Raw genomic sequence first — 57,671 nt, 5'->3', positions numbered from 1 at the left:
GCTATGGCAAGACTGCTACTACGACTGTGAAAGTGAAAGGTGAAAACGTCATCGTTACTGCTCCCGCCGGCTGGGTGGCTACCGTAAGCGAAGCGGATGAAAGCACTAATGTAGCTACATTGAGCATCACAGCTCCGGCAAGTGCCGTTGCCAATACACGTGCAACAGCGGACAATGGAGCGGACGTAACCGTGCAAGTGAATAAGGGTGCCAGCTGGGCAGTTGCCAAGATTCAGGTGAAGGCTGTAGAGGTGGTTGACAGCTACTATGCCGTATACAATGCAGGAGGAAATATTACGATCAATGGTATTGAAGTAAACCAAACTAAATTCCCGGATGCAACTTATATTGAATCCAATCAGGCAGTGACCAAAGAAGGAATTTACTTTATCAAGGAAGGAGTCACAATAAATTATACAGGTACAGGCAGTGTCCAAAACCTGATCTTCATTGGCGACAACTCACAGAAAAGCAGCACAGTCAATGTTGATGTTCAAATCAAACTGGTACAGACTTCAGGTGAAGGACATTTCTTATGCAAGAACATCGCATTAGTAGGAACCAGTACCTTGAACAATCAGATATTCACATATAATACAGATAATAATCCGTTTAAATATGTAGCTTTTGACCAATGTCAGATAACTCCTTCCGCAGGGAAACACATCCTATACTTGAGTTCCAACACCCGTAGCATAGAAAACTTCAGTATGGAAAATTCTACCTTCAAATCTGAATCAGCCAATCAGAAGTATATCATCAGCCTCGGAGCGAGCACTAGTCAGGACTACAAGAATATTGTATTCAAAAACAATGTATTCTATTGTCCTGAAGGAAAGGTCAATCAGTTTGGCCTATTTGTCGGAAGTAAAGCCGGTATAGCTAACTGTGTACTTGAAAACAACACATTTGTCAATTTGGAAACTGCAACAACGGGAATGGTATATGTAGATAAGCTGGCTGACATTTCTGTAAAGAACAATATCTTCTGGACAAATACAGCAGGAGCAAATGCCTGCATTATTTTCCGCCCTGTTACAACATCCCCTTCCGGAACGACTTGTGTAAACAACATTGTTTATAAGACAATGACATTCAACTGGCAGATGTTCTATGGAGGTAAAGCTCCATTTGAAAGCATGGAGCAACTTAATATACTAGAAGCCAATCCGTTCGACGGCGGCACCTTCGACCTCGCCAACGGTATTTTCGTTCCGAATGCAGAATATGCCGAATACGGTGCAACCAACTAATATTGACTAACGTATGAAAAAAGTAATATCAATCATATGTATCACCCTCCTCGTCGCACTTTACTCGTGCGACGAACGGGATGATCTACGCTCCGACATTGACGACCTGACAGAACGGGTGGCCAACCTGGAAGCGAGCATAGAACAGATGAACTCGGACATCAGCAACTATCAGCAGATGGTTGAAGGGAAAATTCTGGTGGTGGGGTACAGTAAAGATGAGCAGGACAACTATACCATCGAACTGAGCAACGGCGAAACCGTAACCATATACAGCGGCAAAGTAGACATGAACGACATGCCTTTGTTCAGCGTCAACGCATCAGGCCACTGGGCGTATACCATCAACGGCATGACCACCGAGCTGCTTGTAAACGACAAACCGGTAAGCGCCATCCCCGAAACAGGAACAGCAGGGGTAACTCCGAAGCTGAAAGTAGATGCAAACGGCTTCTGGCTGATTTCTGTCGATAACGGAAGCACCTGGAACAAACTGGGCAACAACCAGATCGCCGACGGAACGCAAGCCGTTGCCAACGCAAGCTCGCTGTTCAGCAATGTAACCATTGACGAAGCTACCGGACAGATCACCTTTACCATACGTGCCGACAACAGCCAGGTGAAGGTTCCTATCTACGGAAAAGACTTCTACCTGACCATCGAATACGAAGGTACAGCCACTTTCGGTCTGGGACAAAAGCAGGAATTCGTGGTAGAACAAGCCAACGTGGAAACAGCCACCATCGAAAACCAGACATGGGGCGTGAAACTGACAGAAAACAAACTGATTGTCACCGCACCTAAAACGAATGTACAAGGAAAAGTATACGAGGAACAGATTTACATCAAGATATTCTCGAAAGAAGGCTACTGCCGGGTAGTGAAGCTTCCGGTGAAACTGCTGACTACGGAAATAGATGCCAGCTCGGCTTTAGCCTGGCAACGCTTCAAACAGGGAGAAAACAATGTGCTGCTCGACTATTCGTATGCCGGATATAATCATGGAGAAAGTGCGCCGCAAGGCGCATTTTCTTTAGGATACCAAGTGATCAACGTAAAGGAACGCATGACTTCCAAAAACATGACTGCCCGCGAAGCGCTGATCAACATCCTGCAGGAGAATAACATGACGAAAGTGAACGGAACCAACAAGATGAATGCCAACGCGAAGATTGTGATCTACTTCCCCGCAGGAGACTACGTTCTTCACAACGACGACGACAATACGCGCGACGAAAGCAAGCAGAAAGATGCCGTAGACTCGAAAAACAACAATGTCAGCAACGGCATTGAAATCTATGGCGGTAACTTTGTAATCAAAGGTGACGGTCCCGACAAAACACGGCTGATTATGGAGACACCTCATCTGCCGACAAGCATCAGCAACCTCAGTTCATCGCCTGTTCTGCTGGCAATCAAGCACACGAACGGTCCGAACAACGCCGGCAACTCTCCCCAACTTGCTTCCGTCACCGAGAATGCACAACGCGGAGACTTCACCGTAAAAGTCAGCGGGACCACCGGGATTTCTTCCGGCCAGTGGGTGCAGTTACGTCTGCGCAGCGGAGACAGGGAGTTGGTGAAAAAAGAGATCGGCCCGATTGCCCTCAATGAGAACTGGGCGATAGCGAAAGCCCCTATCTCCATCAACCAGAACGCTGACGACCAGTACGGAGTCAAAATCACCGAGTTCCATCAAGTGAAATCCGCCGCAAACGGCAAGATCACTTTCTACGAACCGATCATGCACGATATCGACATCAAGTATAACGATACCGAAGGATGGGAAATCCGCACATACAAGTACCTGGAAAATGTCGGTGTAGAAGACCTCAGCTTTGTAGGAAATGCATTGGACGGCTACGCCCACCACGGAGAAGGCCATGCCGAACAAGCTAAGGTAGGCTGGCAATACGACGGAGCCTACAAACCGTTGCTCTTACAACGTGTAGTCAATTCATGGGTACGCAACGTCCACTTTGAGAGTGTCAGCGAAGCGCTTACGTTTGCCGAATCTGCCAACAGCTCGGCTTACAACATCCGCATCAGTGGAAAACGCGGACATTCAGCCGTACGCTCGCAAGGTTCCTCACGTGTCTTTATCGGTAAAGTCCGCGATGAAAGCGCAGGAAATGACGTATACGGCAAGAGTTGCCAAGGACAGTTCCACGGCTGCGGCGTATCGAAGCCAAGTGTAGGAACCGTATTATGGAACGTAACCTGGGGCAATGACGCCTGCTTCGAATCCCATGCCACACAGCCTCGTGCTACGCTGATAGACAACTGTCGGGGAGGCCTTGTGTACTACCGTGCGGGAGGTGATGAAAACGAAGCCCCCAATCATCTGAGCGACCTCACCCTGTGGAACCTGAACGTGACCGGAACGGACTCTCATGCCTCCAACTTCGAATGGTGGAGCGACAGCGACAAATGGTGGAAGATTTTCCCGCCTATCGTAGTCGGTGTACACGGTACGAAGGTACAATTCGCAGGTACGGACCGGCAACAGGTCACCTATGAAGAGAGTACCGGTGCAAAGGTATCCCCCGAATCTTTGTACGAGGCACAATTGCGTGAACGTCTGGGCTACGTGCCCGGATGGCTGAATGCACTTAAATAAAAAGCATCCCCACACACACGATTTTTCTAACCTTTCGTTAAAAACGTATATGAAAATCAGACTTTAATCAATTTAACACCCAAAAGAGAGGGGCCGTGAGGTTCCTCTCTTTTACTTTTCTGTATCTTTGCAGCAAAATAAAAGATATGCAAGATACATTACCTATTCATTTTGCTCCGCTGCAAGGTTACACCGAAGCATTTTACCGCAACGCACACGCTAAGTATTTCGGCGGCGTAGACACTTATTATACTCCGTTCGTACGACTGGAAAGAGGAGATCCCCGTCGCAGAGATGTCCGGGGAATCGAACCTGAGGAGAATAAGGTCCCCCACCTGATACCTCAGCTGATAGCCTCATCGGCAGAGAAAGCAGAAGTGATTTTATCCCTTTTCATCGAGAAAGGATACCGGGAAGCAGACATAAACTTAGGCTGTCCGTTCCCTCTTCTGGCGAGACGCCACAATGGCTCCGGCATCCTTCCTTATCCCGAAGAGGTGAAAGCATTGCTCAGCATTGTCACCCGATATCCGCAAATCAGCTTCTCCGTCAAAATGAGACTGGGATGGGAACAGCCGGACGAATGCCTGGCTCTGGCTCCTATATTGAACGACCTGCCTTTGCGCCAAATCACCATGCATCCCCGTCTGGGCAAACAAGGATACAAAGGAGAAGTAGACTTGGAAGGCTTCTCAGCTTTCCGGGAGGTCTGCCGGCTTCCGCTTGTCTACAATGGTGATATTCATCTTGTGAAAGACATCCAACGCATCAGCAAGCAATTCCCTTCACTGGCGGGAATCATGATAGGACGGGGACTGCTGGCAAATCCGGCCTTAGCTTTGGAATACAAAGAAAACCGTACGCTCGCGCCCGATGAAATAAGGAAAAGACTGAAATCCATGCACAGAGACGTGTTCGACGATTACGACATACTATTGACAGGAGGAAACGGACAGTTGCTGAACAAAATGAAAGCCTTTTGGGAATATATGGAACCCCTAGTCGACAGGAAGATATTAAAAGCAATCCACAAAAGCACAGGCATCAGCAAATATTATCAGGCTACCGAAGCCTTTTTTAATCAACGATAGGCTGACCGATTTTGAGTTAATGATTTGCTAACCGTTCTCATTAATGGAAAGTATTCTGAATAAAGCATCTATTCTTCAATATTTCACTGTACCTTTGAAAACTTGAAACCAAATGATACAAATATGGCGAAGATTAAAGTGCAGAATACGGAGATTACGGTCGTTGCATATAACGACAACGATTATATTTCACTAACTGATATGGCTCGCAGTCAGATGCAAGAGCATATCATTTTTCGATGGCTTAGTTTGAAAAGTACCCTTGAGTATATCGGGGAATGGGAAATGTTGTACAATCCAAGTTTTAATTGTACCGAATTCGGTACAATTAAAAATATGGCATGAACAGAACCCCGAACTGAAAGGCAACATTCGTGACTATGCCTCTATCAATGAACTGATTTGTCTTTCTAACATGGAGAACTTAAATGCCGTGTTTATTGACCAAGGTATTCCACAAGGTGAGCGACTCATAAAGTTAAACCAAATAGCTATTCAGCAAATGCGTATATTGGAGGATGATGGGAAGAGAAAATTGTTAAAGTAGAATTGACTTTCAGTCCAAATCATTTAGTGCCATTCCTCTCTTTTTTATTCGTTTATTCCATCGTTTTTATATAATTTTGCGCCCGTTTATTAACAAGCACATTATGAAAAAATACATTCTATTATCTCTCAGCTTGATTACACTATCAAGCAGTTTCGCACAATTGAAGGATTTTAAATTCAAATTCTACGGACAGATTCGTACGGACTTCTACTATAACAGCCGTGCCAACGAGGAAACGGTAGACGGGTTGTTCTACATGTACCCCAAAGATGAAATGCTCGACGGCAATGGCGAAGACCTGAACGCTACATCGAACAGCAACTTCTATACATTATACTCCCGTCTGGGGCTGGACGTGGCAGGACCGAAGCTGGGAACAGCCAAGACTTCCGCCAAAGTGGAAGTGGATTTCCGTGGTTCGGGAACCTCCTATTCTACCATACGCCTCCGTCATGCTTACTTTAATCTGGACTGGGGAAAGTCGGCTGTACTGGTAGGTCAGACGTGGCATCCGTTGTTCGGCGATGTTTCTCCTCAGATACTTAATCTTTCCGTAGGAGCACCGTTCCAGCCATTCAGCCGTGCACCGCAGATTCGTTATCGCTTCACAGATAAGAAGTTCCAGTTAACCGGAGCATTGGTATGGCAGTCTCAATATCTGTCGCAGGGACCTGCCGGAAAAAGTCAGGAATATATAAAGAAGAGCAATATTCCAGAGATTTATATCGGAGCTGATTATAAAAATGGAGGCTTACTGGCTGGTGTCGGCATTGAAATGATTTCATTGAAGCCACGTACACAATCCTCGTGGGAAGATCCTACGTATGATCCGGGCACCAATAGTACCATACTTACCACACGTATCTGCAAAGTAGACGAACGTATCACCACCTTGTCTTATGAGGCTCATGTAAAATACACGAATAAGAATTGGTTTATCGGAGCCAAAAGCGTACTAGGTTCCAACCTGACGCAAGCATCCGGCTTGGGAGGATTCGGAATCAAGCACATAGACAACAAGACAAAAGAGCAGGAATACACTCCGATACGCTTCTCCAGCTCCTGGCTGAATGTAGTTTACGGACAGAAATGGAAACCGGGAATCTTTGTAGGATACGCCAAAAACTTAGGTACAAGCGACGAATTAGTCTCCGACCAACTCTATGGAACAGGAACCAACCTTGACAAACTGATCACTGCCGGAGCTGAACTGACCTACAATGTTCCTCACTGGAAGTTCGGAGTTGAATATACATTAAGTTCGGCATGGTACGGAAAGCTGGACAAATCGGAGGGCAAGATCATAGATACTCATTCTGTTAGCAATAACCGTATCGTAGCAGTCGCTATGTTCATGTTCTAAGTTACAGTAAATCATTCAACTGAAACTATATATTCAATTCCCATATTGTCGAGGGTGTGTCAGAGTCCAGTTAGTATTGACACACCTTCTTTATAATTGTAATATACCCCTTTCTTTGAATCAATCCGAAAACCCAGTTATCAGTTTGTTTCTTTCTGTACGGAAATGAACTAAATTATAAATTGAGGATTAGGCACGGATTACACGGATTAACACGGTTGTTTTACGTAATCATAGCACTAAAACCGTGTTAATCCGTGTAATCCGTGCCTAAATATATTCTTTTCCGTACAGTATGGGGTTCAAACCAGGTTTTCGGACTACCCTCAGACGTTTAAAACTTTTAGTTTCATTGCTTGAAACTAAAGGTTTCAAGGCATGAAACTAAAAGTTTCGTCCCATGAAACCAATCGGAGAAGTACTCGATTAGGCTGACTTGACCACCCGATTGGATTGACTTGACCACATCAATTGTTGCAATTGACCTGTTCGTTCGAAAAGCATTACCTCATTTATCAGTCAATAATGGATGACCTCTCAGCTATTAACACCTGATTTCTCAATTATTAATAACTGACGTGTCAACTGTTAACAGCTGACACATCAGACATTAACATCCTATAAATCAATTAATAACATTAGAAAAACAATATATAATACGATATAGCGGAGTGAGAGCAACCACTTGCCCTCATACTTGCCACCACACTTGCTACCATATCTGTAACCACGATGGATAAAGCGATACAGGGAGAAAATGAGAGCATGGGAGCAAAACTCATGTTTAATTCACAGGAGGCTGAGTCCTAGCTAAGCCTAACCTGAGTTTCCTTTTCAACCACCGGAGAGATCTTACAAAGAAAGATACCCGATCTGTAGACTTCATTGTTGTTATTGCCTTGGATTCCTCCATCAGTCTTTTCAGCTCCATCCACATTTTCTCCTGTAGTTCTTTCTTTATTTCCTCTCTTATAGCCCATTCCTTCTCGAGCGTCATTACCGCCTCGCTTTCTGCTCTCACTTCATTTTGAAGCGTATCGAGCTGCTCACGCAATTCCTTGTTTTCCTGCTGCAACTGTTGCAACAATAGGTCATAGCTTCGCAACCTCTCTTTTAGCGAATTACGTTCCAGCATCAACTGAAGATTGACGGATTCTTTGGCAGTGAATGCCCCGTGTTTTATCCGACTATTCAGATCACATACCACAGAACGGAACTCACGCACAGCTTCTTCCGGTGTCATATTATGGGCGGCAGCCAGTTTTTCCAGCCGGTGCCCTTTTACGATGGAGCAGAAGATGGCACGCCTTCTATCATCAGCAATCAACAATGCCATCGCCTTTATCACTACCGGATACAGGTTGAAACATTCGCTCTGCAAACGAATGTAAAGTTCCGCTTCCTCGTATTGGAGCATCTCTTTCCGGATAGCTTCATCCTTGTTTCGGATAAGCATTTCAAGATTCTTTTTCTTTTGTGCCATCACCTCTTCTAAGTCCATATCGCTTTCGTTGTTTTGGTTGTCTTTCAGAAAAACAACTAGGCGTCCATGCACTCTCCCTAAAAAAAGATGTGGGGTTTGGGGTAAAAAAGAGAAAGGCATGGACGCTGTTGTCATCTCACTATCTGAGTAGAGGCGTTGGCTAACCCTTCAAGACTAGTGATAAACAACAGACATCCATGCCAATCCTATATATAGGAATGCTATATAACAATCGGCATGGAATATCTGTTGCATCACTTCCTCTTGAATTTAAGTAGCCAACTTTTCTACTCAGGGAAGTAATACGTATATTCCTATAAGTATTAAAACACCTTTCCCCTACATTCACGTCACGCTGACGGAGGAGAAAGGTGTATGCAAAGATATGTATTAATTCCGAAATCTCAACGAGAAGGCAGAAGTTCTTTTACCGGAAAGGAAGAAATTATTTCTCCAGTTCTACCTCATAGCTGGCTCCATCCTTACAGAGAAAGCGGAGCACCGTTTGTTTCTTATCCTTTGACAGCACTTTACAGAAAGGAGTTTCCACTACATTCCACATGCCTTTCAAAGTTACCGTCACAGGAATCTCACCGCTTTCATTACCAATCCACGGACGGGAATAGATACTGCGTTCGATACGTTTTCCGTCTTTATCGAAAGCCTCATCACTCGGCCCCCGATACAAAGCCAAATCCGGTTGAGCTATAGTCAATAAAACTTTATCAGCAGATTCCTTGCGAACCATTGCCAGACAGGAAGTATCCGTACGCTGCAACAATCCACCGGGAAGCACTGACCGGGGAGTTTCGAAAAGCACATAGGAAGTTATTCCGTCAGAGGGCGATTCTATGATATGCGCATTACGGTCTCGCTGCAATACACTGTAAGCGGGCTTCTTTGCAAAGGCAGTCATCGTCTTCCGGTCGGTTCCCGGCAGAATCGCATATTCGTAACTTCCCGCTTTCGGGGCTTTCCCATGATCGATAATCAATGATACCCAGTCTCCTTTCGTTTCTTTGCCCGTATCTTGCATCCGGGAATATTGAGGAAAGTTCTTCTCGAATCTTGCAGCAACCGGCACATAATACCCGGTACCCAGATGATCCATCCAGACTTTTCCTCCACCCGCTTCCTTCTTCCAATAGTCATGCGCCGCTTGATCTGTCACCGCCAGTTGGAAAATGGTGGTTTCCGTAGGATACTCCGTATGGGAGTTCTCGATATCCGATCCCAGACAAACAATCATTCCACCGATGAAATGGAAGGATTTTCGCGCACGATGCGTTCCGTTATACTTATCATGCTCGTGCAGTTTCATTCCGAAGTTGCCGTTCATCTTCTGTTGTGACAAACCGCCGGCAAATGCTTCATCCGAATAAAGCATCTCTTCCATTCCGGAGAAAGTGTCTACATTCAGAACGTTGGCCTTGAGCAGATCCAGCGGCAGATGGATGGAAGTCACTCCCGGAATACGGTTCCAGTCGAAACCTTCCTGCTGCCATCCGCTGGTGGCGGGAGTCACTGTTTGTCCCGGAGGAGCTGTCAGAATCTGGAGGCTTCCGTGTGCCAGATAGCGTCCATAGAGATTATGTCCCAGATAATGTTCGGCTGCCCAAAGATACCGCGAATGTCCGCGTGCCACAGCCGACCAGTTTCCGCGCCGTTGTACGGACACACAGCCATAGCCCAGCGACAGGTTCCCTTGCGGGTCGGGTTCTGCACGAAAGCCATTTCTGACCAATCGTTCGGCAATCCTGCGTTCCTGTGCGTTCGATACTTTCGGCATATACTCCGGTTCCTGCTCCGCAACCGAAGAATCGGAAGACACGAGGCGCAGGTAGGCAGATGCCATCTCTTTATCAAAATCGTCCTTTCCATCGGGAGTTCCGGCTACTGCCATCAAGGCATAGTGCATAGGAACCAGCTTTCCCTTCCCGTCGGGATGACGGCCTGACATGGATAAGGGGAAATTCAGTTTATTACAATAGAAACGCATGGCAAGCAGGACGTTCTTTACCGTCCGGTGTGCCAATTCGGAGACAGCAAGGCTTGTCCGGCTGAAAAGATAAATCATATTGGTCGCCCCGTCCAGTCCGCCAACAGCATAAGCGGGATAGTTATTGCGGTGATGAAAAGCTCCTCCGTCTGCTTTGAAGGAACCGGAAAGCCCCGGTGCGGGACGACAGCCGTAGTCAATCCATCGGGAGAAGGATTTCAGATATTGCAGTTTCTCGGGGGTGTCTTCCATCATCAGAATGCTCGCAATGCGACCGGTCGTTTGTGTATTGAAGGAGTCCATGTCGATGCCGTTACCTTCCGGCTTGGGATATACCTCATTGGTGATAGCATACCAGCGCAACGTCCGTTCCGCTTCAAGCAGCTTTCCTTCGTCACGCAGTACATCTTTCATCAGGAAGTAAGCCGGATAAAGTCCGCGCACGCTATATCCATAATGGTGGATATTGCCCCAGCAACTGCCGTAAGCCACTCCCTGATCGGTGATATGGTCATACATCGCCATAAATTTCCGCTTCATTTCCTCACGGGTCGGAGAATCCGCCTCACTGTTATGGTAAGCTACCGCAATCCGTTTCATCAAATCAAAATAAGCACGCATCTCGATTCCCATCTTGGTAAGCATATCTTTGTCCCAGTCCGGAATCATCCGCTCGTAGGCTTCGGACGCACGCACCATGAAAACGGGCATTCCGGTAACTTGCCCGTCCTTATAGGTAATCCGGTAGAGATCATATTTCTTGCGGATGGCTTCCACTTCCTTCTCCGTAATCTTCCCTTTGGTATAGATCATATCACGGAAACGCCGTTCCAGCAGACGCATTTCCTGCCATTGGCTGTCGCTTACGGGCGTCAGTTCGATGTCCGGTTTCAGCAGGGAGTGTTTGTAAAGCACCAGCCAGTGATTGGTGGTGCCGGCATTGACAAACGGCACTTGCAGGTCCGCCGTCTGCTGGCGGGCATCTACCTTTGTCGCAGTGATCAGATGATCGATGAAAAGGCGCCCTTTTGCATTGGGAGCCACGATACGGAGCCCGTTCATTCCCTCTTCCGGCGTCCCTTGCATATCGCGTTCATAGCAGACCCATGCCGCACGCCATCCTTTGAAATTGATGCCGAAAGGAAAAGAGGTACACTTTCTGCCGTCTTTCAGAAACTCAAACTCGATGGTAGCATCCTGAGGCTGTTCATTGTATATCCATACGATGAAAGCGGAAAGATACAGGTCCTTCCCTGTCGGGTCTTTCTTTTCGAACTTCAGGTCTTTCCTGAGTTCCAATACGCCGTTCGGTTCAAAGGTCCATTCCAGCGAATATTTTCCGTCTTTATAATGTGCACCGGATCTGTTCAACTGCGACCGCACACCTGTCACACAGGCAGGCAGCTGCGGCTCTTCAAAAGAGAACATCCGCTCGTCCGTAACTATCTGCGCATGGAGGAATGCCGGACTGAGAAAAGACAATATCAACAAAGTCACTGACTGGGTAAGGAATTGCTTCATCATTCAGGGTATTAGTTTAAAGATCGTTTATTTCCGGGTACAAAGAAACCCCTCTTTCCGGAAAAAGAGGGGTTCAAATCGTACAAAATACCTCAAATTATGTATTCAGGGAAAAGATACCCTGTCTTCTCCTAAGGATGCAACTCTTTAAAGGCAGCATTTTCTTCCTGCACATGCTGAATCGTTTGTTTCAGTTCTGCAATCGGCAGGTCGTATCCGTACCAGCCCGTATAGCAGTCCACCACATACCACTTTCCATCCGGCAGCAACTCGAACTCAACACGCAAATCAACCTCCGATTCCTCGTATCCTGCCTCAAACACTTTATGTGCCGGCTCGTTCAATGTAAACTTGGATACATAAACACCGCCCTCTTCTTGTGTGATACGTTCTTCCCTCAAGGTCTCACTATCCAGCAGCGGCCACTTCTCCTTAGTAAAAGGGAATGTCTTCTCCGTCTCCCCGTCATCCGCCAGCAAAGTGACCGGAGTCTTCAACGGAAACTTGACACGAGTGTACTGGAACGCTGCACTGGAAGTAAACTTTTCCAGAAACGACTTGAAATCCTCTCCTGCCTGTGCCGCTTCTCTTTCCGCTTTCGCCCTGGAGCTATTGCCACAGGAAATAAATGAAATACCTGCCAGCAACGACATGACCAACAAACAGCATGCAAACTTTTTAGCTCTCATAACACGATATAAATTAAGAGTTTAAAATGACGCTGCAAAGATAATGACAAGTTCAATATCTTGATGCGAAACAGAAAGAAAAAAGCGGCTGATGAAACCGACGGTGGTTTCTTCACAGTTAAACATCTATAAATAATAGATGTACCACATATAACGGCCTCAATATTACGATACCTTTACAACCATATTAACTTTAAATAAAAACACACCTATGAAACACCCCCACAGCTTTCTTATGGTAAGCTTATTGCTGTTGTGCTGCACACAGACAATCACCTTCGCCCAATCCACCGCGTCACTAACAATCCCCGAATCACTGAGAGGTTACTGGCAATTTAAAACAGACAATGTATCCGACTGGAATGGTCCGCTTATCGGAGAGAACTTCGTAGAAAATTTCTACACCGTTTTTTATGTCGAACAAATGGAGCAGGAAGCCGACGGAAGTTACTTCTTCCATTTACGCAATCAAAAGGGAGACACGACGGAGTTCCGGATCACTCCCGTATTCAATGACACCGCCATCCTCTGGTACAAAGGCTGGAAAGAACCGAGGAACTGCATCCGCAAGCAAGTCCCCGACCATACGGAACTGCTTACTCCGACCACATTGCCCGACATCCTTTATCGGAAATGGGTGAAAGGACTCACCGGAAAAGTAATCTACGAATTCACCCGGGACGGCAAAATGCTCTATGACGGGAAAACATGGAATATCCTATCCGCCGGATATTTCCTCAATAAAGAATATCGCCTGCTCGCCAAAAGCGGAGAACTCTACAAGCTGGTTTATCTCAGTTTCCCCCTTACAGGTACACTGAAAGTAGCATCCGAGCTACAAAACGAAACAGTAACCCCTATGGCTTCCCACCCCGAAGTATACCCCATCACGGGATGTTGGATCAATAAAGCGACCGGCGACTGGACCATTGGCTTCTTCGAACACTTCGCTGTCTACCAATGTCAATTCTGGGATTACGAGTCGATACGTACTCAAAAAAACAAGACTACCGTCTCCCTGAAAAACGGTACAGAACGATTGACTGTAAAACTGGAACGGGAAGAAGGCAAAGATTCCTGCTCTCTGGCTATCGGAAAAGGAAAATCACAACCTTATTTTCTCTGCAACCATTATTGCATACCCGATTATCCATCGCCCGATCATACACCCTACATCGACAACGGATATCACACGGATAGTGTAACCCTCGTCGGATATCTGCGTAACCTGCCTTCCGACAGACCTTTCGAAGTGACGGTGCCCGATATGGTCACTCAAAACGAAGAGAAATATTACACTGATATCGATTCTCTGGGACGATTCATCATCCGCTTTCCCGTATTGAACACCCACAATGTATTTATCGACTGGGGACGTACTACTATCTGTTCGACAGTAGAACCGGGCGAAACTTATTTCCTGTATGTAGACTATAACGAAAGAAAAAGATTCTTTATGGGCGACAAGGCGCGCGCGCTCAACGAGCTGGTGAGTTATGAAGAACTCAGAGAATATATCGATTACGACGAAGGAAAGGAAATGAGCAATTTAGATTATTTGCACAAAACACAGGAAATTACCCGACACAAATCGGAATACCGGGAAAAGATACTTCGGGAACATCCGTTACTCTCCAACAAATACCGTTACTACACAGAGAATCAAATCCGCTATGGCGCAGCATACGGTTTGATGCAACGCCGTTTCTCAGTCGATCGTAATAAACAAGAGCAACTGGAAAAAGGATTTATGGCTTACGTAGACTCCGCCTTTTATCCAAATCCCGTACAGCCGTATACGCTTCTCAGAGACTATTCTTCTTTTATGAGAGACTATACCGGATATATCGACGATATCCTGCCGCCATCCAATCCGAACGTAAATCTGACACCACAGGAATTGGAAAGAATTTATTCTGAATTTAATGCCAAAGGAAAGATTAAATTAACTCAGGAAGAGAAAAATGCACTACGCAATTTCTGTGTATATCAGGATAAGGTTAATGAACTGCAAGCATCCAAGGCAGACTCGCTGGAAGTAATAGCTTACACTGAAAAACTAAAACCAATCATAGAAACAGTGCAGCAACTGGTAAACAAAGATAACCTGCTCACCAATTATGTACAAGAGCAGCTGGCTAAAAATTCCGCCAATCGTAAATTGTCAATCATCGACTCCCTGCAAATGGATACAAACTTAAGAGAGATACTCAAGACCCAATACTATTATGAAATGTTGCAAAACAGGCACAATGAGTTGCCACATACACTTATCGAGCAATATAAGAAGGAAGTTTCCAATCCTTCCCTGCAAGTCTACATACTATCTCAGCAACAGAAATATGAGAAATTATCGAATAAGACGATTGAACATCCTGAAAGCCTGATGCCCAACGAACCTCTGGCGGAAATCACCGATGGAGAACAACTGTTCCGTAAAATCATCGAACCTTATAAGGGGAAAGTGATTTATCTCGACGTATGGGGCACTTGGTGCGGTCCCTGCAAAAACATGATGCAATATGCAAAAGCGAGTAAAAAACTATTTGCCGGAAAAGACGTCATATTCTTGTATCTATGCAATCATTCTTCGGATAAATCATGGAAAAACATCATCAAAGAATATGGTCTGGCAAGCAAAAGTGCGGTCCACTACAATTTGCCCGACCAACAACAAGATGCCATTGAAAAATATCTTGGCGTCCACTCTTTCCCCACCTATATGCTGATAGACAAGGAAGGAAACATTGTGAACCGGGAAGCTCCCAGACCTTATATGTCCGATGATCTTCTAAATGCAGTCTATAAGTTATTAGAGAAATAAGCTATTCATTTCTTCCGCAAATACTCGTATCCGAAACGGCAAAAGAGACATTTCCGTTTATCACAATACTCCTTGCGGAGCTGTATCAATGCCTGGCTATCTGCCGCCGAACCGACCGGTAGCCCGGCATCCCTCCACGACCGGATGATATGATTGTCCTCCGCTTTTAGTTCTTCCAGAAAACGTCCGGCACGGTCACACATACGGTCGTCGGATCTATGCAAGCCATACGTATATAAGAAAGGAACAACGGTATTAATCACAATCAGGTTCTGCGACTTCTCTCCCATCTGTTTCTCTCTTTGCGGAGAAGTCCGCCCGAATATATAATGATGATCCCAATAGGCAGAAGCATGCGTGGACAGTAACTGGCGCACTTCCGGCAAAGTCTCCGCCTCCATCATCTGCGAAAAGAGTTTGTCTACTTTCTGATACAGATAAGCCAACTGAGCCAGCCGGATATGAGGAAAGTTTTCCGGACGAAGCCTCAGAAAACGCCATAAACCGGCATCCATTACCTGCGTCATCTCAAACTTCCGTTGCAGATAGCGAAACTCCTTACGGAGCCGGAGGCTATATTCGTCCTCCTGCTCCTTCTTCAAAAACGCCTCCTCCAGCAAACCGGCCTGTCCGAAGAAAAAAGCTTCTATCTGAAACAGATCATTCCGATGCTTGTCTATCGCCCGGAACGGAAGCAGTCCTGCCCACGTCTCAAAAGCATCGCCATTCAGGCCGAAACCGAAATTACGGGCAAGAGTGATAAAGAAAGCATCTTCCCAATGATGATTGCACCGTTCCAGCCGGTCGGTAATCTGCTTCGCCTTTTGTTCCAGACGTTCGGTTTGGAGCGCTGTCAGCCAGGAATGAATTGTTAATTTGGATAAGGACCCTATGATGGAATAGCAGGCAGGATATTGATCGGCCCTGCAAAGTTCGTGATAATGGGTTTGTATATTCTCGGGACAAGTCAAGCGCAGTTGGGGAATTGTCTCTCCGTCGGAACGGGTTACTTCGGTATCCGCTTCTTCCACGACGTGCAGAATCACCGAATCGTATGCCTTGTCATTGTTGTGTCCGTGACGGTACCAGTCTGAAGAGTGAGTATGTATTTCTATGTTTCCCACCCACAATGTGCCGTCGATCTTCAGCTTTGCATTAAAAAAGTCGGGACCGGCATCGGAGTTTTGCAGTCCGGAATCGATTACTTCTACCCGTAAGCCTTCAGTGGTTTGCAGTATTTGGAGAGGGAATAATTTATGTTTCCACACATAGTGGAGAAGGTGTTCCATGTTAACAGAAAGTTAATGTGCACTGCAAATGTAATAAAAATCTTATCTTTGCGACTATTATTTTGAATATAAGTCAGAAAACAATGAAAATAGCGTTGATCGGTTATGGAAAAATGGGCAAGGAACTTGAAAAGGCAGCCCTTAGTCGCGGACACGAAATAGTCTGCATTATTGATGTAGATAATCAGGAAGATTTTGAGTCGGAAGCATTCAAGTCCGCCGATGTAGCCATTGAATTTACCAATCCGATGGTAGCCTACAACAATTATATGAAAGCTTTCAAAGCCGGAGTCAAGTTAGTATCGGGCAGCACAGGATGGATGGCAGAGCATGGCGAAGAAATCAAGAAACTGTGTACCGAAGGCGGAAAGACTCTTTTCTGGTCGTCCAACTTCAGTCTGGGAGTCGCTATTTTCTCAGCTGTCAACAAGCATCTGGCAAAGATAATGAATCAATTTCCCGCTTATGACGTCACTATGAGCGAGACTCATCATATCCATAAGATGGATGCGCCCAGCGGAACCGCCATCACGCTGGCAGAAGGAATACTGGAGAATATGAACCGCAAAGACAAATGGGTAAAAGGAACGCTCCTTGCACCGGACGGCACTGTCAGCGGCACTGACGCCTGCGCTTCCAACGAGCTTCCTATCGACTCGATCCGTGAAGGGGAGGTTTTCGGTATTCATACCATCCGTTACGAATCTGACGTAGACAGTATCTCAATCACGCACGATGCCAAAAATCGCGGCGGCTTTGTATTGGGAGCCATACTGGCTGCCGAATACACCGCCCAGCATGAGGGATATCTGGGTATGAGTGATTTATTCCCATTCTTAAACGAATAAGGCTTCAAAGCCACTATCAAACGAATTTTAGATTATGAGACAAGCCACACGCACACAATGGATCAAATGTACCATTGCTATTCTCCTTTATCTCGCCTTCCTCATCTGGGTACGCAGCTGGTGGGGGCTGATTGTCGTTCCTTTTATCTTCGATATCTATATCACCAAGAAAATACCCTGGTCATTCTGGAAGAAATCGAAGAATCCTACCGTCCGTAGCATCATGAGCTGGGTAGATGCCATTGTTTTCGCTTTGGTTGCTGTCTACTTTGTCAATATCTACATTTTCCAGAATTATCAGATTCCTTCTTCCTCACTGGAAAAGTCATTGCTGGTAGGCGACTTTCTATACGTCAGCAAGATGAGTTACGGACCACGCGTGCCCAATACGCCGCTATCTATGCCGCTGGCTCAGCATACGTTGCCTGTTTTAAATACCAAATCATACATCGAATGGCCTCAGTGGAAATATAAAAGAGTTCCCGGATTCGGAAAAGTGAAACTGAACGATATCGTCGTTTTCAACTTTCCTGCCGGTGACACAGTAGCACTCAACGATCAGCAGAGAGATTTCTACTCGATAGCTTATGGTGAAGGTCAGCGCCTGTACCCCAAGCAGATAGAGATGGACAGCCTGACACGCGAGCAACAACGCGCTGTTTATGACTTGTATTATAATGCCGGTCGCCAACAGATTCTGTCGAATCCACGCAATTACGGCAAGGTGGTTTACCGTCCGGTAGACCGTCGTGAGAATTATGTAAAACGCTGCGTCGGCCTGCCCGGTGATACACTCCAGATTGTAGACGGTCAGGTGATGATTGACGGCAAGGCCATTGAGAATCCGGAAAACCTGCAATTCAACTACTTTGTACAGACCACAGGCCCGTATATCCCGGAAGATATGTTCCGCGAATTAGGAATCAGCAAAGACGACCAGGCATTGTATGATGACCCCACATGGGAAGAAACCTTTGCGCAGATCGGACTAAACAATCATAACGCACAGGGCAAGATGGCTCCTATCTATCATCTGCCGCTGACGAAGAAAATGTACGATACGCTGTCCGGCAATAAAAAGCTGATCAGCAAGATCGTGATGGAACCGGAAGAGTATGCCGGACAAATGTACCCGCTGAACTTATACACCAAGTGGAACCGCAACAACTACGGTCCGATCTGGATACCTGCCAAAGGTGCCACCATTACTCTGACCGAGGACAATCTGCCTATCTATGAGCGCTGTATTGTGGCCTACGAAGGTAACAAACTGGAGATCAAGCCGGACGGAATCTACATCAACGGTGAGAAAACCGACCAATATACCTTCAAGATGGACTACTACTGGATGATGGGTGACAACCGCCACAATTCGGCAGACTCCCGTTACTGGGGATTTGTTCCCGAAGATCACGTAGTGGGTAAACCGATCGTTGTATGGCTATCACTTGACAAAGACCGCGGATGGTTTGACGGAAAGATCCGTTGGAACCGCATCTTCAAGTGGGTAGACTGATAAGATACGAACATCATAGTGCGATAAGGTGATAAAAGTTGATGAACATTCGTAAATTCAAATGGATACTAGCATTCGCCGGAGCAATAGTCATTGTGCTTCTGCTCCGGGGATTTGCTTTTACATCCTGCCTTATCCCTTCCACCGGCATGGAGAACTCTCTCTTTCAGGGTGAACGCATTCTGGTAAATAAATGGAGTTACGGTCTGCGCCTCCCGCTGATGTCGGCATTTTCCTATCATCGCTGGCGCGAACGCCCCGTACAGAAGCGGGACATCGTAGTATTCAACAATCCTGCCGGCATTCAGCAACCTACGATTGACCGACGGGAAATCTATATCAGCCGTTGCATCGGTACTCCGGGCGATACGTTACTTGTCGATTCTCTCTTTTCCGTCTCTTCTCCCGAAGCGCAGTTCAACCCCGATAAAAAGAGACTTTATACCTACCCTGCCTCCAAAGAGAATCTGATCACATCCCTTATCCGGACGCTTTCCATCACCAATGACGGACTGATGGGAAGCGATGACAGTACTCATGTCCGCAGTTTCAGCCGATATGAATATTATCTGCTGGAACAAGCCATCGGCGACCGGAACTGGATTCGGCCTCTGACGGAAAAACAAGACAAGGAACTGAAACCGCTTATCGTTCCCAGCAAAGGGAAAGCACTACGAGTATATCCGTGGAATATCACGCTAATGCGAAATACCCTCGTGATGCACGAAGGCAAACAGGCGGAAATAAAGAATGATACGCTTTATATCGACGGAAAACCTACACAGCATTGTTTCTTCACCAAAGATTACTACTGGATGGCTTCCAACAACAGCGTCAACCTGTCCGACTCGCGTCTGTTCGGATTCGTTCCGCAAGATCATATGATCGGGAAAGCGTCGCTGATCTGGTTCTCCAAGGAAAAAGGAACGGGAATACTGGACGGGTACCGCTGGAACCGTTTCTTTCAATCGGTGAAATAATCCATATACATAGTTTTCAACATAACATCTACACATCAAATAATGAGAATAGCTTATTTATCATCCGCCTACCTCGCTCCAGTAGAATATTACATCAAATTGCTGGAATATGATAAAATATACATCGAACAGCACGATCACTACATCAAGCAAACTTACCGCAACCGTTGTACGATTGCCGGTCCCGACGGTGAATTGGCACTCTCCATCCCGACTGTCAAACCTGATACATTGAAATGTCCGATGAAAGATATACGCATCTCCGATCACGGCAACTGGCGCCATCTGCACTGGAACGCCATTGAATCAGCGTATAACAACACTCCTTTCTTCGAATATTATAAAGATGATTTCCGCCCCTTTTACGAAAAGAAATACGAGTTTTTGATCGATTTCAACGAAGAAATATGCCGTTTGGTTTGTCAGTTGATAGACATTCAGCCCAATATAGAACGGACTTCAGCATATAAAATGGAATTCAGTGCGGAAGAGACTGATTTCCGTGAAAGCATTCATCCCAAGAAAGACTTCCGCACAACTGATCCGGAATTTAGCCCGCAACCATATTACCAGGTCTTCGAATCCAAACTCGGTTTTCTTCCCAATCTGAGTATTATCGACCTGCTTTTCAATATGGGACCGGAAAGTCTGCTGGTATTAAAGAAACCGACCCGCCTATAATAGATAGGCAGGTCTTCTTCCGGAAGTAGCAACAAAGTATAATAAAGCTAATTAGTTACCATTCGTACAGTCCTGCTCAAATATAATAAATCACTTGTAAATCAATGTCGATAAGTACTCTTCGGCAAACATCTCATTGGCAACTTCCATCAGTTGCTCTGCTGTCAACGTCTCGATACGCTTGAATACCACCTCCGATGACTCGTATTTGTGATAATGCAGGTATGTTTTCGCCATTCCCAGCGCATTGTTCTCAAAATTGTCCGATGCCACTCCGATCTGCCCGATCAGCTGCTTTTTGGCTGCTGCCAGTTGCGAAGATGTCATCTTCACATCCCTCATCCGTTTCAATTCCTTGTAGGTGAGTTTCAGACAGGTATCCATATCTTCAATATCCGTTCCGAAATAGATGCAGAAGGCACCGGTATCCGTATAAGAAGTCAGATTGGATTCTACATTGTAGACCAGTCCGCGACGTTCGCGAAGCGACACGTTCAGCTTACTGTTCATGCCCGGACCGCCAAGAATGTTATTCAGGAGATAAAGGGCCGTACGCTTGTCGTCATACGCATTATATCCACGGCTGCCGATCATCACATGTGCCTGATGAGTATCTTTAGGCACTACCAGACGTTCGGGCACATACAGAGGAGGAGGCACACGCTGATTATCTACCGTTACTGCCGGAACATCGGCAAGATGCTTCTCCGCCAGACGGACAATCTTCTTGAAATCATATTGCCCCTGAACAAAGAATACCATATTCCCCGGCTGATAGAATCGCCTGGTAAACGAAAGGACATCTTCTGTGCGGAAACTCCGCAGCAAATCCGGTTTACCGAGAATATTCCTTCCCAACGGATGATTGCGGAAGATCATATCTTCGAAATCATCGAAAATCAGTTCCGAAGGATTGTCCTCGTATGACTGGATTTCGTCGATGATCACTTCTGTCTCTTTCTCTATCTCATGCTGAGGGAAAGTAGAATGAAACACAATATCCCCCAACAGTTCGAGGGCACGCTCCAGATGCTCGGTCAGAAAGGCGGCATAGACTACCGTCTCTTCTTTATTTGTATAAGCGTTCAGGTCGCCCCCCACGTTCTCCATCCGGTTGAGGATATGCCAGGCTTTCCGTTTCTCCGTCCCCTTGAAAATAAGATGCTCTACGAAATGAGCCATCCCCTGCTCATTCTCCGCTTCATCACGTGTTCCGGCATCGATGGCAAAACCACAATAAGACACTTTCGACAGAGTCGGTTCGTGGATGATACGCAGGCCATTCGGCAATGTATATTCGTTATATTGCATTGTTTTCTACTTCCTTATTGAATTAATGCCGCAAAAATACAATAAAACTTATTGTCGTTTATAGAAAATTGCAGATATTTGTGGACTATAACAGTTACAACGTGTATGAAAAAGATAGGAATATTCTGTTCTGCCTCGGAAAGCATTGACAAAATGTACTTCGACAGTGCCCGCCAGATAGGCGAATGGATAGGGCAGACAGGCAAAACGTTGATTTATGGAGGAGCTAGTCTCGGGCTGATGGAATGCGTGGCCCGTGCCGTAAAAGAAAACGGTGGAAAAGTTATCGGAGTAGTCCCGACCCTGCTGGAAGAGAAAAACAGCGTAAGCACACAACCGGACGAAATAATCCACACCCTCAATCTGAGTGACCGTAAGAATGTGATGACGGAAAAGTCGGACATACTGGTGGCACTACCCGGCGGTGTGGGTACACTCGACGAAATATTCCATGTAATAGCCGCCGCTTCCATCGGATACCACCAGAAAAAAGTCATCTTCTACAATGAATATGGATTTTACGACGAACTGCTGAAGGCACTCGGCACACTGGAAAGCAAAGGATTCGCCCGGAAGCCCTTCTCTACATACTACGAAGTAGCAAACACTCTGGAAGAATTAAAAGAAAAAATATACTGATCATATGATAGACTCCATCAAACAACTATTGCAACAGGAAGCACAAGCAGTGCTCAACATCCCTGTAACAGACGCTTACGAGAAAGCTGTGAAACTGATTGTAGAACAGATACATCAGAAAAAGGGAAAACTGGTAACTTCCGGTATGGGAAAAGCCGGACAGATTGCAATGAACATCGCTACCACTTTCTGTTCCACAGGCATTCCGTCAGTCTTTCTGCATCCTAGCGAAGCACAACACGGCGACCTGGGAATTTTACAAAGAAACGATTTGCTGCTACTTATCTCCAACTCCGGCAAGACACGCGAGATTGTTGAATTAACACAACTGGCCCATAATCTGGACCCGGAACTGAAGTTTATCGTTATCACCGGTAATCCTGACAGCCCGCTGGCACATGAATCGGACGTCTGTCTGAGTACCGGCAAACCTGCCGAAGTGTGTACGCTGGGGATGACCCCCACTACTTCGACTACCGCCATGACCGTTATCGGTGATATACTGGTAGTACAAACCATGAAGGAAACAGGATTCACGATCGCCGAATACTCAAAACGCCATCACGGAGGTTATCTGGGAGAAAAATCAAGGTCACTATGCGAAAAGTAATCGGCATCGGAGAAACAATCCTCGACATAATCTTCCGGGGCGACCAGCCTTCCGCAGCCGTACCGGGAGGCTCTGTATTCAACGGCATCGTATCCCTGGCACGAATGGGAGTCCAAGTGGGATTCATCAGCGAAACGGGAAATGACCACGTAGGGAATATCATCCTGCAATTTATGCGCGAGAATCATATCCCGACTGATCATGTGAACGTGTTCCCTGACGGCAAGTCGCCTGTGTCACTGGCTTTCCTCAACGAAAAGAGTGACGCCGAGTATATCTTTTATAAAGATTACCCCAAGCAACGCCTGGATGTTCTGTTCCCCAAACTGGAAGAGGATGATATTGTCATGGTAGGCTCTTACTATGCACTGAATCCTGTACTCCGGGAAAAGATACTGGAACTGCTTGACCAGGCACGGGACAAAAAGGCAATTATCTATTATGACCCGAACTTCCGTTCCTCTCATAAGAACGAAGCAATGAAACTTGCTCCTACAATCATCGAGAATCTGGAGTATGCGGATATTGTACGCGGATCACTGGAGGACTTCTTCTATATGTACGGAATGCAGGATGCAGACAAAATCTATAAGGACAAGATCAAGTTCTATTGTCCCCGATTTATCTGCACGGCAGGCGGCGATAAGGTATCGCTCCGTACCAATCAAGTGAGCAAAGAATATCCGATAGAGCCGTTGGATGCAGTCAGCACCATCGGAGCCGGAGATAACTTCAATGCCGGATTGATCTACGGGCTGCTCAAATACGAAGTCCGCTACCGTGACCTGAACAACCTGAACGAGGAAATATGGGACAAAGTCATTCAGTGCGGAAAAGACTTTGCAGCAGAAGTCTGTCGCAGCTTCAGCAATTCGGTTCCGGTAGAGTTTGCCCGAAATTATACCAAATAGGCTGTTTACGGGTACTCTCCTACCCGTAAATTACTATTAACTTTGGCTAATTATCGCAAAGGAATGATCACATCTGCGGGTAATTCTTATCTTTGCAGTACATGATTCACTCAGACAAAGAAACTATGTACAAGAACCTGTTAAGCTGGCTTACCATCCTACTGGTGCTCCCGTCCTGTTCCGGCACCTCTCCTACTATTTCTGTGGTATGCGAGGAGAATAATGTGGGCAACTGCATTATCAAATGGGAAACAGCCCCGATACTGAAAGGACAGGTAAAGATATATGCTTCTACCGCCCACGACTTTATCCCGGAAGACAACCCTGTGGACATCATCAACATTTCCAAAGGAAAGAAAACAATCGTCACCGATGATCCCAGTCAACGGTACTACTATCTGATGGTATTCAACAACAAATACCGGGTCAAGGTAGCGGCACGCAACGTTAATATCCCCGGTATACAGAACTTCCGTGACCTGGGAGGATACAAATCCAGCGAAACAGGAAAGGTAACCCGCTGGGGAATGTTATATCGTTCCGCACAGATTGACAGTATTCCTTTCTGCTCTCGCCGGGAACTGAAGAACATAGGCATACGGACCATTATCGACATGCGTTCGGAAGAAGAGCGCCACAATTATCCTCAACTCCATGATGACGCGTTCAACATCGTGCATATCTCCATCCCTACCGGAAACATGGAATCCATCCTGCAAAAAATACAGGAGGAAAAGATAAAAACAGATACAGTCTACCGGCTGGTGGAGGAAATGAACCGCAAGCTGGTCAGCGACTACACGAAAGAATTTAAGGAGCTTTTCACAATCTTGCTCGACCGTAACAACTATCCCGCCGTCATCCACTGCACCTCAGGCAAAGGACGTACGGGAATCGCTTCGGCATTGGTGCTGGCGGCCCTGGGAGTCAATGAAGAAGTTATCATGGAAGATTACCGACTGAGCAATGATTACTTCAATATCCCCAAAGCATCTAAATATGCTTATAAATTACCCATCAACTCGCAAGAGGCGATTACCACGATTTACTCTGCCAAAGAAGATTTTCTGAATGCCGCCAAAGAGCAGATAGAAGCGGAGTACGGCAGCGTACAGGCATATCTGAAGAAAGGTCTCGGACTCTCTGCAGAAGAAATAGAACAGCTCCGCAGCATTTTATTAATGGATAATGAATAATGGAAAATGGATAATGCCATGCAGGCAGCAATAATTATCCTTTTTCCATTATTCATTATCCATTATTTTTCTCTATCTTTGCAGCCGAAATAAAAGATATACAGAGATTTAATGAAGACATTTGAAGAGCTTGGCGTTTCTCCGGAGATACGTAGAGCAATTGAAGAGATGGGATATGAGAATCCCATGCCGGTACAAGAGGAAGTGATTCCGTACCTTTTAGGAGAAAATAATGATGTAGTAGCTCTTGCACAAACTGGCACAGGTAAAACAGCCGCATTCGGTCTGCCCCTGCTCCAACAGATTGACGTAAAGAACAGGGTTCCCCAGTCGCTTATCCTTTGCCCCACACGCGAGCTTTGTCTCCAGATAGCGGGCGATTTGAATGATTACTCGAAATACATTGACGGATTGAAAGTGCTGCCCGTTTATGGCGGTTCCTCAATCGACAGTCAGATACGCAGCCTGAAACGCGGTGTACATATCATCGTAGCTACCCCGGGACGTCTGCTCGACCTGATGGAACGCAAAACGGTTTCCCTCTCAACCATCCACAACATCGTGATGGACGAAGCAGATGAAATGCTGAATATGGGATTCACCGATAGCATCAATGCTATTTTGGCCGATGTACCCAAAGAACGCAATACATTGCTCTTCTCGGCAACGATGAGCCCGGAGATTTCACGCATTTCCAAGAACTACCTGAACAATGCCAAAGAAATAACCATCGGACGCAAGAACGAAAGCACAAGCAACGTAAAACACGTAGCTTATACAGTGCAGGCAAAAGACAAATATGCTGCACTGAAACGCATCGTCGACTATTACCCACAGATATATGGTATCATCTTCTGCCGTACCCGTAAAGAGACACAGGAGATTGCCGATAAACTGATGCAGGAAGGCTATAACGCCGATTCACTTCACGGAGAATTGTCACAAGCCCAACGTGATGCAGTGATGCAGAAGTTCCGCATCCGCAACCTGCAATTGCTCGTAGCTACGGATGTCGCCGCACGCGGGCTCGACGTAGACGATCTGACGCATGTAATCAACTACGGTTTGCCGGATGATACGGAAAGCTATACGCACCGCAGCGGACGTACCGGACGTGCCGGAAAGACAGGTACTTCCATCGCCATCATCAACCTGAGAGAAAAAGGCAAGCTGCGCGAAATCGAACGCATTATCGGCAAGAAGTTCATCCCCGGAGAGATGCCGACAGGCAAGCAGATCTGCGAGAAACAGCTTATCAAAGTGATCGACGAACTGGAAAAGGTGAAGGTAAACGAGGAAGAAATCACTGACTTCATGCCCGAGATTTACCGTAAACTGGAATGGTTGAGCAAAGAGGACCTGATCAAACGCATGGTATCTCATGAGTTTAACCGCTTTCTGGATTACTACCGTGATCGCGAAGAAATTGAAGTTCCTACCGACAGCCGTGGAGAACGCAACACACGCGACAGCCGTGAAAGAGGCGTCCGGAAGGCCGCACCGGGCTTTACCCGCCTGTTTATCAACCTGGGAAAGATGGACGGTTTCTTCCCTAGTGAGCTAATTACTCTACTGAATAACAATACACGCGGACGCATTGAGCTGGGACGCATTGACCTGATGAAGAACTTCTCTTTCTTCGAAGTAGAAGAAAAAGAGGTGCAGAACGTTGTTAAAGCGTTGAACCGGGCCAATTGGAACGGACGCAAGGTATCTGTCGAGATTGCCGGTGAAGAAAACGGAGAAGGTCGCAGAAATGGTGGCTCATCCGAACGTCGGGGTGGTAAACGTCCTTTCGGTACTTCTTCGGAGAGACGTAGCGACAATGGTCGCGGCTCACGTTCTGAAAAGTCAGAAAGAGGAATAAAAAGTGACAGATCATCCAAAGGGGGTAATGACAAGACCGACAAGAAAAAAAGAAGTGAGAAGCCCAGTCGCGAAGAACGCGGCTACGGAGCACGGGGGCCGAAAAAGACAGATGACTGGCAGCAGTTCTTCAAAGATAAAGAGCCTGACTTCAGCGAAGAAGGATGGGCACGCAGAAAGCCGAAAAAGAAATAATAAGCGGATACGAAACTCAGTAAGTTGCCAAGATCGTATCTATACGAATTTATGGGGATGTGTCAAAACTCCCCTTTCAACCAAATCACCCTCGCTACAGATTGAACTGCACCCCAAAAGTTGGACACAAAACTTTAGGAGTGCAGTTCAGATAGTTGTAGCGAGGATGATTTTTTATTTATAAGGGTTTTAACACACCCTCACAAGAACATTCAATTAACTTTTATGCAGCAATCACAGCAAACTTAACTCCCTCCCATAACCTTCGGTTTATTTCCTCGTCAGGCTTAATCCCGAACGGATTTGAATATATTCAGGCACGGATGACGCGGATTTCACGGTTTTAATGCTATGATTACATAAAACAACCGTGTTAATCCGCGTCATCCGTGCCTGATCCTTTATTTAAATCGAGTTCACTTCTGCTTCTTTATCCTGTAGCTTTTTAAGCGCAGCAATCTGCACGTTACAGAAAAGGTGCACAGAATGAATGAAGCTCGTATTCTTCGACAGAAAGACAACAGCGTCCATGAGTTGGGCAGAAAGCTGATAAGTTTTCCGGTTATTGGTATTTTCGTCCGGATGACGCATGTAAAGAGCAAAACTTCGGTACAGGATAGGGATAAAGCGTTCCCACGGAAGTTCTAAGCTAAGCAGCAAATGGTTCATATTCTCCAACATGCGTTGAAGAGATTCAAGGTCCGGCTTATCAGATTGCTTGCCGTACACCTCTGCCCAAAGACGGGCTTCTTCTTCAAAAAAGAGTTCATTGAGACTTTCTTCCGCGATAGTCAAAGCGTTTTCAGTTTCCATAAGATAAAAGTATTAATAAAGGGGCAAAAAAAGAACGGTTTCGCCTTTCCCGTTGACTATCACATCACTAAGACGCTGGAGGTACATTATATACTCCCCACGGGGGTACGAAACCGCCTATGAGAAGAGCCACAGGCAAAAATGCCTGCAACTCGTCAAAAGCAGGATTCCCTGCGTCTTAGTGAAAAAATGATAGTCACTGCAAAGATACTATTTTTCAAATATAAACAGGAAATGACCGGAGAAATAATTTTCCCGCATTTTCTACATAATGATTAAATATCGATTTCTATTGTCATCTGTCAGCTTTTCATATATAATAACCTCATAACAAACAGATTACCTCATGACAATAAGCCCTGACAATAAGCTGATAATAGCAAAAATTCCATTTTACTGTCAGCTTATGGAGTGAGGGAAGCTTCCGATATATCAGCCTTCATTTCATACTGTCACCAACATCTCTCCTTTCGTCGTTTCCCGTTCAAGTATCCATACGGTTTGTGACAAGCTATCAGAACAGTTGTGCCACCTATGGAAACGATTGTGCCCAACCTCTGAAATGGTTGTGCAAAGTGCTTGGCACAGTTGTGCCACTGCGATGGCACAGTCGTGCCAAAGGCGTGGCACAAGCATGCCAAAGGCGTGGCACGAGCAAAGCATACTTACCAAGGGACTCTTTATCAAATAGTCAAACTGGAATAACAGCATGATACGGCTGACAATAGAATGGACGATTGCTATTGTCAGCTGTATTATCAGGGTGTATTGTCAGGAGATAATTATCTCATTATAAACAGTTTGCCTACTAAAAGCTGACAGATGACAATAAAACATCTGTTTTAATCATTATGAAGAAGTTTGAAATGAAGAATTACTGGGTCAGTCCGAAAACCGAGTTTAAGCTCCATACTGTACCGAAAAGAATATATTTAGGCACGGATTACACGGATGAACACGGTTGTTTTACGTAATTAATCATAGCACTAAAACCGTGTTCATCCGTGTAATCCGTGCCTAATCCTTAATTTATAATTTAATTCATTTCCGTACGGTTTTGAATCAACTTTAGACATAAGAACAAAAGAACATATTTCCTATAGCTTTTATAACTTATTTGTTCTTTTGTTCTTATGTCTAAAAAAAGAATTATTAACCCATGTCTTATCGGAAACGAACGATTGTTATCTCCCAAGGTATTCCGGCATTTATTCGGAGGCTCCTTCTTCGGAACTCTCCTGCACGTCCTTCGCTTTTATCTTTCTATACTGTTTAGGCGTCATTTCAAACCGCTGTGCAAATGCCTTATAGAAAGTTCCTCTGTTCGAGAATCCGGTTTTATCCATGATCTCTTCGATTGAAAGCTGTGTTGTCAGCAGCAAACGCTCGACAATAGTCAGACGATATTCCCTGATAATGTCGGCAGGAGTCTTGTCCGTGATATTCTTCAGTTTTCGATAGAACTGGCGGGTACTATATCCAAGTGAATTACTCAACAATTCAACAGACAACTCCGTATCCTGAATATGACTATCGATAATCTGCATCATCTTCTCAAAGAAAGATTTATCTTCTTTATGCAGGAAATGCCCGTCATCCAGTTCAAAAGCGCTCAGAACAGAACTATAATACTCTTTCAGGTCTTCCTCACGTTGCAACAGCCTTCTCACTACCTTCTCCAGATATTCCACGTTAAACGGTTTGGTAATATACGCCTCTGCTCCGGACTCAATTCCTCTTGTCTGCTCATCGATATTATTCAGAGCAGAAAGCAGGATAAGGGGAATACGGCTCAACAGCTTATCTGATTTGATCTTCTTGGCAAATGACATTCCATCCATTCCGGGCATCATCACATCCGAAATAATCAAATCGGGCAATTGAATGCCCAATTGTTTTAAAGCCTCCTCCGCACTACTCAATGGCACCACATTATAGGGTCCCACAAAGATTTCCGTCACAAACCATAGCATAGAAGGATCATCGTCAATGATCATTATCGTTTGCTTGTTTTTATCATATTCGGTCGATGAGTTCCGGAGTTCAACAGACCGCTCGTCCGGTACCGGCGGTAACTCTTCCACCACTTTTTCGTCTTCATTATCGACCGTAACCTCCATCGTGGGAAGCAACACTTCAAACGTAGTTATCTCATTAGGAGTGCTGGAAACATGAATCTGACCATTCAATAAATTCACCATACTGTGACAAATAGCCAGCCCTAAACCATTTCGCGGAGCAATGCCATCTTTGTTTTGTACTTCGAAATTATCCAGAATCTTGTAGCGGTCAAATATCTTTGTAAGATCAGCCGCCTTGATACCTTTTCCGGTGTTAGACACGCGAATGCAAAGCCGGTCATTCTCCACTGTCTGCATCACCGTTATGGTACCATTTTCCGGAGTATACTTGAAAGCATTAGAAATCAGGTTATTGACTATCTTGCTCAGACAGCTGATGTCTGTATTCCAATACACTCCGTTCTCAATCTGCAAACGATAATTCAGTTTCCGGCTTTCAGCCAGTTCTCCGAATGATTCCGCAATGGTGCGTATCTGTTCTGTGACAGGAACCGGCTTAATCTTCAGGACTTTATTTCCCGTTTCCAGCCGACGGAATTCGATCAGTTCCAGAATCAGCGCATTCAGTTTCAATGCATTCTGCTGAATCATCGTAGCATACTTACGCACATAACCATCTACCCTGCTATAGGAAAGAATCTTTTCACACGGGCCATTAATTAATGTCAGTGGGGTACAGAATTCATGTGTTATGTTCGTAAAGAAGCGTAGTTTTGATTCGTACAACTCCTCGCGTTGCTGGCGGTTCATCTGTTCAATCATCACATTCCGCTTTCTACGATAATGCCTTATTATCATCCAGACAGACTCGAGAATCAACAGAATAAACAGCAGGAAATAAAAAGCGTAGGCCCAGATAGTCATATACCAGGGGGGAATGATACGAATGAGCAATGAAAAAGGTTCACTCTCCTGTCCGGTTATATTGCTCCGGTATTTCACCAGTAAGGTGTATTCTCCCGGTGACAGATTGGAAAAAACAGCTACTGTAGAAAGTCCGTTCTCAATCCAGCTGTCACTCAATCCATCTATCTTATAAGAGTAAGTATAATTATTGCCATTGATATAATCGACTGCCAGAAAAGACAGATTGAAGAAGTTCTGGCTATAGTCAAGCACCAGAGTCTCTTGCTTGGGTCCTTGCAGGAAATCATAGATATTACATTCTTTACCAAAAATAGACAAACGGTTGAAATGCAAAGGAGGCATATATTCTTCTGACATATGATCGTTCTCGGTAATTGTAATGAATCCGTTTGTCCCGCCAAAGAATAGCGTACCTGTCTGCTGGTCCTTAAAGAAAGCACCATCACTGAACTCAATCACTTCCAGGTCACCTTGCTGGCGGTAGGTCTGTACTGTATTCTCGCGAACATTGAACCGCACCATCCCCTGATTGGTACTGAGCCACAAATTATTATCCCTTCCTTCCAATATACCATGAATCGTATTGTTGGGGAAGCCGTCAGTCTCGTTATATACCCTGTATTCACCCTGATAAAGCCGGGTTAATCCGAAGCTCGTGCCAAACCAGTATCCTTCGTCATTTTTATGAATGGCAAAAATATCATTCACCGTCTGATTCTTCACCACATCGTCAATGCGGCAAGGGGTTAGTTGATTGGTGCGTGTATTCATCTTATATGCACCATATCCGCGATTACCAAACCAGATAGTCGAATCATTCTCCTGATAGGAGACAAAGAAATAATTAGAGTTTCTCTTTCCTCCATCCAAAGTAAAACGTTGTGCCGACTTCACTTTCGGCAAGGACGAAGAAGCCTCTAAAGTGATTTTCACAATGCCCTCACCTGCCGAAACAACCCATAATGTACTATCATTCGTCTCACAGATGGAATGCACATACTTCACTTTTTTACCATCCGCTATAACCGGAAATTCTTCTATCCTTCTCGTGAGGTAAGAATAATAGTTCAGTCCGTCTTCCGTACCAATCCATAATGAATTTCGTCTGCCCGGAGCAAAACTATAGACTGAGTTATCCATCAATGCACTATTGTTCGCCAGGATTCTCTCTGCCTGCGGCAATGTCTCCCTGTCAGGATGAAAGTCCATCATCCTTAGAATGCCTCCCCCCTTTGTGCCTATCCACAAGGTCTGTTCATGATCAAGGAACAATGCCCGGACAGGGTTATTTACCCGATATTCCGGTACGTCCAGCAACACATTTTCAATAGAAAATTCATCCGTAAAATACATATATATGCCTTGTCCGTCAGCCCCTACCCAGATAATATCCTGAAACCGGTCTTTCATCAGGCAGAAGATGCCCGACTGAATATTAATGGACTGTATAGCATACTTCACCTTCGAATCCGGCAAATATTTCAGCTGAATTAGTCCGCTGCTTTTAAAACCAATATAATAATCGTTTTTCTGCTTAATGATAGATGAGATATCGCCACGATGCTGAATCTCCTCTTCCAGATCCGCTATAAAATATTTATTATGGCTATTCAGATCGTACTCATAAAACGCATAGGTACTATCTACAAAATAGATTAAATCTCCATCTACAAATGTCCACAGAAGCTTTTCCGAATGATTTAAATGATTGCAGGGAACCAGCTTGATCTGATTTTCATTCTTTTCTATCACATAGCTCCGGTTATCATTGTCCGAAGAGAAAATCCAGAGAACGCCGGAATTATCAATAGACATCTGCTGTACTTCCTCAAAATGTATTTTCTTCACGTCCAGTTTGCAGAATTCTTTCAATTCCGGTTGATAATAATAAATATAGCCGTCATCCTTTATTATAAAGAAATCGTCTTCCGGACTTCTCGCCATACGGTTGATATACTTAAAATCCTTGAAACTTTGTATAGTCTGCCTTTGTGTATCGAAGCGGTCAAGTCCATAATTAGTCTGTATCCACAGTACATCATTATCGGCTTCAATAATCCGTTCTATCAGATTGCCGGAAAAGCTATTCTGAAGATTCGTAGGTTTGTATAATCCCAGATAATTGCCATCATAAACATTCAGCCCGTCACACGAACCGATCCATATCACTCCGTGTCTATCCTGACAAAGAGAGAGAATAGCGCTATTGGACAATCCGTTCTTACTGGAGAATTGCCGCAAACTATAAGAAGCATTTGCCTCCGCCCCTATCAAAAGGCAAGAAGCTATCAGAAATAGGATTCGTTTAAGAAAAGAAGTTTTTTTCGTCCATTCACTGTGTTTTTCCATATAGCATTTCTTTATTTTAAATCACGCCATAAAAATCGACGGAAAGATATAGAAAATCAGGAAAACGTCCAAGAACTGCACAGAAAACATTCAAGGCATCTGAAAATTAACAAAACAAGAGTACGCTTTTAAGACATATATATCTATTTTTGCGCCATTTCATCACAAGTAGACACAAATGACACAAGTCCGTACACAATCTTATACCAACCCTGGTACCTTTGTAACATCAAACGACAAAATGAGGTAAAAAGCAAAATAAAAGGATGGTAGTTTGAAATAGGTAACCCAAAAGCAGGTAGCTTCCCAGCTACCTGTAAATTGGAAATCAACGTTTTAGTTAATAATGAATATAATACTATATAAAATGAAATCATTACATTTCTTATTAGGTATAACCTGCATAGCCTCATTAACAGGTTGTGTATCCTCCGCCCAAGTAGAACCTAACTCAAACTTGGACAGAGCCCGGCAAACACTGGACTCTCTCTACCTAAATTATTCTGTAGACAACTCATCGTTACTCCGAGAAAACTATCCCTTCGACGAACAACATACCGTCACTTATCTGGCATCAGAAGAACAGGCTAATATTCCCAACCAATTCTCTTATTTATGGCCGTATTCGGGAACATTCTCCGCAGTCAATGCACTGTTCGAAGCCACACATGATAAAAAGTATAAGAAACTATTAGATAGCCGGGTATTACCGGGATTAGAAGAATATTTCGATACCCAACGGGTACCCAATGCCTATTCGTCATATATCCGGACTGCTCCAGCTTCCGATCGGTTTTACGATGATAATGTATGGTTAGGTATCGACTTTACCGATACATATCAAATGACCCAAGAACCAAAGTACCTGGATAAAGCCCAACTAATATGGAAATTTATCGAAAGTGGAACTGACAGTATATTGGGAGGTGGTATCTACTGGTGTGAACAAAAGAAAGAATCCAAAAATACTTGTTCAAATGCTCCGGGATCGGTTCTGGCACTCAAACTATTCAAAGCAACCAATGACAGCAGCTATTTTGAAAAAGGAAAGAAACTGTATGAATGGACCCAAAGAAACCTACAGGACTCCACAGACTATCTCTACTTTGATAATATTCGCCTCGACGGTAAAATAGGAAAAGCCAAATTCGCTTATAACAGCGGGCAAATGATGCAATCGGCTGCCCTGCTCTATCAGTTGACAAAGAATCCTATCTATCTGAAGGATGCTCAAAATATTGCAAAAGAATGCTTCAACTATTTCTTTACAGACTTTACCCCTGCAACCAATGAAGAGGCTTTCAGAATGCTTAAAAAAGGAGATATCTGGTTTACTGCCGTTATGCTGAGAGGATTTATCGAACTTTACCGGATAGATAAGGATAAAACTTATATTAATGCTTTTAACAAGAGTTTGTCCTATGCATGGGATAATGCACGCGATGAAAACGGATTGTTCAATACTGATTTAAGCGGCAAAAGCAAAGATCAAAAGAAATGGTTGTTAACTCAGGCTGCCATGGTAGAAATGTATAGCCGACTTGCTATGATACAATAAATCTGATATAGCAAAATCCCAAAATATATTGGAACAAAACTTTGATACAGCACATACCACCATAAATTAATTAAAAGATTAAACTAATACTTAAAACAATAATTAATATGAAACAAAAAAGATTTACGTTTTTATTATTATTCGTAGCCAACCTTTTTTGTGCATCTGCTCAAAAATGGTATACACCAGAGATAGACCAGAAAGTTGAAGATCTGCTAAAACAAATGACAGTAGAAGAAAAACTAGGATATATAGGTGGCGTCAACTGGATGTACACTAAAAGTATAGACCGTCTAGGCATTCACCGAATGAAAATGTCTGATGGACCGCAGGGACTAGGAACAAATGGAAAATCGACAGCTTATCCGTCTACTGTAACATTGGCTGCTACCTGGAATGAGAATCTCGCTTACCAATACGGAAAAGCATTGGGACGCGATTGCAGAGCCAGAAACGTTAATGTCATATTAGGGCCAGCTGTCAATATCTATCGCGCTCCAATGTGTGGACGTAACTTTGAATATATGGGAGAAGATCCGTATCTCACTTCCCGCATCTGCGTAGGATACATCAAAGGAGTTCAGGATCAAGGAGTAATGGCAACAGTAAAACATTTCGTAGCTAACAATTCAGATTATGACCGCAATAACATTAGTAATGACATTGATGAGAGAACGCTGAACGAAATCTATTTCCCAGCTTATAAGGCCGCTATACAAGAAGCTGAAGTCGGAGCTGTAATGACCAGTTACAATCTGATGAACGGTATCTATACCACGGAAAACCCTTGGCTGCTGAAAGAGGTCCTGAGAAATCAATGGGGATTTAAAGGGTTAGTGATGTCCGATTGGGGATCCACCCACTATTGCGTTCCAGCGGCCAAAGGCGGACTGGACCTGGAAATGGCAGGCGGTGAGAAAATGAATCCTAAAGATATGGCTTATTACCTGAAAACGGGTGATGTCACAATGGACATGGTTGACGAAAAAGTCCGCCATATTCTACGCATACTCATCGCTTTCGGATTCAAAGATGGAACACAAGCAGACAAAAACATCCCCCTGGATGATCCGAAATCTGCTGAAACAGCATTGAATGTTGCCAGAGAAGGACTTGTATTACTGAAGAACGAAAACAATATCCTTCCGCTGAACCCGAAAAAATACAAACACATCATTGTCACCGGCAAAAACGCACATGGTTATGTACATGGAGGCGGTAGTGGTGCAGTAGTTCCTTTCCACTACACAAATCTTTTCGATGGAATACAGAAAGAAGGTGAACAAAACAATGTCAAGGTGGAATATATAGATGAGCTTGACTTCATGCCCTCCATCATGTATACAGACGATAACCTCAATGAGCAAGGGTTCCATGCCGAATATTTTAAGAATATACATTTTGAAGGTGCGCCTGTTGTAAAGCAAACAGAGAAAAAGATTAATTATTCCTGGGCAGCGGGTACAGAACTGGAAGGTATGCCAAAAGATTATTTCTCTGTAAAATGGTATAGCACAATGTGTGTGGACGAAACTGCCGACTACGAATTCACATTAGGCGGTGATGATGGTTACAAGCTGTTTATCAATGACCAACCAGTCATCGACGACTGGACTCCGGGAGGTTTCAGAAGTACAAATATCACAAAAACACTAAAAGCCGGTGAAAAGTATCACGTCCGCGTAGAATACTATCAACAAGGTGGAGGAGCAGGAGTCTGCTTTTTATGGAAACGCAAAAACGATACTCAAAATAAGTTTGCAGACTACTTGAATAAGGGCGATTTGGTAATAGCCTGTTTTGGCCATAGCTCTGACACGGAAGGAGAAGCAAGTGACCGTACATTCGCACTTCCGGAAGTAGACAAAAAAATGCTGGCTAGCCTGTCCGGATGTAAGAAACCGATTATTGGAGTAGTCAATGCCGGAGGTAACATCGAGATGCAAGGTTGGGTCCCGACTTTAAAAGGATTAATCTGGGCATTCTACGGAGGTCAGGAAGCTGGTACAGCTGTTGGAGAAGCATTGTTTGGCAAAATCAATCCGTCAGGTAAACTGCCTATGACTTTCGAAAAGAAATGGGAAGACAATCCTGCATATAACAGTTATTACGACCCGGACGGAGACAAACATGTAGCATACACAGAAGGTATTTTCATCGGCTATCGTGGTTATGACAAATTAAAACGAGAAGTACAATATCCCTTCGGCTATGGATTGTCTTATACAACTTTCAAATTATCTGACCTGACTGTTTCGAAGCCAAATGCCGACGGCACAGTAGAAGTAACCTGCCGTCTTGCCAACACAGGAAAGAGAGATGGTGCACAGGTAGTACAAGCTTATGTAGGTAAAACTGAAAGCAGCCCGGTAGAACGCCCGGAAAAAGAACTAAGAAAATTCGAAAAAGTATTCTTACAAGCAGGAGAATCGACAACAGTTAAGATGACATTACCCAAAGAATCATTTATGTACTTTGATGTTAACAGTACCCAATTTGTAACTGATCCGGGGACCTATAATATCATGCTCGGTTTCTCATCAAGAGACATTAAAATACAAAAGAATATTCAATACTAAATCATTCTCTCATCACTGGAGTTTCGCTATGCAAAAGACAGGCGGAACTCCTGATTAAAGTAACCGTCACAAGCTGAATACAAATAAACATGACATTCATTTTTTAATAATCAAACAAGAATTTATGAAATATACGTGTATTAAAACAGTAGCAATTTACTTGCTTACAGCATTCCCCTTATTGGCAAACGCTTCTACGCAAAAAGTAGATATCGCACGCAGCATCATGGTGGGAAATGGAATTGCTAAGTTCATCCCGGAAGGTTTCGATGCAAAAAAGGTACCCTCTTTTGCTATTGAAAAAGAACCTCGCGAACAGGGTACACTCCCTTCTGATTGGGTACTTGTCCCTAATTTCTCACTTACAGACGGTAAAGCAAATGCATCACTGACAGTGCCGGAAGGAACAAGTATTTATGGAGGAGGAGAAGTTACCGGTTCTCTTTTAAGAAATGGAAAAACAATTAAACTATGGAATACGGACTCCGGAGCTTATGGAGTTGATAACGGTACGCGCCTGTATCAATCACATCCCTGGATGATGGGTGTAAGGAAAGACGGAACTGCTTTCGGTATCTTGTTTGATACCAGCTGGAAAGCTGAACTTAGCAGTACGGACAATAAAATAGAATTGAGAAGTGAAGGAGAACTTTTCCGAGTGTTCATTATCGACAGAGAATCTCCGCAGGCAGTTGTCCGTGGTTTATCCGAACTAACAGGTACTATGCCGATGATCCCCCGCTGGGCATTAGGTTATCACCAGTCCCGTTTCTCTTATTCTCCTGATCGCCGAGTTATTGAGATAGCAGATACCTTCAGACTCAAACGTATACCATGTGACGCAATCTGGATGGATATTGACTATATGGACGGATACCGGATTTTCACATTCAACCCACAGGGATTTCCCAATCCTAAAGCAGTTAATCGTGATCTGCACTTACGTGGTTTCCATTCTACATGGATGATTGATCCGGGAGCAAAAGTAGATCCTAATTACTTTGTCTACAAGTCGGGTACTGAAAATGACATCTGGGTAAAAACAGCCGATGGCAAAGATTTTAATGGCGATGCATGGCCTGGTGCAGCTGCATTCCCTGATTTCACTTATCCCAAAGCCAATAAATGGTGGCAAAATCTATACAAAGACTTTTTAGCGCAAGGTGTCGATGGAGTTTGGAATGACGTCAACGAACCTCAGATTAACGATACTCCCAATAAAACTATGCCAGAAGATAATATTCACCGTGGAGGAGGAAATCTACCAGCAGGAAAACATATCCAGTACCATAATGTATATGGATTCCTTATGGTGAAATCATCCAGAGAAGGTATTATGGCAGTACGTCCCGAAAAACGTCCGTTCATCCTGACTCGTTCCAATTTCTTGGGGGGCCAGCGCTATGCCGCCACATGGACTGGAGATAACGGTTCTTGCTGGGATCATCTGAAAATGTCTGTCCCAATGTCACTGACCCTAGGTCTATCTGGACAGCCCATTAGCGGTGCAGACATAGGCGGCTTCTTATTTAACGCTGATGCTGACTTATTCGGAAACTGGATTGGTTTCGGTGCATTTTATCCCTTCGCACGCGGTCATGCCTGTGCAGGAACAAACAACAAGGAGCCTTGGGCTTTCGGTAAAGAAATAGAAGATGCTTCACGCATTGCTTTGGAACGCAGATATATACTGCTACCTTATTTCTACACTCTCATGCATGAAGCCTCAACAAACGGCATGCCCATCATGCGTCCCGTTTTCTTCTCCGATCCTAAAGATTTATCATTACGTGCTGAAGAAGAAGCGTTCCTGATCGGCGATGATTTACTCATCATCCCAGCTTTTGCCAGTCAGCCGGCACTTCCAAAAGGAATTTGGAAAGAACTTTCACTTGTAAATGGAGATACTAACGACAAATATCAAGCAAAAATGAAAATTCGTGGCGGTTCTATTATTCCTACCGGGAAAATCATCCAAAACACTACAGAAAGTTCATTAGACCCTCTGACTCTACTAGTCTGCTTAGATGAGCAAGGAAAAGCCTCCGGTAGCATGTATTGGGATGCAGGTGACGGCTGGTCTTACAAGAAAGGAGACTACAGCCTACAACAATTCACTGCTGAACGTAAAGACAATAAAGTCATTGTAAAACTGACAGGAAAAACCGGCAAAGGAGAAACTGAGAATAAAGATATGGCTATAGTTAAGGTCATAACAGAGAAAGGAATTCTCCATGCCAGTGGAAATCTGCTAGAAGGCATTGAAGTAAAACTATAAAAGAACACAATTATACTTTGTTTGAGAACCTAAAAAGAAGTTTTATGAAAAAAGAGCACATGAAAAAGCAATATCCCCACTGGTGCGGGGTATTGCTATTGTATCTGATGGCATGTATTACTAGTTGCCAGGACGACAAAATTAGTTCCAATGGGTATGATCCGTCCAAACCGGTCGTATTCACGGATTTCTCTCCGAGTAAAGGAAGCCTCCGTACTCAACTCCATATCTATGGTGAGAATTTCGGAAACGACCCTTCAAAAATTCAAATTACTATAGGAGGGCGCTCAACCACCACTATTGGTTGTAACAATAATGAAATTTATTGTATGGTACCTCCCAAAGCCTTTGATGGAGACATTAAAGTATCTATCGAGAGTGCCGACGGAACCGCTTCGCCTATAGAATATGAATTTGAGAAACGTTTCCAATATGTTGCACAGACTTCAGTAGGCACATTAGTAGGAAATGAGGACGAACAAGGAAACTCGTCGGACGTAGATGGAGATTTTGAAAAGGCTAGATTTGGAAATACAGAATGGTTGTTAATGGACACGTTCGGAATACAAAAATGCCTGATTGTAAATGGTTTTAAAGGTCCTATTCGAAGAATTAACCTGGAGACTCAGGAGGTATCTACACTTATGACTGAAGGTCAAGGATTGTTTGGGGGAATGTACTACATGTGCTTTGATGCGACAGGAGATACTTTGTTTGTATCAGATGACCACGGACAAAATAACAAAGATAGAAGAGAAATTGCTTACTTGTTACGTTCAGAAGACTTCCGGAGAGCAAGACCCTATGTCTACGATCGCACAGGATATAGCTGTGCTTATCAACCACTAACAAAAACGCTCTATTATAGTATTTATTGGCAGGGTACTATCGACAGAGTTGTTTTTGATCCAACAACACAGGGGATGGTAGCAAAAGAAGTATTCCCTACATATGAAAGCCGCAATGAACATGCCTTCTTAACGATTCATCCTGAAGGTAAATATATGTATATAACAGGCGCCAATTGTCTTTATAAGTCAATGTTTAACCCAGAAACCAAAGAGTTCCAAAAACCAACGATGTTCGCCGGTTCAGAGGGAGCTAGCGCATGGGTGGATTCTCCTGGTACAGCAGGTCGTTTCGTATGGCCATACCAAGGTACGTTTGTAAAAAACAAAAGCTATATAGAAGCCGGTAAATCAGACATTTATGATTTTTATCTTTGTGATAGGAATGGACACTGTATTCGTAAAATTACTCCCGATGGCATCATCTCAACATATGCAGGAAGAGGTAGTGTATCCTCCGATGGACAAGTTAACGGATATATTGACGGTGAATTACGTACAGAAGCACGCTTTGACAGTCCTTGTGGCATTGCTTATGATGAAGAAACACAAACGTTCTATATAGCAGATAGAGAAAACCATCGAATTCGTACAATTTCTGTAGAATAACTATAAAAACACATTTCGAATGAAAAAATATATTTTAAGTTTGTTTTTTCTGATTAGCTGTATGATTGACACATACGCACATACAGAGCAACAACAAGAAAAGATAGAAATCAGCGGTATCGTTCTAGATCAAAGCAAAGAGCCGCTTGTCGGAGTAAATGTTTCCGTAAAAGATCTTCCTGGATTAGGTGCTATTACAGATATAAACGGTAAATTTAAAATAAAAGTTGAACCTTACCAAAAGCTAGTATTCACTTTTATAGGATTCGAGAAACAAGAAATACTTGTTAAAGACCAAAAAATCATCAATATAGTAATGCAGGAAGCCAAAGCAACTGCTATTGATGAAGTTGTTATTACCGGAACAGGTGCACAGAAAAAGATTACGATGACTGGAGCAGCCACCACTGTTGATGTCAGTACGCTAAGAACCTCCACATCAAGCATTACAAATGCGTTGGCTGGTAATGTAGCTGGTATAATGGCTCGCCAAACATCCGGACAACCCGGTAATAATATATCAGAGTTTTGGATTCGTGGAATTTCTACCTTTGGTGCCGGTTCCGGTGCATTGGTATTGATCGATGGATTTGAACGGAATATGAATGAAATCAACATCGAAGATGTTGAATCATTTACTGTACTAAAAGATGCTTCTGCAACAGCCATTTATGGTTCTCGCGGTGCAAATGGAGTTGTATTAATTACCACTAAGCGTGGTAAATCTGGTAAAGTACAGATAGACGCAAAAGTTGAAACAACTTATAATACACGAACCTATACGCCAGAACTAGTCGACGGTTACACCTATGCCAGCTTAATGAACGAAGCGCGCACAACTCGTAATCAAGAAGCATTCTTTTCGAATGAAAAATTATATATCCTTCGCAACGGACTGGACAAAGATCTATACCCCAACGTAGACTGGATGGATGTACTTCTGAAAAAAGGCGCCCCAACTTATCGTGCAACATTAAATATGAATGGTGGCGGCTCACTTGCTCGCTACTATGTATCTGTAAGTTATGTGGACGAAGGAGGTATGTATAAAGTGGACGAAGGACTAAAAGATTATAATACAAATGCAAATTACAGACGCTGGAATTACCGCCTCAATGTAGATATGGATATCACCAAATCTACTTTATTAAAGGTAGGAGTTGCAGGTTCATTAGACAAGAAAAATGAACCGGGAATGGCTGGTAATATCTGGGCATCAGCCATGCGTAATAATCCAATCTCAGTTCCTGTTATGTATTCCAACGGATATGTACCTGCTTACGGTTCAGAGAATGACCAACTCAACCCATGGGTAGCCGCTACACAAACAGGGTATCAAGAAACATGGAATAACAAATTACAAGCTAATGCTACCTTAGAACAAAATTTCAGCTTTATTACTAAAGGTTTAAAATTTATTGGTCGTTATGGATTTGATACAAACAACTTCCAGTGGATTAATCGAAAAAAGTTTCCTGAGATGTGGAGAGCGGAACAAAATCGCGCTTCTGACGGAAGTTTAGTTATGAAGAAAATCAAGGACGAACAACTTATGACACAAGAATCCTCTTCCAACGGAAACCGTAAAGAATACTTAGAAGCAGAGTTACACTACGACCGTACTTTTGGTGACCATATCGTAGGAGCCGTATTCAAATATTCTCAAGACAAAACAATTGATACTTCTCAGAATGGAAACGATATCATGCAAGGAATCGATAAACGCCATCAAGGATTAGCAGGACGTTTCACTTATGGATGGAAATATCGCTATTTCTTTGATTTCAACTTTGGTTATAATGGTTCCGAGAACTTTGCCCCAGGACATCAATATGGCTTCTTTCCCGCTTATTCTGTTGCATGGAATATTGCAGAAGAACCTATTATTAAGAAACATCTGAAATGGATGAACATGTTTAAGCTTCGTTATTCATATGGTAAAGTCGGTAATGACGTCGTAGGAGATAATGACCAACGTTTTCCTTATTTATCTACTTTCGGCGCCAGTGGTGGATTCAACTATGCCGATATTGGACAAAAATATGAATTCACAGGTTTAAGTTACACACATTATGCAACCACAGCTGTTACATGGGAAATAGCAACCAAACACGATATTGGTATTGATTTCTCTCTATGGGATGATAAGTTTACCGGAACAATTGATTATTTCCATGAACAGCGTGACGGTATTTACCAACAACGTAATTTCATTCCCATTTCTGTTGGGTTGAACGGTGCAATGAGGATATCTACCAATATTGGCTCTGTATTATCTAAAGGATTTGATGGAAACTTCGGATTTAAACAACGTATCGGAGATGTCAACCTCACCTTACGGGGTAACTTCACTTATAGCAAAAGTGAAATACTAGAATACGATGAAGAATATAGTAACTACCCTTACAAGAGCCAAAAAGGCTTCCGAGTAAACCAAACCCGCGGACTTATCGCATTAGGACTATTTAAAGACTATGATGATATCCGCAACAGTCCCAAACAATCTTGGGGAGATGTTATGCCAGGTGATATTAAATACGCAGATGTAAACGGAGATGGCTATGTAAACGACAATGATATCGTTCCTATCGGAGCTACAGCACGTCCAAACTTAGTTTATGGCTTCGGACTCTCTGGACAATGGAAAGGCATTGATGTCAATGTTTTGTTCCAAGGTTCTGGTAAATCTACTTTCTGCATCGATGGCCCTACTGTATATCCTTTTGAGAATGGAGACTGGGGAAATATTCTGGCTGATGTTGTAGAATCCAATCGTTGGATATTAGGTGAAAATGAAGATCCGAGTGCTAAATATCCTCGTCTTAGTTATGGCGGGAATAGCAACAATTATCGTTCCTCTACATATTGGTTACGTAATGGCTCTTATCTTCGCCTAAAGAATTTGGAAATAGGATACACAATACCTAAAAGTTTTGTCAACAAATTACACTTAAATAATATTCGCATTTACTTCATGGGTACTAACTTAGCTACCTTCTCTAGTTTCAAACTTTGGGATCCAGAACTAGGAAGCAGTAACGGGCAGCAATATCCATTATCAAGATCATATACTCTAGGATTAACTATCAATATCTAATATCAAAGACATGAAAAAGAAACATATAATATTAGCCGTTGCATTTAGCCTCGGGTTAGGAATCAGCTTTTCTTCCTGCTCTGATTATCTAAGTGTAGAACGTTTCTTCAACGATCGACAAAGTGAAGAGAAAATCTTTAAAAGTAAACAGTTTACAGAAGAATGGTTAGCAAAGTGCTACGGACTTTTAGCAGGTTCAAATATAGAATATGGACTTATAAAATTCACGCTCTCCAACTATTCGGACGATATCATATTTAATGAAAGTGATGGGGCTGTAAACTATAATGCTTTCAAATTTGGACAATACGATAACGGATGGGTTAACGACTCTTATATCCGTTGTTATGAAGGTGTTCGGCAAGCCTCTATTATGGTTAATAATGTAGATATAAATGAAGAACTTACAAAAGAGGAAATCCTAGATAAAAAGGCACAGGCCCGTTTCTTAAGAGCCTATTTTTATTGGTTACTATTAAGGAAATATGGTCCAATCCCCCTAATTCCCGATGAAACGATTAGCATTGACGAGACATATACAGGCATGTCTTACCCAAGAGCTACCTATGACGAAGTAGTGGATTACATTGACAAGGAAATGACACTTGCAGCCAAAGACTTGCCTGACAGACGAGACAGGCAGAATATCGCACGTGCAACAAGAGGGGCAGCATTAGCCGTACGCGCAAAAGCCTTATTATATTCAGCCAGCCCACTCAATAATCCTTTACCCGACGACCCTGATAAATTTACTGATTTTGTAGACGATCAGGGGCGCATATTAATGTCACAAACATATGACGAAAGCAAATGGGCAAAAGCTGCCGCTGCAGCAAAAGATGTGATTGATCTGGGACGATATGAATTACATACTGCAGACTATCAAGACAAAGGCGACAATACTTACCCAGCCACGGTAAAGCCTCCATATAATGCCAAATATTCAAATAAGAATTTCCCAGATGGATGGGCTAATATCGATCCGTTCGAATCTTACCGTTCCATTTTTAACGGTGACTTATACGCTAATGAAAACGAAGAATTGATCTTCACACGTGGCAATAACTACATAGGAGATCAAGTAAACCACCTCGTGCAAAATCAGATGCCGACTTTTGCAGGGGGAGAGAATCGACACGGTTTGACAGCTAAACAATGTGATGCTTACGATATGGCAAATGGTGACGCCTTCGATTTACAACATTTTCTTGATACTTGCGAAGCAAATAAACGCTTTGTAACTGAAGACGAATATAAAGCAGGAAAATATCCACAACTACGCCCTAATGTTTGGAAAGAATATGCTAATCGCGAACCGCGCTTTTATGCCAGCGTAGCATTTAGTGGTGCTTTTTGGCCATTTACCAGTGCTAAAGATGCAGAGTATCGTAATCAGCAAATATGGTACTATAGAGGAAGTAAAGAAGGACGAAAAAATGGTTCTGACAAATGGATACCTACAGGAATTGGAATGATGAAGTTTGTCAATCCGAATGATTGCAATACCAATAATGGAAAAATCTACGACAAAGTAGATGTTACAATTCGCTATGCTGACATTCTTTTAATGTATGCAGAAGCTCTTAATGAACTTACTCCAGGTAATAGCTATGAAATAACAAACTGGCAGGGAGAACCAATGACAGTTTCCCGCAATACAGAAGAAATGAGCAAATCTGTTTCGAGAGTTCGTATTCGTGCCGGCATGCCGGATTATGAACAAGAAATCTATAATGACCAAACATTATTCCGTGAGAAACTGAAACACGAACGTCAAGTAGAACTTATGGGTGAAAACCAACGATACCACGATTTGAGACGCTGGAAAGATGTTCCAATAGAAGAATCTGAACAAATCTATGGCTGCAATGTATTAATGACAGAGGCCACTAAAGAACGATTCTACGAACGTGTACGAGTAGAGAATTTACAAGCCAACTTCTCACGTAAGATGTATTTTTGGCCTGTTTTAGAGAGAGAATTACAATGGAACAGACGGATGACACAAGCTCCGGGCTGGGAAACATTTGATTAACATAAAAAGCCACCAAATGAAAAAGAAAATAATCTATATAGCTACAATATTTGCTACACTATTTTTCTTCAGTGCATGCAATGATGAATGGAAAGATGAACTCTACTCACACATGATTTCCTTAAAGGCTCCCATAGGAAGTGAAGAAGTTTCAGATATATATGTACGATACAAGCCTAATGGAGAAGTTGTATATGATCTTCCAGTATTAGTTAGTGGATCAACTCCGTTAGACAGAGATTTAAATGTGCGTATTGCTGTGGACCCAGATACACTCGTTGCTTTAAATTTAGCGAACTATCACGAGCTAAGAAAAGACTTATGGTATGAACTGCTACCCGAACAAAACTACGAGTTCGTATCACCTACTTGCTATATGCCAGTAGGTACTAGAAAAGAACTATTCCCCATTAAATTTAAATTCTCAGGTCTAAACTTGTCTAAAGAATGGGTATTACCCTTAACTATTGAAGAAGATCCTTCCTATGTAACTAACAAACGAAAAGGCTGGCGTAAAGCATTACTACATGTTTTGCCATATAATGATTACTCGGGTAATTATTCTGCAACCGCTATGAATATTTATTTTGCAGGTTCCAATGATGACCCATTGGTTGTCGACAATCGGAGAGCTCATGTAGTAGATGAAAATACAGTATTCTTTTATGTAGGTACCAAAGAGGACAATTCAATTGATCGGGAAACCTACAAAATCAATGTAAAATTTGAAGAACCTACAGAAGTTACCGAAACCAAAAGGACAGGAAATCTAACAATAACATCAGCAAATCCAGAAATAAACTTTCAGGTAATCGGACAACCAACATATGAGATCTGGGATGAAATGGATACGAATCAACCCTATTTATTGCATCGTTACCATGTATTAAGAATGGAGTATAGCTATGATGACATAACATCATCCAATGTCCCTACTTCATATAGAGCTACCGGTTCACTACTCATGGAGCGCAAAATCAATACATTGATACCAGATCAAGACCAAGCTATCCAATGGTAGAAAAAAATATGTGAGAGATTTTATACATCTCACAATTACACAACAAGTGAGCCCTGCACATATCGGCAAAAATTGCTAATATGTTGCAGGGCTCACTGATATACTACAAGAACTTCTGAGATATGCTCAAATATATAGAGCTTCTACACAAAAGTTTCCTCATATCTGAAAGATATATAAGAATATCTTTATTCAGCTGTCAACACCTCCAACTCTGCTACAGCAGCCATTTTACCATCCTTCACGACGGAAGACAAAGCCTGAAGTTTCACATAGCGTGCCTTGCACGGAGTAAATTCAATCGTCTGCACTTCTTTGGAATCAGCGAACGTACCGGAGGTTACTGCCTTTCCCCACTCTTTTCCATCACGACTGACATACACTTCATATTTAGCTATCCGACCTTCGGCAGCATCCTGTCGGGGAGTATATTTGATTCCCTTTACTACCGTTTCTTTGGTTAAGCCTATTTGTATTTCATGAGGATAAGGTGCCAGATAGAACTGATTATGTACCGTATGCCAATATGTATTCATATCACCATCAGCAGCCAATTTCATACTTCCGTCTGCATCACTGTCTACATACACCACTTTTTGTCTGCCTCCGGACACACCTGACAAATTCCGTATGGCGTTTACATTAAGTTCAGCAGCCGAAGCCCAATCTCTGCCATAAATCTCAGACAAAGCTATCAGTTTGAAATAGCGGGTTACAATAGGCTTTTCTAATGTAACGAACTGTGCAGAAGCCGAATTTTCAAAGCTACCTTTCATCTTATTCCCCCAGTTCTTTCCATCCTGGCTAAAATAAAGTTCATAATCCTTGATGCGTCCATTTTCAGAATTACGCGGCTGATAGATAAACTTATCTATTTCAAGCAAAGAAGACATATCCACTACTATCTCATGCGGATGTTTTGCCACCGGATCGTTCCAACGGCTGTGCCAGATCGTATTCAAGTCTCCGTCGATTGCATTCCGGGCTTCTTCACCTCCATTCTCACTACTAACTGAAACAACCTTCCAGGTAGAACGATCTACATAGATCGGTAACTTAGCAGAAGACTTTACGCTTTTCGCCAATTGTTCTGAAATAGCATATGCTTCTACGTTACCACCAGAAATTAATTCAAATGGCCCGTCATATATTTTATCTTCTCCGCCATTCAAGCTATAATGAATAGTCGCTCCCGGGGTACTAGTCTGCAAATTCAGGTAGCCGTTGTTATCTCTTTCTATCAGTACAGGCATACATACAGGCATCTGTACCCGTGCTTTCTTTACAAGTTCCTCTTTTGAATAACTTCTCTCCAAAGGCAGCATGATAAAGCTGAAAACAGTAGGCTGTGAACGAAGTTCATACTTTTGCATCGGGCCAGGTCCACAGCTTGCATTACCAAGTGGGCGCACCTGTGCATCCAAACAAAGAACAGTTTCTTTTCGCATCGGCACTTCATATTTATGAAGCAATCTACGACGATTAGCAGGATCAACCATATCCTGTGCCCTAGCATGCAATGCTGAGGCAGACATCTTATCTCCTGCAACAAAAACAAAGCCTATACCATCGGGGTTGGTTATTGAAATCCAACGTACATCTTCATGATTGCCCATCTCCTGAGCTCTCACATAATTCACCCACTGATTAGACACCAAATCATCATAGACGCCTACATACGTAGCATCTTTACGGTCTACATAATTCTCCCATGGACCACGTCCATACCAGCGCATCCGTTCAAATCCTTCCGGCATTTCCATGCGATACCCCACACGAGGGATAACCGCTCCCTTTGTTCCGGGAATTATGGTACTATTCACCATGATAGAGCCATCTGCACCAACTGTATATTCTATATTCGTCCGATAATCGAAACCTGATTGTCCCCGATACAGATTTTCTATCTGCAATCTCACTTTACCGTCTTCTTTATGCACCTCCCAGTGTCCAGCTTCAAGAAGCATACGATTCAGTCCATTTTGGAACCAGTCTCCGTCCACTTGTTTGTCATTGTCAGTAGGAGCACGGAAAACGTTCAATTCCAATCCCTTGCTTATCATCGGCACTTCGTTCAATGTATAAGCAGAAATAGTACCTTCCTGCTTTGAGAAGGTTGCTTCAAACTGTAGTCCTTTTACCAGATATGCGTCACTGGTTTCCACCAGTTCAATACTGCCTTTTTCTGATTTAAAAATTGGCTTCGCACTATCAGAGAGCTTAAATTGTTCCGATGCTACTTCATACCCTGCCTCTGCCCATTCAGTATCTTGCTTCTGGCAGAAGCTGAACTTAATGAAGTATTCGGCTCCGGGAAGTCTCTTTATCCGGCTATCATCTATAGTAATAACCTTACTGCTTTGCGCATCCAGTGACAATTCTTCCAAATTGCCCGAGAACACGACTCTTCCGTCCTCTTCAATTTCATATCTTCCATAGAGGTCATCCAGCCCTGCATGGAATCTTTTATTAGTCAGCTTATATTTTCCACTTCCCATAGCCTCAACCCATACAGGCTGATGCATTTTCTTTACTTCATAAGCCTTGGCAGAATACGTACGGTCGGAGAATATAACACCATTCGTGCAGAAGTTGCCGTCATTCGGAGTATCGCCGAAATCTCCTCCGAAGGCCATATAATAATCGGAACCGTCCGGAGTAGGCATCTTAATACTTTGATCTACCCAATCCCAGATAAAACCGCCGACAAGTGCCGGATAACGTTCATAAGTCTCCCAATATTCCTTGAAGTTTCCAATTGCATTTCCCATTGCATGCGCATACTCACAGACTACATGAGGTTTCACTGTTTCTCCATTCTGCGATTTCTGCAACCGTTCCTTACCTACACTCTCCAACCACTGCACATCGGGATACATAGAACTGGTAACATCGCAATAAGAGCTATTTCCTTCATAATGAGTAGGACGGGTATTGTCGAGTTTCTTAACAGCCTCTGCTGCTGACTTAAAGTTAATGCCATTACCAGACTCATTTCCCAATGACCACATTACAATAGAAGGATGATTTTTATAACGTCTTACCATATTCTCGCTACGTTCCGTAAATGCTTTCACCCACGAAGGTTCGCTGGATAACGCCATCAGTCCGTGACACTCCACGTTGGCCTCAGAAAGCACATAGATACCGTATCTATCACATAAATCATAGAAATAAGGATTATTAGGATAGTGAGAAGTACGTACAGCATTTATGTTCAGCAACTTCATCAGTTGCACATCTTTTTCCATTTCTTCCTTGGATACCGTACGTCCATTCAGCGAGCTGTGATCGTGTCTGTCTACCCCTTTAAATAAAGTAGATTTTCCGTTAACCAGCATTCTGCCATCTTTGGCAAGCTCAATCTTACGAAAACCAACCTTTACGCTACGAATATCTACAGTTTTCCCTTTCTGTTTCAATACAACAGTCAGATTATAAAGATTAGGAGTCTCTGCTGTCCATTTCAAAGGATTCATCACTTCAAACTGGAGATTATTCGCACCCATCTGGGCACGCATGCTTTGTGTACCGACTTCATTACCTTCCAGGTCTGTCAACCTTGCCTGTATCTCACAGTTACTCTTCTTTCCCGTAACTTCTACGTCCAAAGAAACAGATGCATTTTTATACTCTCCATCCAAGTCCGTACGAAAGAAGAAATCTCTGATCTGCGTTTTGGGAGCCGACCACAGAAAAACATCCCTGAATATACCACTGAACCGCCAGAAGTCCTGACACTCCAGGAAACTGCCGTCCGTGAAACGATAGACCTCAACTGCAAGTACGTTCTTCCCCGCTTGCAAATAGGGAGTCAGGTTGAACTCAGCAGGCAGGTAACTATCTTCCGAGTAACCTACCTTCTTGCCGTTTAGCCAGATATAGAATCCAGCCTCCACTCCGTTGAAACGAATAAAGACGTCGCGCCCCTTCCACGATTCGGGGATGGTAAACTCCCGGCGATAACTTCCTACAGGATTAGGCATTGTTGCAAAAGTATAATTGGAGGGACGTGGCTGAATCACATTCGGCCACTGTATCTTTTTCCAATCCCATTCGCAGAAAGGATAAATAACATTGCAATACAATGGTTTGTCCCAGTTCTTGTGGTGACGTACCGCCTCAATCTGCCACGTGGCAGGAACCTTGATATCATCCCACTGGCTTACATCATATTCGGGTTTGCAGAAATCCTGGGGCCGGTCTTTCGGATCGGGTACCCAATGGAACTTCCATGTACCGTTCAACGTTTTGTAATAAGTGGATTCTTCAATCGCCAAATTCATTGCCTGCTGTTCATCAGCAAAAGGAATAGCTATCTGGCAGGCTTGTTCCTTGTTTACTCCCGATACATACTCATTGCACCATTCGGGTTGTTCTGTCGTTTGAGTAAAAGCGGATAATGGCACAAACAGAAATGCCGCCATTACACCGGGCATGATTTTTCTTCTCATAAATAGGATTAGTTAGTTATTAGGTAATTCCATGTTTTCTCGTAATAATAGTTCTGTCAACTTTCGCTTACAAAAATAGTGCGTTTCAATGATTATTCCTCATTTATTCGTGACATTATTATACCCATATACGACGTTAACCGACATTCTTCGGTAAATAGCTCAAAAAACTGTATCTTTGCACTCCGAATATATACTTGACTATGAATAAAGTTAATGGTTTCCTGTATGGGCTGCTTTCATCAGCCTCTTTTGGGCTTATTCCCCTTTTTACCATCCCTGCCATGCAGGCGGGTATGCATTTCGAATCGATACTTTTCTATCGTTTCATGTTTGCATGTATGGCATTGGGTGGAATTCTGCTGATTGACGGTCAATCTTTCCGGATCAGCCGACGGGATATACCTTCACTGCTCCTTCTCGCTCTCCTTTATCTGATGTCTGCCGTCTTTTTATTCTGGGGATATAAGTTCATGGCAAGCGGAGTTGCTACTACGATTCATTTTATGTATCCGGTGCTCACTACTTTAATCATGATGCTTTTCTTTAAAGAAAAAAAGTCCGGTTGGAGAATGGCTGCCATCGTATCTGCCATAACCGGTGTCTACTTCTTGTCCGGCGGAAATACGGAAACTGGAAGTATCTCGTTTTCCGGTCTTTTCATTGTCCTGCTGTCAGCACTTGGTTATGCACTCTATCTTGTCACAATGAGTCAGCTAAAGATAGGACGAATGAAGGGATTACTGCTTACTTTCTATGTATTCCTCTTCGGGGGTATCCTCCTTTTCATCGGAATAGGAACAGTCAGCCAACTGCAACCTATCAGCGAATGGCATACTGCCGGCAACCTGATATTACTGGCACTTATCCCTACGGTTGTCTCCAACCTTGCACTGGTGAGAGCCGTAAAAAGCATCGGCTCCACACTCGCCTCTGTGCTGGGAGCTATGGAGCCGGTAACTGCCGTATGTGTAGGTATCTTCCTTTTCGGAGAAGCTTTTACCACCAGTATCGGTGTAGGTATCGCACTGATTATTGCTGCGGTAATGGTTATTATATTAAAACGATAAAATCAGCCTTTTCATCGGTTTATCTTCAGTTCTTCAATCAGGTTAGCAGCCTTTCCGTACTTTTCCATGATAAAAAGTACGTAGCGGATATCCACCCCGATACAACGTTGTAATTCGGGTTCAAAGACAATATCGCTGCTCATTGCTTCCCAATTGCCGTCGAAAGCCAGTCCAAGAAGTTCTCCCTTTGCATTGAACATGGCACTCCCGGAGTTTCCTCCCGTAATGTCATTGTTCGAGATAAAACAAACACTCATATCTCCTTCTTCATTGGCATATCTGCCGAAGTCACCGGAGGAAAGTATATTTAAAAGCTCCGGCTGAACAGCAAAATCAATATCCCCGTCATGTTCTTTCACCTTCTCAAAAATTCCTTTTGCAGTCGTAAAATAGTCATAAACAGCTCCATCGAAAGGAGAATAACCACAAATAGTTCCGAAGCTAAGACGCATCGTAGAGTTAGCATCGGGATAGAAATTACGATCTGCATACATGCGACGCATAGCTGCATTGAACAAGCGCTCATCCTGCTCTATTTGTTCGGAAGCCTCTGAAATGCTCTGATTCATTTCATAATATTTCACTATCAGATCGAGGCTGAGAGAAATAGCAGGATCTTCAATCAGATTATAAGTCGTATCCCGTTCCAGGAAACGTTTAAGCCCCCTTGGAGAGGTAATATGAGACGTTGCATACAAAGAATCCACATAAGCTTGAATATTACCATTATACAAGGTGTCTATCTGGGCATACATCGCCGGAAGATATTTCTTGTCAACTTTCGTCTGATATTCCTTCAACATAGCGGCAAATACTTCCTTATCAATATTTAAATCAAGATTATCGTATTTCTCCAATAACTTTTTCATTCGGGTAACCACCTGCTTCTCTTCGGCTTCAAAATCAAAGTTCAGAATTTCCAGTGCAAGCTGTACAAGCTCGGGACCGTTGATAAACGACTCACCGAAGTAAGCCAATGCATGGTTAGTTTCACTGCGATTATTATAATTCAGCTCCAGAGACGAAAACAAGCGAATCAGTTTCTCTCTTTCCTCCGGATTAGCCTGAATCCATTCACGAAGTGCAGCTTCCGCGACACGCTTCTTTTCCAAGACTTTCAAATGCTGGATAGCTTTATTAGTTCCGATACTGTTCTTCCAGTAATTGGAGCTTTCATCGTACTTAGAAGCGTATTTAATACGAATATCGGGACGACGGTCCATCTCCCGTTTCCAGATAGCCTGCTTTACCCCACGTACATCAATCATTGCCCGGTTAATTCCGTTCATCATTTCTTCGATACCATAAGAAGAGAGATAACGCTCCGTACTGCCCGGATAACCCAAAGTCATACAAAAAGAGCCTTCCTTGTATCCGTCCAGCGAAATAGGAACCACGTATTCAGGGCGATAAGGGACATTTTCAGGTGAATAATCCGCCGGGCCATTCTGTTTGTTGGCATAAATACGAAAAACACTGAAATCACCTGTATGGCGAGGCCACATCCAGTTATCCGTATCCCATCCGAACTTACCGACAGAAGAAGGAGGAGCAAAAACCAGCCGGACATCGTTATAATCACGATAGACAGAAAGCCAGAACTCATTTCCGGCATAATAAGCATCGACAATTCCCGTCAACGTAGAATCCTTTTCCGATACCTCCATGCCAATTACATTCATGATAGAGTCAACAACTACCCGACGCTCACTTTCTGTGCGAACATGCTTGGCAGCCGAAAGTACGCGCTTGGTCACATCCTCCGTACGAAGGAGGAAGCGGACATATAATTCGGGATTCGGCAGTTCTTCATCTAGGTTACGGGCAACAAAACCATCTTTCAGATAATCATGTTCTACGGAAGAATGCTGCTGGATACTGCTGAAACCACAGTGATGATTGGTAAATACCAGACCATCTTCGGAAACCACCACTCCCGAACAGAATCCTCCGAAGCTGACAACAGCATTTGCCAAAGCCGGTTTCTTCGGATTATATAATTTGCTTACAGGCATCTGCAAACCGAGTTCCTTCATCACCCGTTCTGCCTGTTTGTTCTTGCGAAGGTTCCCCAATAGCCACATTCCCTCGTCAGCAAATGCCTGCGACAGACAAAAAGAGAGGAGAATCATTGCGGTTAGTCTGAGTTTCATGCTATTATTTTTAGATTTATATGTTCAATCCGGACTCATTATTCGGTAATGAGCCTCAACTTCTTCGCTCCCACCCGTGCTTTCAGCCATGCACTGATTTTCTCCTTCTCGGCAACTGACGGGTGTTTGCCAAATTTCAAAACAGCCAGCGTCACTGTATCCGTCTTCATCGAGTCTACCCGTGTTTCCAGCGAGTGAGCAATTGAAAGCGAAGTGATAGAAGGATAAAGTACCTTCAACTCAGGCACTAATGTACGTCCCATCGTATCGTACTCTTTATATTGAGCAAGATTTTCTTCCAGTCGGGTGATCTTTTTCTGCTGTTCCTGCAAGCGTTGTTCACTGTTTTTATAAAAGTCTTCCATCACCATAGCACGAATGGAGGAAACGTCCACCGCCTCATTATTCATTCCTTGCAGCACTGTCAGCTTTGTTTCTTCCAACTTATATTCTTTCAGTTTGCTACGAGCAATGGAGATAGAAGCATCCGGCACTTCAGGACCAATCAGAACCACACGGATATCTTTATGTTCATAGCTGATCTTCTTATCAAGTACCTGCGTATTTTCAAAGTTCAGCTGCTCGTTGATAAACCGGTTGGCTGCTGTCTCGTAAAAAGTACTTTTAATAATACCAAATGTCAGATAAACAGCCGGACACATCGTTAGTACAACAATCAGAATGATATATTTACGCACCATCTTCTCACGTGCCTTATCAACAAATTCTTTACGTTGAAAATGCATCACCCGCACACCGATAAAAGTAGCCAGACTGATAAATACGGAGTTGATGAAATAGAGATAGAAAGCACCCAAAAAGTAAACCAGATTGCCCGAAGCCAATCCATAGCCTGCCGTACAAAGCGGAGGCATCAACGCCGTAGCAATGGCAACTCCCGGAATCACATTTCCTTTCTCCTTGGTAGAAAGAGCGACAACGCCTGCCAAACCACCGAAGAGTGCGATGAATACGTCATAAATCGTTGGTGAAGTTCGTGCCAGCAATTCTGATTGCGCTTCTGCAATAGGAGTAAAAAGAAAAAATATAGTGGCCGTTGTCACACTGAAAGCAGTCGTTATCAGAAAGCTCTTCAACGAACGTTTCATCAGTTCAAAGTCATTCAGACCGACAGATAAACCGACGCCCATGATAGGTCCCATTAATGGAGAAATCAACATGGCACCGATAATAACCGCTGTAGAGTTGACATTCAATCCAAGTGACGCCATGAAGATGGCAAAAATAAGAATCCACAAATTGGCTCCTTTGAATTCCACTCCTTTACGGATAGAATCTACTGTTTCCAGTTCGTTGTCTTTATCCTTTTTCAAGTCCAGGTATTCACCTAAGAACGACTTGATAGCAAACTTATTACGTTCATCTGTCTTCATAGTCATTTCTTCTTTTTTATAATTCGGTTAATAACAGGAATCTGCTGCAATGGCAAATCCCGTTTGATAATATAGGCAACAAACAGCAACAGAAGCACTGTACGTAAGGCCAGAAGCAAAACTGTGTTATGAATCGGCATCCATTCACCAATCAGATACAGAATAATGGCTAATCCTACATAACAACCTATTCCACGCAAATCATAAGCAATAGGATACTTCTTCTGACCTACCAAATAAGATAGTAACATAGCGATGGCATAGCCGGTAAAACCTGCCCATGCGCAAGCTACATACCCATATACAGGAATCAGGAAGATATTCATCAGAACAACAATCAGACAGGCTATTATCGAAAAATAAGCTCCCCATTTCGTGTCATCCGTCAGTTTATACCAAAAAGAAAGATTAAAATAGATACCCATAAACATCTCTGCAATCATCACGATGGGGACTACCCTAAGTCCTTCCCAATAATCCTTGGCAATGATATAACGCAGAATATCCAGATAAAACATGACTGCCAGAAAAGCCAGCAGCGTAAAGATAATGAAAAACTTCATTGCCTGCGCATAGATTTGCTTGTTATCCTTATCCTTACTTTTACCAAAGACAAAAGGTTCATAAGCAAAACGGAAAGCCTGCGTGATCATTGCCATAATCATCGCTATCTTAGTAGCCGCACTGTAAATACCTAACTGTACATCCGCTTCCACCTTATTAGGGTATACAAAAGGGAAAATAATCTTATCCCCGACCTGATTCACAATGCCTGCCACCCCCAATATCAGAATAGGAAATGAATAATATAACATCCGCTTCATCAATAAACGGTCAGGACAATAGCGGAATTCACGGAACTCAGGTATCAGTCCGAGCATTACAACAAAAGAACAGATCAGATTAATAAGAAAAGCCACTCCCACATCATCACCTTTCATGACCACAAAATAGAGGATATTCAGCAGGATACTGACAAATATGAATAAGAGTTTCAGTCCGGCAAACTTGATAGGGCGTTTCTTATAAC

Annotated in this window: 33 protein-coding genes and 1 pseudogene (2 of these 34 running past the window's edge); 23 read left to right on the top strand and 11 right to left on the bottom strand. The window is 43.5% G+C overall.

Features of this window, described 5'->3' with window-relative positions; genetic code table 11:
* The 5 genes and pseudogenes from K6V30_RS05250 to K6V30_RS05230 form a co-directional block, all read left to right on the top strand.
* Positions 1-1,253 carry the 3' portion of a PL29 family lyase N-terminal domain-containing protein gene (locus K6V30_RS05250; protein ID WP_022301623.1) on the top strand. Its footprint begins 691 nt before the window's first position, so only the last 1,253 of its 1,944 coding nucleotides appear in the window; its start codon lies off the left edge, out of view; it ends in the stop codon at positions 1,251-1,253.
* 13 nt (positions 1,254-1,266) lie between these two features.
* Positions 1,267-3,873, top strand: coding sequence for a DUF4955 domain-containing protein (locus tag K6V30_RS05245; protein WP_010536061.1), 2,607 nt, complete (start codon positions 1,267-1,269; stop codon positions 3,871-3,873).
* Positions 3,874-4,019: 146 nt separating this feature from the next.
* Positions 4,020-4,964, top strand: a complete 945-nt coding sequence (locus K6V30_RS05240; RefSeq protein ID WP_010536060.1) for a tRNA-dihydrouridine synthase family protein — start codon at positions 4,020-4,022, stop codon at positions 4,962-4,964.
* 123 nt (positions 4,965-5,087) lie between these two features.
* Positions 5,088-5,511, top strand: a pseudogene (locus K6V30_RS05235) (KilA-N domain-containing protein).
* Between the two features lie 103 nt (positions 5,512-5,614).
* Positions 5,615-6,877, top strand: coding sequence for a DcaP family trimeric outer membrane transporter (locus K6V30_RS05230; RefSeq protein ID WP_029425187.1), 1,263 nt, complete (start codon positions 5,615-5,617; stop codon positions 6,875-6,877).
* 784 nt (positions 6,878-7,661) lie between these two features.
* Here K6V30_RS05230 and K6V30_RS05225 read toward each other — a convergent pair.
* The 3 genes from K6V30_RS05225 to K6V30_RS05215 form a co-directional block, all read right to left on the bottom strand.
* Positions 7,662-8,378: a hypothetical protein gene (locus K6V30_RS05225; RefSeq protein ID WP_010536058.1), complete on the bottom strand. Its 717-nt coding sequence runs from the start codon at positions 8,376-8,378 to the stop codon at positions 7,662-7,664.
* A gap of 427 nt (positions 8,379-8,805) precedes the next feature.
* On the bottom strand, positions 8,806-11,883 hold the full coding sequence (locus K6V30_RS05220; RefSeq protein WP_055269518.1) for a chondroitinase family polysaccharide lyase: 3,078 nt from the start codon (positions 11,881-11,883) through the stop codon (positions 8,806-8,808).
* 128 nt (positions 11,884-12,011) lie between these two features.
* Positions 12,012-12,569 carry a hypothetical protein gene (locus K6V30_RS05215; RefSeq protein WP_029425185.1) on the bottom strand — a complete coding sequence of 186 codons (558 nt, stop codon included), beginning with the start codon at positions 12,567-12,569 and terminating at the stop codon, positions 12,012-12,014.
* Positions 12,570-12,780: 211 nt separating this feature from the next.
* Here K6V30_RS05215 and K6V30_RS05210 point away from each other — a divergent pair, with 211 nt between their 5' ends.
* Positions 12,781-15,393 (top strand): TlpA family protein disulfide reductase, encoded by a 2,613-nt coding sequence (locus K6V30_RS05210; RefSeq protein ID WP_055269517.1) that lies wholly within the window; start codon positions 12,781-12,783, stop codon positions 15,391-15,393.
* A gap of 5 nt (positions 15,394-15,398) precedes the next feature.
* On the opposite strand, the gene K6V30_RS05205 is transcribed toward K6V30_RS05210, so the two are convergent.
* Positions 15,399-16,682, bottom strand: coding sequence for a DUF2851 family protein (locus K6V30_RS05205; protein WP_022301615.1), 1,284 nt, complete (start codon positions 16,680-16,682; stop codon positions 15,399-15,401).
* An 83-nt stretch (positions 16,683-16,765) separates the two neighbouring features.
* Between K6V30_RS05205 and dapB the strand changes: the two genes are divergently transcribed.
* From dapB to K6V30_RS05185, 4 genes are read left to right on the top strand one after another with little or no spacing between them, the layout of a single operon-like run.
* The gene (gene dapB, locus K6V30_RS05200) at positions 16,766-17,530 is read left to right on the top strand and encodes a 4-hydroxy-tetrahydrodipicolinate reductase (RefSeq protein ID WP_010536053.1); all 765 of its coding nucleotides are present in this window, start codon (positions 16,766-16,768) and stop codon (positions 17,528-17,530) included.
* A gap of 34 nt (positions 17,531-17,564) precedes the next feature.
* A complete protein-coding gene (gene lepB, locus K6V30_RS05195) occupies positions 17,565-19,046 on the top strand; it encodes a signal peptidase I (RefSeq protein WP_055269516.1) in 1,482 nt (493 codons plus the stop codon).
* A gap of 41 nt (positions 19,047-19,087) precedes the next feature.
* Entirely contained in the window at positions 19,088-20,026 is a 939-nt protein-coding gene (gene lepB / locus K6V30_RS05190) for a signal peptidase I (protein WP_055269515.1), read from the top strand.
* A 42-nt stretch (positions 20,027-20,068) separates the two neighbouring features.
* Positions 20,069-20,707, top strand: a complete 639-nt coding sequence (locus K6V30_RS05185; RefSeq protein WP_055269514.1) for a WbqC family protein — start codon at positions 20,069-20,071, stop codon at positions 20,705-20,707.
* 90 nt (positions 20,708-20,797) lie between these two features.
* On the opposite strand, the gene K6V30_RS05180 is transcribed toward K6V30_RS05185, so the two are convergent.
* The gene (locus K6V30_RS05180) at positions 20,798-22,018 is read right to left on the bottom strand and encodes a M16 family metallopeptidase (protein WP_022302420.1); all 1,221 of its coding nucleotides are present in this window, start codon (positions 22,016-22,018) and stop codon (positions 20,798-20,800) included.
* A gap of 105 nt (positions 22,019-22,123) precedes the next feature.
* Here K6V30_RS05180 and K6V30_RS05175 point away from each other — a divergent pair, with 105 nt between their 5' ends.
* The 5 genes from K6V30_RS05175 (at position 22,124) to K6V30_RS05155 (ending at position 27,435) form a co-directional block, all read left to right on the top strand.
* Positions 22,124-22,657 carry an LOG family protein gene (locus K6V30_RS05175; protein WP_055269513.1) on the top strand — a complete coding sequence of 178 codons (534 nt, stop codon included), beginning with the start codon at positions 22,124-22,126 and terminating at the stop codon, positions 22,655-22,657.
* A gap of 4 nt (positions 22,658-22,661) precedes the next feature.
* Positions 22,662-23,267 (top strand): SIS domain-containing protein, encoded by a 606-nt coding sequence (locus K6V30_RS05170; protein WP_010536047.1) that lies wholly within the window; start codon positions 22,662-22,664, stop codon positions 23,265-23,267.
* Complete coding sequence (locus K6V30_RS05165) at positions 23,255-24,178, top strand: carbohydrate kinase family protein (RefSeq protein ID WP_055269512.1); 924 nt, start codon at positions 23,255-23,257, stop codon at positions 24,176-24,178. Before K6V30_RS05170 ends, K6V30_RS05165 begins: the two co-directional genes overlap by 13 nt.
* Before the next feature lie 125 nt (positions 24,179-24,303).
* A complete protein-coding gene (locus K6V30_RS05160) occupies positions 24,304-25,374 on the top strand; it encodes a tyrosine-protein phosphatase (RefSeq protein WP_010536045.1) in 1,071 nt (356 codons plus the stop codon).
* 111 nt (positions 25,375-25,485) lie between these two features.
* Positions 25,486-27,435 carry a DEAD/DEAH box helicase gene (locus tag K6V30_RS05155; protein WP_055269511.1) on the top strand — a complete coding sequence of 650 codons (1,950 nt, stop codon included), beginning with the start codon at positions 25,486-25,488 and terminating at the stop codon, positions 27,433-27,435.
* Positions 27,436-27,840: 405 nt separating this feature from the next.
* Here the strand turns inward: K6V30_RS05155 and K6V30_RS05150 are convergent, their stop codons facing one another.
* Together K6V30_RS05150 and K6V30_RS05145 are read right to left on the bottom strand one after the other, a co-directional pair.
* The gene (locus K6V30_RS05150) at positions 27,841-28,248 is read right to left on the bottom strand and encodes a hypothetical protein (RefSeq protein ID WP_022302416.1); all 408 of its coding nucleotides are present in this window, start codon (positions 28,246-28,248) and stop codon (positions 27,841-27,843) included.
* 1,208 nt (positions 28,249-29,456) lie between these two features.
* Positions 29,457-33,545, bottom strand: coding sequence for a two-component regulator propeller domain-containing protein (locus tag K6V30_RS05145; protein ID WP_070612722.1), 4,089 nt, complete (start codon positions 33,543-33,545; stop codon positions 29,457-29,459).
* A 367-nt stretch (positions 33,546-33,912) separates the two neighbouring features.
* Here K6V30_RS05145 and K6V30_RS05140 point away from each other — a divergent pair, with 367 nt between their 5' ends.
* From K6V30_RS05140 to K6V30_RS05110, 7 genes are all read left to right on the top strand, one after another.
* Positions 33,913-35,103: a glycoside hydrolase family 76 protein gene (locus K6V30_RS05140; protein ID WP_055269509.1), complete on the top strand. Its 1,191-nt coding sequence runs from the start codon at positions 33,913-33,915 to the stop codon at positions 35,101-35,103.
* Positions 35,104-35,210: 107 nt separating this feature from the next.
* A complete protein-coding gene (locus K6V30_RS05135) occupies positions 35,211-37,682 on the top strand; it encodes a glycoside hydrolase family 3 C-terminal domain-containing protein (RefSeq protein ID WP_055269508.1) in 2,472 nt (823 codons plus the stop codon).
* Positions 37,683-37,806: 124 nt separating this feature from the next.
* Positions 37,807-39,960 (top strand): TIM-barrel domain-containing protein, encoded by a 2,154-nt coding sequence (locus tag K6V30_RS05130; RefSeq protein ID WP_055269507.1) that lies wholly within the window; start codon positions 37,807-37,809, stop codon positions 39,958-39,960.
* A 44-nt stretch (positions 39,961-40,004) separates the two neighbouring features.
* Positions 40,005-41,417, top strand: coding sequence for an IPT/TIG domain-containing protein (locus K6V30_RS05125; RefSeq protein ID WP_055269506.1), 1,413 nt, complete (start codon positions 40,005-40,007; stop codon positions 41,415-41,417).
* 19 nt (positions 41,418-41,436) lie between these two features.
* The gene (locus tag K6V30_RS05120) at positions 41,437-44,514 is read left to right on the top strand and encodes a SusC/RagA family TonB-linked outer membrane protein (protein WP_055269505.1); all 3,078 of its coding nucleotides are present in this window, start codon (positions 41,437-41,439) and stop codon (positions 44,512-44,514) included.
* Between the two features lie 10 nt (positions 44,515-44,524).
* On the top strand, positions 44,525-46,549 hold the full coding sequence (locus tag K6V30_RS05115) for a RagB/SusD family nutrient uptake outer membrane protein (RefSeq protein WP_055269504.1): 2,025 nt from the start codon (positions 44,525-44,527) through the stop codon (positions 46,547-46,549).
* Positions 46,550-46,565: 16 nt separating this feature from the next.
* The gene (locus tag K6V30_RS05110; RefSeq protein WP_055269531.1) at positions 46,566-47,570 is read left to right on the top strand and encodes a DUF4973 domain-containing protein; all 1,005 of its coding nucleotides are present in this window, start codon (positions 46,566-46,568) and stop codon (positions 47,568-47,570) included.
* Between the two features lie 188 nt (positions 47,571-47,758).
* On the opposite strand, the gene K6V30_RS05105 is transcribed toward K6V30_RS05110, so the two are convergent.
* Positions 47,759-52,024 carry a glycoside hydrolase family 2 TIM barrel-domain containing protein gene (locus tag K6V30_RS05105; protein ID WP_055269503.1) on the bottom strand — a complete coding sequence of 1,422 codons (4,266 nt, stop codon included), beginning with the start codon at positions 52,022-52,024 and terminating at the stop codon, positions 47,759-47,761.
* Between the two features lie 203 nt (positions 52,025-52,227).
* On the opposite strand from K6V30_RS05105, the gene K6V30_RS05100 reads away from it, so the two are divergent.
* A complete protein-coding gene (locus K6V30_RS05100) occupies positions 52,228-53,094 on the top strand; it encodes a DMT family transporter (protein WP_010536031.1) in 867 nt (288 codons plus the stop codon).
* Between the two features lie 11 nt (positions 53,095-53,105).
* Here the strand turns inward: K6V30_RS05100 and K6V30_RS05095 are convergent, their stop codons facing one another.
* The 3 genes in view from K6V30_RS05095 to K6V30_RS05085 are tightly spaced (at most 38 nt apart) and all read right to left on the bottom strand, a layout consistent with a single transcriptional unit that may run on beyond the window.
* Positions 53,106-55,247: a S46 family peptidase gene (locus K6V30_RS05095; protein WP_010536030.1), complete on the bottom strand. Its 2,142-nt coding sequence runs from the start codon at positions 55,245-55,247 to the stop codon at positions 53,106-53,108.
* 38 nt (positions 55,248-55,285) lie between these two features.
* Positions 55,286-56,641 carry a TIGR00341 family protein gene (locus K6V30_RS05090; RefSeq protein ID WP_029425178.1) on the bottom strand — a complete coding sequence of 452 codons (1,356 nt, stop codon included), beginning with the start codon at positions 56,639-56,641 and terminating at the stop codon, positions 55,286-55,288.
* Between the two features lie 2 nt (positions 56,642-56,643).
* Positions 56,644-57,671: the 3' portion of a lipopolysaccharide biosynthesis protein gene (locus tag K6V30_RS05085; RefSeq protein ID WP_010536028.1), read on the bottom strand. Its footprint extends 424 nt past the window's final position; 1,028 of the gene's 1,452 nt are visible here — the last part of the coding sequence; its start codon lies beyond the right edge, outside the window — the gene reads right to left on this strand; it ends in the stop codon at positions 56,644-56,646.

Source organism: Bacteroides faecis, assembly GCF_020091505.1.
GTDB lineage: Bacteria > Bacteroidota > Bacteroidia > Bacteroidales > Bacteroidaceae > Bacteroides > Bacteroides faecis.
This window is presented reverse-complemented; position numbering and strand designations above follow the sequence as displayed.

Excerpts from the sequence above, each read along its gene's own strand:
- K6V30_RS05130 (WP_055269507.1), top strand. The coding sequence starts at position 37,807 with ATGAAATATACGTGTATTAAAACAGTAGCAATTTACTTGCTTACAGCA.
- K6V30_RS05215 (WP_029425185.1), bottom strand. The coding sequence starts at position 12,569 with ATGAGAGCTAAAAAGTTTGCATGCTGTTTGTTGGTCATGTCGTTGCTG.
- K6V30_RS05125 (WP_055269506.1), top strand. The coding sequence starts at position 40,005 with ATGAAAAAAGAGCACATGAAAAAGCAATATCCCCACTGGTGCGGGGTA.
- K6V30_RS05150 (WP_022302416.1), bottom strand. The coding sequence starts at position 28,248 with ATGGAAACTGAAAACGCTTTGACTATCGCGGAAGAAAGTCTCAATGAA.
- K6V30_RS05145 (WP_070612722.1), bottom strand. The coding sequence starts at position 33,545 with ATGGAAAAACACAGTGAATGGACGAAAAAAACTTCTTTTCTTAAACGA.
- K6V30_RS05240 (WP_010536060.1), top strand. The coding sequence starts at position 4,020 with ATGCAAGATACATTACCTATTCATTTTGCTCCGCTGCAAGGTTACACC.
- K6V30_RS05090 (WP_029425178.1), bottom strand. The coding sequence starts at position 56,641 with ATGAAGACAGATGAACGTAATAAGTTTGCTATCAAGTCGTTCTTAGGT.
- dapB (WP_010536053.1), top strand. The coding sequence starts at position 16,766 with ATGAAAATAGCGTTGATCGGTTATGGAAAAATGGGCAAGGAACTTGAA.
- K6V30_RS05095 (WP_010536030.1), bottom strand. The coding sequence starts at position 55,247 with ATGAAACTCAGACTAACCGCAATGATTCTCCTCTCTTTTTGTCTGTCG.
- K6V30_RS05220 (WP_055269518.1), bottom strand. The coding sequence starts at position 11,883 with ATGATGAAGCAATTCCTTACCCAGTCAGTGACTTTGTTGATATTGTCT.
- K6V30_RS05155 (WP_055269511.1), top strand. The coding sequence starts at position 25,486 with ATGAAGACATTTGAAGAGCTTGGCGTTTCTCCGGAGATACGTAGAGCA.
- K6V30_RS05115 (WP_055269504.1), top strand. The coding sequence starts at position 44,525 with ATGAAAAAGAAACATATAATATTAGCCGTTGCATTTAGCCTCGGGTTA.
- K6V30_RS05185 (WP_055269514.1), top strand. The coding sequence starts at position 20,069 with ATGAGAATAGCTTATTTATCATCCGCCTACCTCGCTCCAGTAGAATAT.
- K6V30_RS05165 (WP_055269512.1), top strand. The coding sequence starts at position 23,255 with ATGCGAAAAGTAATCGGCATCGGAGAAACAATCCTCGACATAATCTTC.
- K6V30_RS05100 (WP_010536031.1), top strand. The coding sequence starts at position 52,228 with ATGAATAAAGTTAATGGTTTCCTGTATGGGCTGCTTTCATCAGCCTCT.
- K6V30_RS05210 (WP_055269517.1), top strand. The coding sequence starts at position 12,781 with ATGAAACACCCCCACAGCTTTCTTATGGTAAGCTTATTGCTGTTGTGC.
- lepB (WP_055269516.1), top strand. The coding sequence starts at position 17,565 with ATGAGACAAGCCACACGCACACAATGGATCAAATGTACCATTGCTATT.
- K6V30_RS05170 (WP_010536047.1), top strand. The coding sequence starts at position 22,662 with ATGATAGACTCCATCAAACAACTATTGCAACAGGAAGCACAAGCAGTG.
- K6V30_RS05110 (WP_055269531.1), top strand. The coding sequence starts at position 46,566 with ATGAAAAAGAAAATAATCTATATAGCTACAATATTTGCTACACTATTT.
- K6V30_RS05105 (WP_055269503.1), bottom strand. The coding sequence starts at position 52,024 with ATGAGAAGAAAAATCATGCCCGGTGTAATGGCGGCATTTCTGTTTGTG.
- K6V30_RS05175 (WP_055269513.1), top strand. The coding sequence starts at position 22,124 with ATGAAAAAGATAGGAATATTCTGTTCTGCCTCGGAAAGCATTGACAAA.
- K6V30_RS05245 (WP_010536061.1), top strand. The coding sequence starts at position 1,267 with ATGAAAAAAGTAATATCAATCATATGTATCACCCTCCTCGTCGCACTT.
- K6V30_RS05205 (WP_022301615.1), bottom strand. The coding sequence starts at position 16,682 with ATGGAACACCTTCTCCACTATGTGTGGAAACATAAATTATTCCCTCTC.
- K6V30_RS05120 (WP_055269505.1), top strand. The coding sequence starts at position 41,437 with ATGAAAAAATATATTTTAAGTTTGTTTTTTCTGATTAGCTGTATGATT.
- K6V30_RS05160 (WP_010536045.1), top strand. The coding sequence starts at position 24,304 with ATGTACAAGAACCTGTTAAGCTGGCTTACCATCCTACTGGTGCTCCCG.
- K6V30_RS05230 (WP_029425187.1), top strand. The coding sequence starts at position 5,615 with ATGAAAAAATACATTCTATTATCTCTCAGCTTGATTACACTATCAAGC.
- K6V30_RS05180 (WP_022302420.1), bottom strand. The coding sequence starts at position 22,018 with ATGCAATATAACGAATATACATTGCCGAATGGCCTGCGTATCATCCAC.
- lepB (WP_055269515.1), top strand. The coding sequence starts at position 19,088 with ATGAACATTCGTAAATTCAAATGGATACTAGCATTCGCCGGAGCAATA.
- K6V30_RS05140 (WP_055269509.1), top strand. The coding sequence starts at position 33,913 with ATGAAATCATTACATTTCTTATTAGGTATAACCTGCATAGCCTCATTA.
- K6V30_RS05135 (WP_055269508.1), top strand. The coding sequence starts at position 35,211 with ATGAAACAAAAAAGATTTACGTTTTTATTATTATTCGTAGCCAACCTT.
- K6V30_RS05225 (WP_010536058.1), bottom strand. The coding sequence starts at position 8,378 with ATGGACTTAGAAGAGGTGATGGCACAAAAGAAAAAGAATCTTGAAATG.